Source organism: Nocardia sp. 852002-51101_SCH5132738, assembly GCF_001665695.1.
Lineage (GTDB): Bacteria > Actinomycetota > Actinomycetes > Mycobacteriales > Mycobacteriaceae > Nocardia > Nocardia nova.
In genome coordinates this window covers 1-55346 of the sequence record NZ_LZML01000062.1, presented here as the reverse complement: position 1 = coordinate 55346, position 55346 = coordinate 1, and the positions used below count along the sequence as shown (strand labels likewise).

At 67.8% G+C, this 55346-nt stretch carries 60 protein-coding genes and 1 pseudogene (1 of these 61 running past the window's edge); 30 read left to right on the top strand and 31 right to left on the bottom strand.

The features are described from left to right. Positions 1-347 carry the start of a cytochrome c oxidase subunit II gene (locus A5789_RS09280; protein ID WP_082857405.1) on the bottom strand. The gene continues 652 nt to the left of window position 1, outside the view, so the window shows 347 of its 999 coding nt (coding positions 1-347); it begins with the start codon at positions 345-347; the stop codon falls past the left edge of the window. 455 nt (positions 348-802) lie between these two features. Between A5789_RS09280 and asnB the strand changes: the two genes are divergently transcribed. From asnB to A5789_RS09260, 4 genes are all read left to right on the top strand, one after another. Further along, positions 803-2728, top strand: a complete 1926-nt coding sequence (gene asnB / locus A5789_RS09275; protein WP_030514778.1) for an asparagine synthase (glutamine-hydrolyzing) — start codon at positions 803-805, stop codon at positions 2726-2728. 222 nt (positions 2729-2950) lie between these two features. Continuing rightward, a complete protein-coding gene (locus tag A5789_RS36430; protein ID WP_064901492.1) occupies positions 2951-3301 on the top strand; it encodes a hypothetical protein in 351 nt (116 codons plus the stop codon). 51 nt (positions 3302-3352) lie between these two features. Continuing rightward, on the top strand, positions 3353-3622 hold the full coding sequence (locus tag A5789_RS09265; protein WP_063018276.1) for a DUF2277 family protein: 270 nt from the start codon (positions 3353-3355) through the stop codon (positions 3620-3622). A gap of 275 nt (positions 3623-3897) precedes the next feature. Further along, positions 3898-5490 (top strand): metallophosphoesterase family protein, encoded by a 1593-nt coding sequence (locus tag A5789_RS09260; protein ID WP_064901490.1) that lies wholly within the window; start codon positions 3898-3900, stop codon positions 5488-5490. Positions 5491-5586: 96 nt separating this feature from the next. On the opposite strand, the gene A5789_RS09255 is transcribed toward A5789_RS09260, so the two are convergent. The 5 genes from A5789_RS09255 to A5789_RS09235 form a co-directional block, all read right to left on the bottom strand. After that, positions 5587-7590: a hypothetical protein gene (locus A5789_RS09255; RefSeq protein ID WP_063018280.1), complete on the bottom strand. Its 2004-nt coding sequence runs from the start codon at positions 7588-7590 to the stop codon at positions 5587-5589. Between the two features lie 38 nt (positions 7591-7628). Continuing rightward, positions 7629-8669, bottom strand: a complete 1041-nt coding sequence (locus A5789_RS09250; RefSeq protein ID WP_369817451.1) for an acetyl-CoA carboxylase biotin carboxylase subunit family protein — start codon at positions 8667-8669, stop codon at positions 7629-7631. A 518-nt stretch (positions 8670-9187) separates the two neighbouring features. Further along, entirely contained in the window at positions 9188-9928 is a 741-nt protein-coding gene (locus A5789_RS09245; protein ID WP_369817450.1) for an adenosylcobinamide-GDP ribazoletransferase, read from the bottom strand. Positions 9929-10109: 181 nt separating this feature from the next. Then, positions 10110-12014 (bottom strand): nicotinate-nucleotide--dimethylbenzimidazole phosphoribosyltransferase, encoded by a 1905-nt coding sequence (cobT, locus tag A5789_RS09240; RefSeq protein WP_082940575.1) that lies wholly within the window; start codon positions 12012-12014, stop codon positions 10110-10112. A 226-nt stretch (positions 12015-12240) separates the two neighbouring features. Then, positions 12241-12933 carry a DUF3043 domain-containing protein gene (locus tag A5789_RS09235; protein ID WP_228794333.1) on the bottom strand — a complete coding sequence of 231 codons (693 nt, stop codon included), beginning with the start codon at positions 12931-12933 and terminating at the stop codon, positions 12241-12243. 291 nt (positions 12934-13224) lie between these two features. Between A5789_RS09235 and A5789_RS09230 the strand changes: the two genes are divergently transcribed. The 6 genes from A5789_RS09230 (at position 13225) to A5789_RS09205 (ending at position 18236) form a co-directional block, all read left to right on the top strand. After that, positions 13225-13575 (top strand): iron-sulfur cluster assembly accessory protein, encoded by a 351-nt coding sequence (locus tag A5789_RS09230; protein ID WP_036500157.1) that lies wholly within the window; start codon positions 13225-13227, stop codon positions 13573-13575. 102 nt (positions 13576-13677) lie between these two features. Next, on the top strand, positions 13678-14649 hold the full coding sequence (locus A5789_RS09225; protein ID WP_064901486.1) for a carbohydrate kinase family protein: 972 nt from the start codon (positions 13678-13680) through the stop codon (positions 14647-14649). A gap of 104 nt (positions 14650-14753) precedes the next feature. Further along, a complete protein-coding gene (locus tag A5789_RS09220; protein ID WP_030514790.1) occupies positions 14754-15467 on the top strand; it encodes an MBL fold metallo-hydrolase in 714 nt (237 codons plus the stop codon). A gap of 184 nt (positions 15468-15651) precedes the next feature. Beyond that, complete coding sequence (locus A5789_RS09215; RefSeq protein WP_064901483.1) at positions 15652-16776, top strand: FtsX-like permease family protein; 1125 nt, start codon at positions 15652-15654, stop codon at positions 16774-16776. Continuing rightward, on the top strand, positions 16773-17507 hold the full coding sequence (locus A5789_RS09210) for an ABC transporter ATP-binding protein (RefSeq protein ID WP_082940574.1): 735 nt from the start codon (positions 16773-16775) through the stop codon (positions 17505-17507). The genes A5789_RS09215 and A5789_RS09210 overlap by 4 nt, the downstream gene beginning before the upstream one ends. 120 nt (positions 17508-17627) lie before the next feature. Continuing rightward, positions 17628-18236: a TetR/AcrR family transcriptional regulator gene (locus A5789_RS09205; protein WP_064901481.1), complete on the top strand. Its 609-nt coding sequence runs from the start codon at positions 17628-17630 to the stop codon at positions 18234-18236. Here A5789_RS09205 and A5789_RS09200 read toward each other — a convergent pair. Further along, on the bottom strand, positions 18197-18469 hold the full coding sequence (locus A5789_RS09200; RefSeq protein WP_064901479.1) for a SulP family inorganic anion transporter: 273 nt from the start codon (positions 18467-18469) through the stop codon (positions 18197-18199). The two genes, A5789_RS09205 and A5789_RS09200, sit on opposite strands and share 40 nt — an antisense overlap. A gap of 41 nt (positions 18470-18510) precedes the next feature. Further along, complete coding sequence (locus A5789_RS09195) at positions 18511-19488, bottom strand: formylglycine-generating enzyme family protein (RefSeq protein ID WP_082940573.1); 978 nt, start codon at positions 19486-19488, stop codon at positions 18511-18513. Positions 19489-19727: 239 nt separating this feature from the next. Between A5789_RS09195 and A5789_RS35405 the strand changes: the two are divergent. Then, positions 19728-20390, top strand: a pseudogene (locus tag A5789_RS35405) (sulfatase-like hydrolase/transferase); the annotation flags it as partial. Positions 20391-20439: 49 nt separating this feature from the next. Here A5789_RS35405 and A5789_RS09185 read toward each other — a convergent pair. From A5789_RS09185 to A5789_RS09175, 3 genes are all read right to left on the bottom strand, one after another. Beyond that, positions 20440-21540 (bottom strand): branched-chain amino acid aminotransferase, encoded by a 1101-nt coding sequence (locus tag A5789_RS09185; RefSeq protein WP_063015981.1) that lies wholly within the window; start codon positions 21538-21540, stop codon positions 20440-20442. Positions 21541-21795: 255 nt separating this feature from the next. Next, on the bottom strand, positions 21796-22896 hold the full coding sequence (gene gcvT, locus A5789_RS09180) for a glycine cleavage system aminomethyltransferase GcvT (protein WP_064901475.1): 1101 nt from the start codon (positions 22894-22896) through the stop codon (positions 21796-21798). A gap of 90 nt (positions 22897-22986) precedes the next feature. Beyond that, the gene (locus tag A5789_RS09175; protein ID WP_063015983.1) at positions 22987-23373 is read right to left on the bottom strand and encodes a helix-turn-helix domain-containing protein; all 387 of its coding nucleotides are present in this window, start codon (positions 23371-23373) and stop codon (positions 22987-22989) included. Positions 23374-23463: 90 nt separating this feature from the next. Between A5789_RS09175 and A5789_RS09170 the strand changes: the two genes are divergently transcribed. Continuing rightward, the gene (locus A5789_RS09170) at positions 23464-24216 is read left to right on the top strand and encodes an NADPH-dependent F420 reductase (protein WP_064901471.1); all 753 of its coding nucleotides are present in this window, start codon (positions 23464-23466) and stop codon (positions 24214-24216) included. A gap of 160 nt (positions 24217-24376) precedes the next feature. Further along, on the top strand, positions 24377-24796 hold the full coding sequence (locus A5789_RS09165) for a group 1 truncated hemoglobin (RefSeq protein WP_064901469.1): 420 nt from the start codon (positions 24377-24379) through the stop codon (positions 24794-24796). A 144-nt stretch (positions 24797-24940) separates the two neighbouring features. Here A5789_RS09165 and A5789_RS09160 read toward each other — a convergent pair whose 3' ends face one another. Next, positions 24941-25669: a MerR family transcriptional regulator gene (locus tag A5789_RS09160; protein ID WP_064901467.1), complete on the bottom strand. Its 729-nt coding sequence runs from the start codon at positions 25667-25669 to the stop codon at positions 24941-24943. A gap of 62 nt (positions 25670-25731) precedes the next feature. On the opposite strand from A5789_RS09160, the gene A5789_RS09155 reads away from it, so the two are divergent. Further along, a complete protein-coding gene (locus tag A5789_RS09155; protein WP_064901465.1) occupies positions 25732-26205 on the top strand; it encodes a DUF6194 family protein in 474 nt (157 codons plus the stop codon). A 10-nt stretch (positions 26206-26215) separates the two neighbouring features. Here the strand turns inward: A5789_RS09155 and A5789_RS09150 are convergent, their stop codons facing one another. Then, a complete protein-coding gene (locus tag A5789_RS09150) occupies positions 26216-27478 on the bottom strand; it encodes a M20 family metallopeptidase (RefSeq protein ID WP_064901463.1) in 1263 nt (420 codons plus the stop codon). Beyond that, positions 27478-28146 carry a trimeric intracellular cation channel family protein gene (locus A5789_RS09145; RefSeq protein WP_063016025.1) on the bottom strand — a complete coding sequence of 223 codons (669 nt, stop codon included), beginning with the start codon at positions 28144-28146 and terminating at the stop codon, positions 27478-27480. Before A5789_RS09145 ends, A5789_RS09150 begins: the two co-directional genes overlap by 1 nt. A gap of 283 nt (positions 28147-28429) precedes the next feature. Between A5789_RS09145 and A5789_RS09140 the strand changes: the two genes are divergently transcribed. The 4 genes from A5789_RS09140 to A5789_RS09125 all read left to right on the top strand — a co-directional run bounded on the left by A5789_RS09140 (position 28430) and on the right by A5789_RS09125 (position 31819). Beyond that, positions 28430-28984: an RNA polymerase sigma factor gene (locus A5789_RS09140; RefSeq protein WP_064901461.1), complete on the top strand. Its 555-nt coding sequence runs from the start codon at positions 28430-28432 to the stop codon at positions 28982-28984. After that, positions 28981-29247, top strand: a complete 267-nt coding sequence (locus A5789_RS09135; RefSeq protein ID WP_064901460.1) for a hypothetical protein — start codon at positions 28981-28983, stop codon at positions 29245-29247. The genes A5789_RS09140 and A5789_RS09135 overlap by 4 nt, the downstream gene beginning before the upstream one ends. Before the next feature lie 155 nt (positions 29248-29402). Beyond that, entirely contained in the window at positions 29403-31142 is a 1740-nt protein-coding gene (locus A5789_RS09130; protein WP_227463110.1) for a hypothetical protein, read from the top strand. A gap of 50 nt (positions 31143-31192) precedes the next feature. Beyond that, positions 31193-31819 (top strand): DedA family protein, encoded by a 627-nt coding sequence (locus tag A5789_RS09125; RefSeq protein WP_064901458.1) that lies wholly within the window; start codon positions 31193-31195, stop codon positions 31817-31819. A 6-nt stretch (positions 31820-31825) separates the two neighbouring features. Here A5789_RS09125 and A5789_RS09120 read toward each other — a convergent pair whose 3' ends face one another. Both A5789_RS09120 and A5789_RS09115 read right to left on the bottom strand, forming a co-directional pair. Then, complete coding sequence (locus A5789_RS09120) at positions 31826-32932, bottom strand: 4Fe-4S binding protein (RefSeq protein ID WP_064901456.1); 1107 nt, start codon at positions 32930-32932, stop codon at positions 31826-31828. A gap of 158 nt (positions 32933-33090) precedes the next feature. Further along, positions 33091-33729, bottom strand: coding sequence for a TetR/AcrR family transcriptional regulator (locus tag A5789_RS09115; RefSeq protein WP_064901454.1), 639 nt, complete (start codon positions 33727-33729; stop codon positions 33091-33093). A 91-nt stretch (positions 33730-33820) separates the two neighbouring features. Here A5789_RS09115 and A5789_RS09110 point away from each other — a divergent pair, with 91 nt between their 5' ends. The 3 genes from A5789_RS09110 (at position 33821) to A5789_RS09105 (ending at position 37116) form a co-directional block, all read left to right on the top strand. After that, positions 33821-35119 carry a glycosyltransferase gene (locus tag A5789_RS09110; RefSeq protein WP_064901452.1) on the top strand — a complete coding sequence of 433 codons (1299 nt, stop codon included), beginning with the start codon at positions 33821-33823 and terminating at the stop codon, positions 35117-35119. Positions 35120-35370: 251 nt separating this feature from the next. Then, positions 35371-35523 carry a hypothetical protein gene (locus A5789_RS36425; RefSeq protein ID WP_156747545.1) on the top strand — a complete coding sequence of 51 codons (153 nt, stop codon included), beginning with the start codon at positions 35371-35373 and terminating at the stop codon, positions 35521-35523. Positions 35524-35685: 162 nt separating this feature from the next. Next, positions 35686-37116, top strand: a complete 1431-nt coding sequence (locus tag A5789_RS09105; protein WP_082940572.1) for an FAD-binding oxidoreductase — start codon at positions 35686-35688, stop codon at positions 37114-37116. Between the two features lie 14 nt (positions 37117-37130). On the opposite strand, the gene A5789_RS09100 is transcribed toward A5789_RS09105, so the two are convergent. Then, positions 37131-37649 (bottom strand): isoprenylcysteine carboxylmethyltransferase family protein, encoded by a 519-nt coding sequence (locus tag A5789_RS09100; RefSeq protein ID WP_064909492.1) that lies wholly within the window; start codon positions 37647-37649, stop codon positions 37131-37133. An 87-nt stretch (positions 37650-37736) separates the two neighbouring features. On the opposite strand from A5789_RS09100, the gene A5789_RS09095 reads away from it, so the two are divergent. Beyond that, the gene (locus A5789_RS09095; RefSeq protein WP_064901448.1) at positions 37737-38213 is read left to right on the top strand and encodes a MarR family winged helix-turn-helix transcriptional regulator; all 477 of its coding nucleotides are present in this window, start codon (positions 37737-37739) and stop codon (positions 38211-38213) included. On the opposite strand, the gene A5789_RS09090 is transcribed toward A5789_RS09095, so the two are convergent. Then, entirely contained in the window at positions 38177-39271 is a 1095-nt protein-coding gene (locus A5789_RS09090) for a DUF2332 domain-containing protein (RefSeq protein ID WP_064901446.1), read from the bottom strand. The two genes, A5789_RS09095 and A5789_RS09090, sit on opposite strands and share 37 nt — an antisense overlap. 54 nt (positions 39272-39325) lie before the next feature. Between A5789_RS09090 and A5789_RS09085 the strand changes: the two genes are divergently transcribed. The 3 genes from A5789_RS09085 to pip all read left to right on the top strand — a co-directional run bounded on the left by A5789_RS09085 (position 39326) and on the right by pip (position 41936). Continuing rightward, a complete protein-coding gene (locus A5789_RS09085) occupies positions 39326-40510 on the top strand; it encodes a citrate synthase (RefSeq protein ID WP_064901444.1) in 1185 nt (394 codons plus the stop codon). A gap of 85 nt (positions 40511-40595) precedes the next feature. Beyond that, positions 40596-40934, top strand: coding sequence for a hypothetical protein (locus tag A5789_RS09080; RefSeq protein ID WP_064901442.1), 339 nt, complete (start codon positions 40596-40598; stop codon positions 40932-40934). A gap of 42 nt (positions 40935-40976) precedes the next feature. Continuing rightward, the gene (gene pip / locus A5789_RS09075; protein ID WP_064901440.1) at positions 40977-41936 is read left to right on the top strand and encodes a prolyl aminopeptidase; all 960 of its coding nucleotides are present in this window, start codon (positions 40977-40979) and stop codon (positions 41934-41936) included. A 6-nt stretch (positions 41937-41942) separates the two neighbouring features. Here pip and A5789_RS09070 read toward each other — a convergent pair whose 3' ends face one another. After that, positions 41943-43307, bottom strand: coding sequence for a CYTH and CHAD domain-containing protein (locus tag A5789_RS09070; RefSeq protein ID WP_064901438.1), 1365 nt, complete (start codon positions 43305-43307; stop codon positions 41943-41945). Positions 43308-43363: 56 nt separating this feature from the next. Next, positions 43364-43822 carry a MarR family winged helix-turn-helix transcriptional regulator gene (locus A5789_RS09065; protein WP_064901436.1) on the bottom strand — a complete coding sequence of 153 codons (459 nt, stop codon included), beginning with the start codon at positions 43820-43822 and terminating at the stop codon, positions 43364-43366. 62 nt (positions 43823-43884) lie between these two features. Between A5789_RS09065 and A5789_RS09060 the strand changes: the two genes are divergently transcribed. Beyond that, the gene (locus A5789_RS09060) at positions 43885-44253 is read left to right on the top strand and encodes a VOC family protein (protein ID WP_063016002.1); all 369 of its coding nucleotides are present in this window, start codon (positions 43885-43887) and stop codon (positions 44251-44253) included. Between the two features lie 91 nt (positions 44254-44344). On the opposite strand, the gene A5789_RS09055 is transcribed toward A5789_RS09060, so the two are convergent. Then, complete coding sequence (locus A5789_RS09055) at positions 44345-45217, bottom strand: hypothetical protein (protein WP_063016003.1); 873 nt, start codon at positions 45215-45217, stop codon at positions 44345-44347. Positions 45218-45519: 302 nt separating this feature from the next. Here A5789_RS09055 and A5789_RS09050 point away from each other — a divergent pair, with 302 nt between their 5' ends. Beyond that, the gene (locus tag A5789_RS09050; protein WP_064901432.1) at positions 45520-46323 is read left to right on the top strand and encodes a class I SAM-dependent methyltransferase; all 804 of its coding nucleotides are present in this window, start codon (positions 45520-45522) and stop codon (positions 46321-46323) included. A 211-nt stretch (positions 46324-46534) separates the two neighbouring features. Here A5789_RS09050 and A5789_RS09045 read toward each other — a convergent pair whose 3' ends face one another. The 3 genes from A5789_RS09045 to A5789_RS09040 form a co-directional block, all read right to left on the bottom strand. Continuing rightward, positions 46535-46861, bottom strand: a complete 327-nt coding sequence (locus A5789_RS09045) for a putative quinol monooxygenase (RefSeq protein WP_064901430.1) — start codon at positions 46859-46861, stop codon at positions 46535-46537. A 159-nt stretch (positions 46862-47020) separates the two neighbouring features. Beyond that, positions 47021-47179, bottom strand: a complete 159-nt coding sequence (locus A5789_RS36420; RefSeq protein WP_156511426.1) for a hypothetical protein — start codon at positions 47177-47179, stop codon at positions 47021-47023. Positions 47180-47188: 9 nt separating this feature from the next. Continuing rightward, entirely contained in the window at positions 47189-48190 is a 1002-nt protein-coding gene (locus A5789_RS09040; protein WP_064901428.1) for a zinc-dependent alcohol dehydrogenase family protein, read from the bottom strand. Positions 48191-48290: 100 nt separating this feature from the next. Between A5789_RS09040 and A5789_RS09035 the strand changes: the two genes are divergently transcribed. Next, the gene (locus tag A5789_RS09035; protein ID WP_227463111.1) at positions 48291-49232 is read left to right on the top strand and encodes an AraC family transcriptional regulator; all 942 of its coding nucleotides are present in this window, start codon (positions 48291-48293) and stop codon (positions 49230-49232) included. A 23-nt stretch (positions 49233-49255) separates the two neighbouring features. On the opposite strand, the gene A5789_RS09030 is transcribed toward A5789_RS09035, so the two are convergent. Next, entirely contained in the window at positions 49256-49753 is a 498-nt protein-coding gene (locus A5789_RS09030) for a hypothetical protein (RefSeq protein WP_064901426.1), read from the bottom strand. Continuing rightward, positions 49717-49998: a helix-turn-helix transcriptional regulator gene (locus tag A5789_RS09025; protein ID WP_063016007.1), complete on the bottom strand. Its 282-nt coding sequence runs from the start codon at positions 49996-49998 to the stop codon at positions 49717-49719. The genes A5789_RS09030 and A5789_RS09025 overlap by 37 nt, the downstream gene beginning before the upstream one ends. Positions 49999-50001: 3 nt before the next feature. Between A5789_RS09025 and A5789_RS36415 the strand changes: the two genes are divergently transcribed. Continuing rightward, on the top strand, positions 50002-50160 hold the full coding sequence (locus A5789_RS36415) for a hypothetical protein (protein ID WP_156769610.1): 159 nt from the start codon (positions 50002-50004) through the stop codon (positions 50158-50160). A 78-nt stretch (positions 50161-50238) separates the two neighbouring features. Here the strand turns inward: A5789_RS36415 and A5789_RS09020 are convergent, their stop codons facing one another. The 5 genes from A5789_RS09020 to A5789_RS09005 all read right to left on the bottom strand — a co-directional run bounded on the left by A5789_RS09020 (position 50239) and on the right by A5789_RS09005 (position 54774). After that, positions 50239-51165 (bottom strand): haloalkane dehalogenase, encoded by a 927-nt coding sequence (locus tag A5789_RS09020; protein WP_064923408.1) that lies wholly within the window; start codon positions 51163-51165, stop codon positions 50239-50241. 22 nt (positions 51166-51187) lie between these two features. Further along, entirely contained in the window at positions 51188-51631 is a 444-nt protein-coding gene (locus tag A5789_RS09015; RefSeq protein WP_064923410.1) for a TIGR03618 family F420-dependent PPOX class oxidoreductase, read from the bottom strand. Between the two features lie 549 nt (positions 51632-52180). Then, positions 52181-53104 carry an acyl-CoA desaturase gene (locus tag A5789_RS09010; RefSeq protein WP_227463112.1) on the bottom strand — a complete coding sequence of 308 codons (924 nt, stop codon included), beginning with the start codon at positions 53102-53104 and terminating at the stop codon, positions 52181-52183. 732 nt (positions 53105-53836) lie between these two features. After that, positions 53837-54013, bottom strand: coding sequence for a hypothetical protein (locus A5789_RS37275; protein WP_181065144.1), 177 nt, complete (start codon positions 54011-54013; stop codon positions 53837-53839). A 350-nt stretch (positions 54014-54363) separates the two neighbouring features. Then, positions 54364-54774, bottom strand: coding sequence for a RidA family protein (locus A5789_RS09005; protein WP_030514836.1), 411 nt, complete (start codon positions 54772-54774; stop codon positions 54364-54366). A gap of 45 nt (positions 54775-54819) precedes the next feature. Here A5789_RS09005 and A5789_RS09000 point away from each other — a divergent pair, with 45 nt between their 5' ends. After that, positions 54820-55233, top strand: a complete 414-nt coding sequence (locus A5789_RS09000; protein ID WP_197516580.1) for a helix-turn-helix domain-containing protein — start codon at positions 54820-54822, stop codon at positions 55231-55233. Positions 55234-55346: the final 113 nt, after the last annotated feature.

Genomic DNA, 55346 nt, shown 5'->3' with positions numbered 1-55346 from the left:
ACATCCGGGTTCGAGGTCTTCTCGTGCACGTAGTTCTGCACGACCACGGTGAAGTAGAACAGCACCGCGATGATCACGAACGGAATCGCCGTGTAGGTCAGCTCCAGCGGCACGTTGTACCCGGTCTGCCGCGGGAACTCCGGGGAGGTCTTCTTCTTGCGGTGGAAGGTCACGGTCCAGAAGGTCAGACCCCAGACCAGCACACCCATCGCCAGGGCGGCGACGACCGACCACGTCCACAGTTCCCGCATCCGGGTCGCCTGCGGGGTCACACCCGTGGGCCAGCCGAACCGAAGCACGGGATTGTCGATCGAGCAGCCCGAGACGAGCATCACGGTGATCCCCATGGACACCGCCAGCCCGGCCCGCCGAAGGATGCGGCCCCGCCGTACCCGGGCGGGTCGTGCCCCTATCGCTTCGCTCGCCTTGTGCGCCACGCTCAACGCCTTCCTGGTCGTCCATCCGACACGGCGCCACCCGGATGCCGGGCGGCGCGTTTTCAGCACGTTCGGGAGCCTTTCGCGAGCCGCGCCGAACGCACGGCCGACCACGAGAGTTCCCGAGTACTACGCAGCGTAGACCAAACCGCCTCCCGCGTTGTGCCCGGGTCGCTTTCGACACACCGGCCACCGGGTGCGATCCCGGCCGATCGGTTGCGCCGCCCGCGCGCCCGGGCGCGAAATCCCAGGCGAGGGCGACCGCCGCCCAGCGAGGCGACGAGCCGGGCCGCGGTGCGGCATACTCGGGGACTGGTTTCGAATGTTCTCCGCGTACCCGATCCGGAAACGAGGTTCTCGACGCAGTGTGTGGACTGCTGGGATTTCTGACCGCCGATGTGGCCACCGACTCCGTCGTACAGCAGGTGTACGACGCCTTGCAGTGCGGGCGCCATCGCGGCCCGGACGAGCGCGGCACCTGGCACGACGAACACATCATCCTGGGCTTCAACCGCCTCTCGATCATCGACATCGAGCATTCGCATCAGCCGCTGCGCTGGGGTCCGCCGGAGAATCCGCAGCGTTATGCGCTGGCGTTCAACGGTGAGATCTACAACTACCTGGAGTTGCGCGCGCAGCTGAGCGACGAATTCGGGGCGCGGTTCGCCACCGAGGGCGACGGTGAGGCGATCGTCGCGGCCTATCACCACTGGGGCACCGCGGCATTCTCCAAGCTGCGCGGCATGTTCGCCTTCGCCATCTGGGACACCGAAACCCAGGAGCTGGTGCTGGCCCGCGACCCGTTCGGCATCAAGCCGCTGTTCCTGGCCACCGGCCCGGGCGGCACCGCCTACGCCAGCGAGAAGAAGAGCCTGCTGGAACTGTTGCCCGCGCTGAATCTGTCGGATGCGCTGGATCCGCGCGCGCTCGAGCACTACACGGTGCTGCAGTACGTGCCGGAGCCGGAGTCGCTGCACGCGAACATCCGCCGGCTGGAATCGGGCTGCTACGCCACGCTGCGTCCCGGGGCCGCGCCGGAAGTGACCCGCTACTTCGAGCCGAACTTCCGGGTGCGCCCGTTCGCGGCCGGCTCGGAGGAGGCCCGCTACCGCGAGATCGCGGCGGTGCTCGAGGATTCGGTCGCCAAGCACATGCGCGCGGACGTCACCGTCGGCGCCTTCCTGTCCGGTGGCATCGACTCCACCGCGATCGCGGCGCTGGCGATCCGGCACAACCCGAATCTGCTCACCTTCACCTCGGCGTTCGAGCGGGAGGGGTATTCGGAGGCCGACGTGGCGGCCGAGACCGCGGAGGCGATCGGCGCGAAGCATTTCATCCGCACCGTGAGCCCTGAAGAGTTCGCCGGCGCGATCCCCGAGATCGTCTGGTACCTCGACGATCCGGTGGCCGATCCGGCGCTGGTGCCGCTGTATTTCGTGGCGCAGGAGGCCCGCAAGCACGTCAAGGTGGTGCTCTCCGGTGAGGGTTCCGACGAGCTGTTCGGCGGCTACACGATCTATCGGGAACCGTTGTCGCTCAAGCCCTTCGAATACCTGCCGAAGGGTGTGCGGCGACTGGCCGGCAAGCTCTCGGACCGGATTCCGGACGGAACGCGCGGCAAGAGCCTGCTGCATCGCGGTTCGCTGCCGCTCGAGCAGCGCTATTACGGCAACGCCCGCAGCTTCAACGACGCCCAGTTGCGGTCGGTGCTGCGCGAATTCCGTCCGGAATGGACGCACCAGGATGTGACGGCCCCGATCTACGCGCGCTCACGCGGCTGGGATCCGGTAGCGCGTATGCAGCATCTGGACCTGTTCACCTGGTTGCGCGGCGACATCCTGGTCAAGGCCGACAAGATGACCATGGCCAATTCGCTGGAGCTGCGGGTGCCGTTCCTGGACCCCGAGGTGTTCGCGGTCGCCGAGCAGATCCCGTATCAGCAGAAGATCACCAAGGAGACCACCAAGTACGCGCTGCGTCGCGCACTCGAGACGATCGTCCCGCCGCATGTGCTGCACCGGCCGAAGCTGGGCTTCCCGGTGCCGCTGCGGCACTGGCTGCGCGGCCCGGAGCTCTACGACTGGGCTGCCACCCAGATCGCGGAATCGCAGACCGACCATCTGCTGGACAAGTCCGCGATCAAGGCGATGCTCGAGGCACACCGCGCCGGCAACGGCGACCACAGCCGTCGCCTGTGGACCCTGCTGGTGTTCATGATCTGGCACGGCATCTTCGTCGAGAACCGGATCAAGCCCGATATTCAGGAGCCCACCTACCCCGTGCGGCTCTAGCCGTTACCGCGAGGCAGCGTCGCACCGCGGCCGACCACGGCCCGGCGGTGCGGCGCTGGCCCCATCGATTCCTTTCGTACGCGTGCATAGACGTCACGTCATCTTTTCGACGCTCTTGAACGTGCCGTTAAATAGCGGTACATTAAATGGCGTCAAGCAAGTTGAGCGGCTCGGCTCGAGCCGTGGACGGATATGACCGAGACACGTACATAAGGAATTCCGATGGTTCGAAACGAACTGCCCTCGAAGATCCGCACCCGCATGTCCCGCGCGGTGATCGCGGTCGCCATCGCGGCGGCCCCGATCGTGGCGGCCGCCGGCCCCGCTCTCGCCGAACCGGCGGTGGCCCCGGCCCAGTCCCAGGAAGTCCAGGCACCCGGAACCGATATCCAGTTCGTCCACGGCTGGGGGCATCACGGCTGGGGCCATCACGGCGGCTGGGGAATGCCCGGCTGGGGCGGCCCGCGCGGAGGTTACGGCGGCTATCCCGGGTGGTACAGCCCGTGGACCGGTGGTTACGGGTATGGCTACGGCTACGGCTATTCGCCGTTCTCGAGCGGCAGCGCCGCCTGAGCCGCTATCAGACGGCTCGATCGCAACCGGCACGCGGCTACCCTCGTAAGCATGTGCCGAAACATCACCGCGCTGCGCGGCTTGGACCCCGCGGCGACACCTGAGGAAATCGACGCGGCCGCGCTACAGTACGTCCGCAAGGTGGGTGGTCTGAGCAGCATCTCCGAGACCACCCGCCCCGCGGTCGAGGAGGCCGTCGCCGAGATCGCGGCGGCGACCACCCGGCTGCTGGCGGCGCTGCCAGAGCGCAAAGCCCCGCCGAAGTCGGTTCCGCCGCTGCGGCGCCCGGAAGTGCAAGCCCGCATCGCCGCTCGCGCCTGAGCAGGGCGGCGGACCGGTTCTCGATGGCGTTCGGCTCGTGATTCACCCGGCGTTCGCCGTGGCGTGGGGTTTTCTGAACCCGCGCACGGTTGGGTGGAGGGATGGACGAGCGGGATGCGTCGGAGCCGGTATCGGAGCAGGCGGGTAGCGCGGGGGCGGGTCCTGGTTCGACGCCGGGCGGCGGTACGCACGGAGATGACACCGCCGGGCCGGACGCCGCTGCTCGAGTAGGAGGGCCCGAGGATGGCGGCGTTCGCCCCGACCGATCGCGCGGGGTGAGCCGGCGGTGGCTGTTCGGCGCGTCGGGGGCGGCGGCGATCGCCGGGCTGGCCGTGGGCGCGGGGACGACGGCGGCATTGCACGGCGACGGATCGTCGACCGGCAGCGGCGGGCGATTCTGGCCGCCGTCGCCGGAACTGGCGATCGGGCCGGCCCGGGTGGCGGCACCACCGGTCACGGGGTTGCACCTGCAGTTCGGCGCCGACGCCGCGCGCGAGGCCGTGGTGAGCTGGCAGAGTCCGGGTTCGGTGCGCAATCCGGTGGTGCGATTCGGCACGGCGACAACGGGTTTCGGCGCGACCGCCCAGGCGCAGACCCGGGTCTACCGGGACGCCGCCTCGGGCACGGAGGTGTATGCCCATCACGCGGTGCTGACCGGGCTCACGCCGGACACCGACTACATCTACGCGGCCGGACACGACGGCGCCACACCGGAATTGGGCACTCATCGCACCGCACCCGCGGGCCGGGCCGCGTTCCGCTTCACCAGTTTCGGCGATCAGGGCACCCCGACGCTCGGCAAACTGGACAACGGCCGCTACGTCAACGACAACCTCGGCTCCCCCGTCGCCGGAGATGTCACCGCGGGGATCGAACATCTCGCCCCGCTGTTCAATCTCGTCAACGGCGACCTGTGCTACGCCAATCTCGCCACCGACCGGATCCGCACCTGGAACGACTGGTGGGCCAACAATTCTCGCTCCGCTCGCCACCGACCGTGGATGCCGGCGCCCGGCAATCACGAGAACGAACGCGGCAACGGCCCGATCGGTTACGAGGCGTTCCAAACGTATTTCACCGTGCCCGACAGCGGGGCCGAGGATCTCGCGCGCGGGCTCTGGTACGCCTTCACGGTCGGCGCGGTCCGGGTGATCGCGGTGGCCAACGACGACATCTGCCTGCAGGACGGCGGCAACTCCTACGTGCACGGCTACTCGGGCGGCGCCCAGAAGCGCTGGCTCGACGAGGAACTGGCCGCCGCTCGAGCCGACCGCGCCATCGACTGGATCGTCGTGTTCATGCACCAGACCGCGATCTCCTCGGCCGATAAGGCCAACGGCGCCGATCTGGGGATCCGCCAGGAGTGGCTGCCGCTGTTCGACCGCTACCAGGTCGATCTGGTGCTGTGCGGCCACGAACACCATTACGAGCGTTCACATCCCGTCCGCGGCGTCCTCGGCAGCGACTCCCTCACCCCGAAACCGGTCCCGGAGGCTGTCACGCCCGCTACCGCGACCGCACCCGAGATCATCGACACCTCCAAGGGCACAGTGCATCTCGTGATCGGCGGCGGTGGCACCTCCGTCCCCTCGAACGGGCTGTTCTTCCCCGGACAGCAGTGCCGGGTGATCACCGGTGTCGGCGCTGTCGACCCCGGCACGGGTAAGAAGGCGCCGATCTACGTGATGGAGCAAGCACCCTGGTCCGCCTTCAAAGACCCCGAACACCCTTACGGTTTCTGCGCTTTCGACGTGAACCCCGGCTCCCCCGGCGGCCACACCACCATGACGGCCACCTACTACGCGGTCACCGACACGCTGAAACCGGTGGACACCTTCATCCTCACCCGCCCCCGCTCCGACAGCTGACCCACAGCACGATGATCGCGCGGCGATCGCGTCGCCCTCGGCCACGAGAGCCGCTCGCCACCGTGAATCGTCCATGCACGCAACCTATCCCGCGGGTCACGACGGCGCATCGCTCACGATCTCCGGCAACCGGTCCGCACCCCAGCTGCGGTGGATGTAGCCGACGACCCGATCCAGCTCCGGACGCGCCACCGCGGCCGGTTCGCCGCGTTCGAGCGGGTCGAAGTGGAAGATGTAGAGCCGCGAGGCGAATTGCTCGAACGGCAGCGATCCCTCACCGAACCGTTCCCCGTGCCCGGCCGTGCCGACGACCACGCCGTCGCCCCAGTCCTGGCCGCTGTCGTTGTTCGGGTTGTAGAAGTAGACCCGCATGGTGTCCTGCGGATCGAGGCTGACCCGCAGGATGGTGATCGCGTGCCAGCCGACGAACCGGGCGGCGCTGTCGGTCACCGCGATGCCGGCCGGCTGCGGGTGGATCAGCGGCTGATTGCCGTTGTAGAAGGGGTGGTAGCTGGCGTAGAAGTGCCGCAGGAATTCGTCGACGTCGATCAGCCGCCCGGTCTCGACGTCGACATTGATGCGGAATCCGCGGCCGGACCACCAGCCGTGGAATTCGGGGTTGATCCACCGATGCGGATCGCCCTCGCGCCCGGCGCAGCGCCGCCCCATTTCGGCGTAGATCCGATCGAGATGCGGGACGACCAGCAGCGATACCGGGTCCAGGTCCATCGGCAGCGAGGTCGCGACCCCGGCACCGGCCTCTTTCGAGGAGATCGGCTGTCCCTCGAAATGCATGACGATCTCGTCGTCACGGGCCGCCCACGCCACGGTCTGCAACAGATAGTCGGGATCGTTGTAGGCCCACATCGACAGGGCGCGCGCCGACTGGCAGGTCGGGTTGTCGCCCTGGCCCACGCCGAGCGGCAGGCCCAGAATCGACAGCATCCCGGACAGCAACCGCGCCCGTGCGTCCGGCACCGGCCCGAAGATCTCGTGCAGCCGCTCCCGCGAGCGCGGCGATACCTGCAGCGCGAGTTGCCGCCACAGCGCGGGCGCGACCGGCGGTTGATACAGAATCCCCCGCTCCAGCAGCAGCGCGAGCCCGTAGATGCCCTGCGCGGTCTCGACGTGCACGGCCTCCTCGATCAGGTTGCGCACGAGTTCGTGGTAGCACAGCAGGCTGTCGCGCCCGGTGCTGGACAAGCCCAGCGCCTCACCGAGCAGATATTCCCCCTTGGTCAGCAGGAACCGCAGCAGGACCGCGTGATACGGCGACACCAGCCCGGTGTCGTGCATCGAGCGCGCGAAACCCGTTGCCTCGTACTGCAATGCGCTGTCGTCCATACCGTCCAGGCGCGTGCGGTAGACCTCGACACCCGGATCCTCCCGGCAGGCGTCGGTGGTGCCGTAGAGGCTGCTGATCAGCCGGTCCGCACCCAGCCCGGTGGCGCCGAGATCGATATCGGGATTGCTGCGGGCGACGGCGATCTGCGTGATCATCCGCTTCACCTGCTCGACCTGGATGGGTCGCTGGCGCAGAATCCGCCAGATCTCGTCGACGAGATGCTCGAGCACCTTCTCGTAGCCGATCTCCTCCACCAGGTGATGCAGCAGCTCCCGCGAGACCCGTGCCATCCGCCCCTGCTGTTCGCGTTCGGCCTCGCTGGGCGGGGTGAACAGCAGGCTCAGGTTCACCGCCAGCACCTGCGACAGATGCCCCAGCGCCTGCTCCGCGCTCACCGACGGATGCGTGAACTCGCCCTTGGCCACGGCCAACAGGCGCAGATCGCTCACCGTCTCCAGCACTACCGTGTCGGCGTTGGCGCTGCGCAACGAGCCCACACTCAGCGCCGGGATGAGGATCTCCGGTTTCGCCCAGTCGGTGCCCAGGAACAGCCCGGCCGCCTCGAGACCGCTCGCCCGCGCCCGCACCGCCGCGCAGCCGCCGGGCAGCAGCAGCACCCGCCGCAGCGCACCCAGCACCCTGGACAGCTTCACCTGCTTACCGAAATCGCTGGTGGCGCCCAGAATTCGCGTGGCTTCGTCCAGCGTGGCGAGACGTCTGTCCAGAGTGTCGTCGTCGCTGCCGAGTGGAGTCAATCAGGATCCTCCCGTGATCCATTCCTGCCGAGAAGGATTCATACGTAGAAGTCGAGTTCTTCCTGTCGCTTCAGCAGGTCCCGCAGAGCGTACGGGTCTTCGCCGAAGAAGTACAGCAGACCCCAGTGATTGCCGAATGCGGTTCGCTTGGTGACCTTTTCCGACAGCGGGGCGGTGAGTTCGTGGGTTTCGAAATACTCGTGATCCTCCGTCTCCTCCGGGATCGACAACCGGCTGACCACCCGCCGCCGCGGGTAGACGCCGAACGAGCCGGCATGTCCTTTCGCATCCACCACTTCGCGAGGGAAGAACTCCACGATCTCCTCCTCGGTGGTCTTCGGATCGAATGCGAGTACCAGCGCGTGATAGGCGTTGAATCCGTATGCGCGCTCGAGCAATTCGAACACCTTGAACCCGGGCGGGCGATAGGCGACCTCGCCGAAGTACATCTCACCGTCGCTGGTGACGAAATACTCCGGATGGACGAACCCGAATTCGATATCGAAGGTCTTGATCAGTTTTTCGACCTGCCGGGTGATCTCCGGCCGGTACTTTTCCAGTTCCGGGGTCGCGGGGACGAAGACGGAGTAGCCGAGCCGCACGTATTCGGAGATGTTGAGGAATCGGATCTTGCCGTCATGGATCCACGCCTCGACCGCGAATTCCCAACCGTCCAAATGGGATTCCATCAGGACCGGGAACTCGTCGTCGGGGATGGCGTCGATCTCGTCGGGGGTGCGGATCACCCGGTGACCGAGGCAGCCGGCCTTGTCGAAGGCCTTGACATGGATCGGATCGTTCGGGTCGCCGTCGAGTTTGAGCAGGGTCTGGTTGACGCGTTTGAGGAACCGGATGACGTCGTCACGCTCGTGTGCCTCCTCGAAGATGCCCACCCGGATACCGCCCAGTTGCGCGCGCCGCTTCATCAGCGATTTGTCGCGCAGCAGCATGGCCTGGCCGAGCAGCCGCGGATTGTCCAGCAGCACCGAGTTGATCGCACCCGCCCATTCCACGGTCTCCTCGAAGATCGGGATGGCGACGTCGACGCCCATCTCCTTCAGGGTCTCCGCGATTTCCATCGACCGGTCGTTGAGTCGCTCGAAATTCCAGCGGAGGTAGGGTATTTCGTTCTCGGTGCAATATTCCTCTGCCCACTCCGGGGCTACGACCACATAACGCCGATCGAATCGGTCCACCGCTTCGACCGCGTTCAGACTCCAACCCAGCAGGGCGACATAGCCTTTGTCCGGGTTCCTGCGCTTCGATTCACGGGATGAAATCGACAAACCTGCTCCCCTCTTCGACCTCGGTGCACCGTTCGTCGATCGCGAGGTCGTCCTGTCGCGCGGTGGTCCTGCGCTCGATACCGGGGGCTGCGAATTCGGCGGGCTCCGGTATCGCCGCGCGTGCGCTCGGCATCGTCGACGGGCGGCAACAACGGCGATCCGCTCTATCACCGTCATTGCTCACGGATACCCCGATGTTTCATTCCCAAACAGGGGCAACGCCGTTGCGTTATTGACGCACAATCATTTTCGCTGGTCGGAGTCCTTCAGGGTGGATGAAACGGTACGGCCGATCGGGCGGTGCGACGAACTCAGGACAGTGACAGCACCGCGGCGGTGACCGCGACGGTCACCTCGACGGCGGCGCCGAGCACATCACCGTTGAGCCCGCCGAAACGCCGCACACAATGCCACACCAGCACAGCCGCACCCGCCAGAGCCACGGCGACCGCGACCGGCCCGAGCCAGGACGCGGGCGCGGCGAAGACGCCGGCGACGAGCGCGGCGAGAGTCCAGACCGCCGGTGTCACCGCCGACTGCGTGCGCGCCACCAGCGCACCGAATCCGGCGCCGGGAGCGGAAGCGTACCCGCGGCAGGCGAGGACGACCGCAACCCGTCCGACGGCTACCGCGAGCCCGACCGCGAACCAGCGGCCGTGCTCGGCGAGGGCGGCGAACGACAGCGCCTGAATCCCGATGGCGAAGATCAACGCGGCCACCCCGAAGGGCCCCGCACCGCCGCTCTTCATGATTTCCCGGGCACGCTCCGGCGGGCCGTAACTGCCCAGCCCGTCCGCGGTATCGGCCAGCCCGTCCAGATGCATTCCGCGGGTCGCCAGTCCCAGCGCACCGACGGTGATCAGCCCGGCCAGCGCGAAACCCGATCCGGCCCGGATCAGCACCCACAGCAACCCGGCGGCACCGGCCCCCAGCACCGCCCCGACCACCGGTGCGGCCGCGATCGCTCCCGCCGCCGCCCTGCGGTCGACCGTCTCGGGTCCGCGCACCGGCAGCACCGTCAACCACGAGAGCGCGAGACGAGCCGCCGCGATCACGGCCGGAACCCCGATCCGGCGATGCCACAGCACGCACATCTCGATGCTGTGTGCGGCGCCGCCGACCGACGACACCCGGCGCACGGGTGATCGACGAGATACCCGATCCGGCCGGCCTTCCGCCGCGTGCTCGGGGGGCCGGCCGTGCGGGCCGGGCGATCCGGTCCTTGCCCCTCGTTCAGGACACGACTTCCGGTGCGGCCGAATCGGATTCGGCGGTGCTCACCCCCGCCTCACCGAAGGTCGACATCTCCGAGAGCGCGGCGACGGCCGCACGCAGCAGCGGCAGCGCGCTCACCGCACCGGAGCCTTCACCGAGCCGCATGTTCAGCTCGACCAGCGGCTCCAGATCGAGCTTGGCGAGGGCCAGCGGGTGCGCCGGCTCGGTGGACCGATGCCCCGCCACCCACCAGCGCTTCGCGCCGGGAGCGAGCATTTCGGCGATGAGCGCGGCTGCGGTGACCACCACACCGTCGAGAATCACCGGCGTGCGCCGTGCGGCGGCCTGAGCGAGATAGCCGGCGGTGGCGGCGAAATCGGCGCCGCCGGCGATCCGCAGCAGCGCGAACGGGTCGTGGCGGTGCGGGCGCGCACGCCACATGGCGTCGCGGATCGCGGAGGCCTTGCGCATCCATCCGGCATCGTCGACGCCGGTGCCGCGGCCGATCGCCACCACCGGCTCGGTGTCGGTGAGCGTGGCGATGAGAACCGTTGCCGGCGTGGTGTTTCCGATCCCCATATCGCCGGCGATCAGCAAGTCGGCCCCGCTGTCGATCTCCTCGTCGGCGATCGCGCGGCCCGCCGCCAGCGCGGCGTACAGCTCGGCTTCGGTGAGGGCGTCCTCACGGTCGATGGCGCCGCTGGAGCGGCGAATCTTGTGTGCCGAGACCGACGGATCGGTGTCGGCGTCCACCGCGATGTCCACCACCCGCACGGTCGCGTCGGCGAGGCGCGCCAGCGCGTTCACCGCCGCCCCACCGTCCAGGAAGTTGGCGACCATCTGCGCGGTCACCTCGCTCGGATACGCCGACACGCCGTGTCGCGCCACACCGTGGTCGCCCGCGAACACCACGACCCGGGCACGCCGGAACTGATGCGGCGGGCACTCCCCCTGGCACGCCGCCACCCAGTTGCCCAGCGTCTCCAACCGCCCGAGCGCCCCCGCCGGTTTGGTCAACTGCAACTGCCGCTGCTCGGCCTCGGCCCGCACCCGTGCGTCGGGCGCGGCGACCGGACCGAATGCCGGTGTGGTGCCGTCGAATTCGGCGAGGCCACGCGGGGTCGAACCCACCATCGAGCCGGCAGCGGTAGCTCCGGCGTCCGAGGCCGGCGTAGCGCCGCCGTCCGCATCGTGACCGGAGGACAACGCTTTTTCCGCCGCAGCGGAGTCTGCGAAACCGGACCCGTGGACCGGACGCTCCCGGCCCGCGGAATCAGCGCTGTCGGAAGCCGGGACTCGCTGCGCCGCAACATCTCCCAGCCCGGCGGCCGCGACCGCGGCGGAGGCCGCCGCGATCCCGCTTCCGGTCGAAGTACCGGCCCCCTTCAGGACTACCGGCACTCCGGCGACAACCAGCACGACCTCGTCGCACACCGCCGCGAGCCGCTGATTCAGCGTCCCGATCTCGTCCTGGAACAGTCGTCCCGACGCGGTCGCCGGAACCACACCCAGTCCCACCTCCGGGCTCACGATCAGCAGGCGGTCCGCATAGCCGGTCACCGCCGCGACCAGCGCGTCGATATCGGGGCCGACGGTTCCGCGCGGCGATTCCCAGGCCGCGCGCGCGTCGATGCGGGCGGTCAACCAGGTGCCGAGGTCGTCGATCAACGTCACCGGCGCCGAGTCACCGAGCACGGTGATCGGATCGCCCTCCACCACATGCCAGGTGCCGGGGCGCCGAACGCGATGGGCGGCAATACGATCGGCGAAGTCGGCGTCGGCGGGATCGGGAACCGCGGTCGCGACGTAGCGCACCGGTCCGCTGCGGCCGGCCACCTCCTCGGCATAGGCGGATTTTCCCGAGCGCGCCCCACCGAGCACCAGCGTCCGCAGCCCTCGGCCGCCCGCAGCATCGTTCACCACGTCAGCACGGTACCAATCGGCCCGTACCCCGACCGCCGCACACCCGAGGCGCTGCTTCTCCGAGCCCGAGGCCCCCGCAACGGCCGAGTTCGATCCGTCCGCCGCCGCGGTTCAGCACACTCGCGGCGGCCCTCGACCAGACGTACACAGCAACCGCCCCGCCGACCGGACATACGGCCGCCCGCGCGGAGAACGATCGTGCGGTCCGGCGCCGGATCCCCGAAACTCAGACCGCGTCGCCGGGCGACACCCGCGGCTTCGGGGCGCGCATGCGGCGGATCTGGGAGGCGCGCACGAAGGCGTACCAGCCCAGCGACCAACTCGAGGTGGTGTCGTCGGGATAGCGCTCCTGCACCCGCTTGTTGATCAGGCGGCCGATCACGAAGCCCTCGGCGACCATGAACAGCATCATCACGATCATCGCGAGGGTGACGTAGGCCTGCACCTGCGGGGTGAGGAACATGGTCAGGATCAGCACCAGCGCCAGCGGCATGAACAATCCGACCAGATTGCGGCGGGCGTCGACCAGGTCCCGGACGTAGGCACGAACCGGGCCGCGGTCGCGCGGCAGCAGATATTTGTCCTCACCGGCGAGCATCCGGGCGCGGCGATCGGCGGCGGCGGCCCGGCGTTCGGCCGAGGCGACCTTGCGTTCCTCGCGGTTGCCGCGGGTGGCCTTGCGCCTGGCCCGGGCCTCCTTGGCGGTCAGCGGCGCGGGCGCGATCGGCCCGCGGCGCCTGCCCTCGACGTCGCGGCGCCTGGGCGTCGGGCGCCCCTTGCCGGCGGTCGGTGTGGGCCGCTGCGCTGCCGTGGCCGTGTCGTCGTCGGTCGCGGCCGACGTGTCGTCGACGTGGTCGTCGGTGGTGCTGGCATCGCCACGGCGCAGGAACTTCACGCCGACCAGGCTATTGGATGGCATACCGGCCTGGAAATACGGTCTCCGCTGAGCCTGTGTGATCGGTCATACCGCCCATACCGGCAAACCGGCTCCGACCGGCCGGTCTGTACCCCCGCGACACGCCCCACAAGTGTGGTGATTCGCACGTCCGAGCGCCTTCCACCCGGCAATTCCGGGGCCGACGGGCCCACGCCGGCGCGCGCAGTGGCAAGATTGGAATAGCCACCCGCGACGTGGCGTTGACAGCTACCGAGCCGTGCGCTGTTCACGGAAACAACGTTCACGGGTAACGAGGGTCTGCGAGGAGACTTCATGACTGTGCAGAACGAGACCACCACCCACGGTGTGATCCTGACCGACGCCGCCGCGTCCAAGGCGAAGGCGCTGCTGGACCAGGAGGGCCGCGACGATCTGGCGCTGCGCATCGCGGTGCAGCCGGGCGGTTGCGCGGGTCTGCGGTACCAGCTGTTCTTCGACGATCGCACCCTCGACGGCGACCTGACCGCCGAGTTCGGCGGGGTCAAGCTGGCCGTCGACCGGATGAGCGCCCCCTATGTTCAGGGTGCGTCCATCGACTTCGTCGACACGATCGAGAAGCAGGGCTTCACGATCGACAACCCGAACGCCACCGGCTCCTGCGCCTGCGGCGACAGCTTCAACTGACGATCTGCTCCCGGCGCGGAATCTCTGCGGAGGTTCCGCGCCGTGTCGTGCACACGGTACGGTAAGGCTGATTCCGCCCTCGACAGACAAGGACCGGGCTTCGTGACCATCGCTGTGTCCGCTTCCATCGCGACCGACCATTTGATGCGTTTTCCGGGGAAATTCTCCGACGTCCTGCTTGCCGATCAGTTGCAGCACGTGTCGTTGAGTTTTCTGGTCGACGATCTGGTGATTCGCCGAGGCGGTGTCGGCGGCAACATCGCGTACGCGATGGGTCTGCTGAACGGGAACCCGCTGCTGGTCGGCGCGGTCGGCCCCGACTTCGGTGAGTACCGCGACTGGCTCGAGCGCCACGGCGTGGACTGCTCGGCGGTGCGGATCTCCGACACCGCGCACACCGCGCGCTTCGTCTGCACGACCGACGAGAGCATGGCCCAGATCGCGTCGTTCTATCCCGGCGCGATGAGCGAGGCCCGCGACATCTCGATCGCCGAGGTGGCCGAAAACCGTTCGCTGGACCTGGTTTTGGTGGGCGCCAACGATCCCGACGCGATGCTGCGCCACACCGAGGAGTGCCGCAAGCTCGGTATCCCGTTCGCCGCCGACCCCTCACAGCAGCTGGCCCGCCTCGACGGCGACCAGGCGCTCGCCCTGATCGACGGCGCCACATACCTTTTCACCAACGAGTACGAGTGGGGCCTGCTGCTGCAGAAGACCGGCCTGTCCCCCGAGGAGATCGGCCGCCGGGTCGGCATTCGTGTCACCACCCTCGGCGCCAAGGGCGCGCTGATCGTCGACGGTGATGGTGTCGAGGTGAATGTCGAAGTGGTGCCGGAACTTTCGCAGGTCGACCCGACCGGCGTCGGCGACGCGTTCCGGGCCGGCTTCCTCACCGGGCACACCGCCGGACTCAGCCTGCAGCGCTCAGCGCAGCTGGGTTCGCTGACCGCGGTGCTGGTGCTGGAAACCGTGGGCACCCAGGAGTGGTCGCTCGACCGCGACGACGCGCTGCGACGGTTGCGCGGCGCGTACGGCCCGGCGGCCGCGGACGAACTCGGCGCGCTGCTGAGCTGAGCGCCGGCCCGAGAATCCGAGCCATCCGGCGGCCCGCGGCCGTGACGATTCACAACATTGCGTCCGGATGCGCGGAGTTCGCCGGCGAACAATAGGGTGTGCGTATGGGATCCGATCGTTTATATTTTCGTCAACTGCTGGCGGGCCGGGACTGGGCCGTCGGCGATCCGATTGCCACGCAGATGCGGAATTTCTCGTATTTGATCGGTGATCGCGAGTCCGGCGAATGTGTGGTGGTGGATCCCGCGTACGCGGCGGGTGATCTGGTCGATATCGCCGAGGCCGACGGCCTGCGGCTGACCGGTGTGCTGGCAACCCATCATCATCCCGACCACGTGGGCGGCACGATGATGGGTTTCACCCTGCGCGGGGTGAAGGAACTGCTCGAGCGGGTGCAGGTTCCGGTGCACGTGAACCACGAGGAACTGTCCTGGGTCGCCAATGTCACCGGTATCGCGCCGAGCGAGCTGACCGGACACGACCACGGCGACACCCTCGCCGTCGGTGGCGTCGAGATCGAATTCCTGCACACCCCGGGCCACACGCCGGGCAGCCAGTGCTTCCTGTTCGAGGACCGGCTCGTCGCCGGTGACACCCTGTTCGTGGACGGCTGCGGCCGCACCGACTTCCCCGGCGGCGATTCCGACGCCATGTTCCGCAGCCTGCGCCACCTGGCCGAGCTGTCCGGCGACCCGGTCGTCTACCCCGGCCACTGGTACTCGGAAGAACCCAGCGCGGCCCTGTCGTCGGTACGCGAGAACAATTACGTCATGCGCCCGACCACTCTCGAACAGTGGCATATGCTGATGCCCGGCTGAGCGACCACCTCCACCCTCCGAGCCCTTTCGCCTTGTGCGAGAGGGCTTTTCGTACTTTCTGGGCGGATTCACCACCCCGGCGAACTTTTGCCGACGCGGCGTTGATATCTTACCGACGCACCGTCAGGAAGATGGTGCTGTCGCGCCGCCGGTCCGACCGGCGGCAGCCGTGAGGAGTGTTGTCATGTTCCTGGCACTGCGCGAACTGTGGTACGCGCGAGTGAGATTCGGCCTGATGGGCGGCGTGGTCGCGCTCATCTCGATCCTGACCGTGATGCTGTCCGGGCTGTCGTCCGGACTCGTCGACGACGGTGTCTCCGGCCTGCGCTCCCTGCCGTTCGACGCCTTCGCCTTCGCGCACGGCACGAAGACCGATTCGGCATTCACCCGCAGCACGATCGACACCGCACAGGTAGCGGCGTGGCGATCCCAGCCGGGCGTGGCCGACGCGGCCCCCTTCGGCAATACGCTGGTCAACGCCAAGACCGGCGGTGGCGTCGCGGTCGACTTCGCGCTGTTCGGCGTCGAACCGCAGTCGTTCCTGGCACCGGCGGCGGCGCAGGGCACAGGACTGGATCGGCCGGACGGCATCGTCGTGAGCGCGACCGCCCTCGACAAGGGTGCGCGACTCGGCGACACCGTCGTCATCGATCGGCTCGGCACGACGCTGACGATCGTCGGTGTCACCGCGGGCAAACAGACCTTCGGCCACGTGGATGTCGCCTACGTGCCGCTGCACACCTGGCAGCAGATCCATGCCGGGGCAAAACCGGGTGAGCAGGTACGGGAGCAGTCCTACCGGGAGGCCAGTGCCGTGGCGCTGCGCGCGCAGCCGGGTGCGAAACTCGACCTGACCGCCGGCGACGCGGCCGCGGACACGACCGCCATGACCCGCACCGCCTCCTACGACGCTTCCCCCGGATATACGGCGGAGATGGCGACCATGACGATGATCAAGGCGTTCCTCTACGCGATCTCGGCACTGGTGGTCGGCGCGTTCTTCCTGGTGTGGACCATCCAGCGCACGGGCGAACTGGCGGTGTTGCGGGCGATCGGCGCGCCGACGCGGTTCCTGCTCGTCGACGGACTCACCCAGGCCGTGGTGGTGCTGGTCGGCGCGACCGCCATCGGAGTGCTGATCGCCGTCGGCGGCAGCAGTTTCATCCACGGCATGCCGTTCACGCTCGAACCCGCAGCCGTCGCCACCGGAGCCGGCCTGCTGGTGTTGCTCGGCGTGCTGGGCGCGGCCGCCGCCATCGTGCGCGTCACCAGAATCGATCCCCTCACGGCCTTGGGAGCCAACCGATGAGCATCTTCACCACACGCAAAGGCGCTGCGACACAAGAGGATGTGCGCGCGAGCGACCTTTCCGACTCGAAGACGGGACTCGAACTCGACGGCGTAACCCTCACCCTCGGCGACGGCGCTGATACGGTGACCGCGCTGGACGACGTGCATCTGTCGGTCAACCCCGGGGAATTCGTCGCGATCATGGGACCCTCCGGCTCCGGTAAATCGAGTCTGCTCGCCGTGGCGGGCGGTCTCACCACTCCGGATACCGGACGGGTTCGCATCGGCGGCACCGATCTCACCGCCCTGGGCCCGCGCGAGCGCACCCGATTCCGGCTGCACCACATCGGTTTCGTCTTCCAATCGGGCAACCTGCTGCCCGCGCTCACGGCCGCCGATCAACTGCGGCTGGTCGCCCGCCTCACCGGCACCCGCCGCGATCCGCGAGAGTTGCTCGGCGCGGTCGGCATGGGCGAGAAGGCGAATCGGCGACCGGAGCAGCTGTCCGGCGGTGAACGCCAGCGCGTCGGCATCGCCCGGGCGCTGATCGGCTCGCCGCGAGTCCTGCTGGTCGACGAGCCGACCGCCGCCCTGGATCGCGCCCGCAGCGCGGAGGTGGTGGAACTGCTGGCTCGCGAAACCCGCGCGGCGGCGGTCGCCACCGTCATGGTCACCCACGACCACGACATCCTCGACCGCTGTGACCGCGTGTTGACCATGGTCGACGGCCGCCTCACCCCCGAGCGCTGAGGGTCGGGGCACACCGCGACCGAGTGTGACCGCGACAGGATGTGATAGCACTGTCGCATAGGGTCGGATGCGGCCCGGCCGGGTGAAACACCGTCCCGGCCGCGGCGAGAAGGAGGTTTCGTGCCGAGGATTCAGGCGGCGACTGTCGCGGAACACCGGCAGGCGCAGCGGCGTGCCCTCCTCGACGCCGCGCGCGCGATCCTCTCCGAACAGACCGGTGCGGCGCCCACCCTCGCCGAGGTGGCCGCCCGCGCCGGTCTGGCCCGGCCCAGCGTCTATCAGTATTTCGGCTCACGAGACGAGCTGTTCGAGGCGGTACTGGCCGATGCGCTACCCCGCTGGAGCGCACGGATCACCGAGCGCATGGCCGCGGCCGACGACCCCGGCGCCAAGGTCCTGACCTATGCGCTGGTCAATCTCGAACTGGTCGACGAGGGCGAACACGCGGTGGTACAAGGGCTTTCGACCCATATCGCGCCCGACGCCCTCGCCGCCCAGGGCCGCGCCATTCACGACGAACTCCGCACGCCGCTGATCGCCGCGCTGACCGAACTCGGCGCACCCGATCCGGTGACGACCGCCGAACTGATCAACGCCGTCGTTCTCACCGCCTCGCGCATGGTCGAAAACCACGCCCCCGTCGACACTGTGGCGACACGCGTCCGAGAGCTACTGACTCCGTATCTCCGTCACGCGGCGACCGGCCCGCACACACCCGACGGCACGTAGGTCGGTCGCGCTCCAGTACTCACGCTCGCGGTACGCGACCCGCCCAGCATCGCGTAGACGACCATCGGCACCATGCAGGTGTAGAGGCCGATCTGCACCGGCGGATCCGCGATGGTCGCGTAGGCCATGGCCTGCGGAATCACGACCGCACCCGCACTGAGCCCGGCCAGGATATCGGGCCGCAACCAGGTGCGGCGGTAACCGGTGAGCGTCGGCGCCACCGCGCTGCTCATCTGCCCTCCACTCCCCCCGGTCGGTTCGGCCGGGCGGGACCTCACTGCACCGGTCTGTCAGCGACCACTCGGAAGCCCAGGTTCCCCGTCGAGGAGACCGGCTCGCTGCCCTGCCGCGCCGAGACCCGGTAGCGACGGCAATAGGACAGGTGGCACAGATACGATCCACCCCGCATCACCCGGTCGCGGCCGAGATCGGGTCCGGTGGGATTCGCTTCGGGACTGTGCCGGTAGTACTCCGGCGAGAAGTAGTCCGAACACCACTCCCACACATTCCCGGTGGTGTTGTAGAGCCCGAACCCGTTGGGCGCGTAAGCATTCACGGGCATCGTGCCGAGATGCGCGCCGGGGGCCGTACGGGGGAATTCGCCGGTGAAGACATTCATGTGCCGCTGCCCGTCCGGCTCGAAATCCTCGCCCCAGGGAAACGGGCCGGTGGATCCGGCGCGGGCGGCGTACTCCCATTCGGCCTCGGTGGGCAGCCGCGTGCCCGACCACGTGCAGAAGGCCCGGGCGTCCTCCCAGGAGACGTGGACGACAGGATGGTCGGCCAAGGTGCCGACATCCGAGTCGGGCCCGAACGGATGAGCCCAGTCCGCGCCCTCCACCTGCCGCCACCACGGAGCGTTGACCACCGCGCGGGTGGGCGGCATATCCGGCGGCAGCAAGCCGGCGAAGACGAACGACCAGCCGTATTTCTCGGCATCGGTGCGGTAGCCGGTGTCGGCGACGAATGCGGCGAAGTCGGCATTGGTCACCGCGTACCGGCCGATGGCGAAGGCGTCGACGGTGACCCGGTGACACGGCCCCTCGCCGTCGCCGGGATAGGCCCAGCGGCTCTCGTCTCCCATGGTGAAGGTGCCGCCGGGAAGGGCGACCAGCGCGGCATCGAACTCCGCGCGGCGATCCGCCTCGCCCGGCCGACCGGCATCGGCATCGTGACCGGTCGAATCGGCGCTCTTTCCCGCTGCCGGTGCGCAGCAGGCGTGGTGGGTGCCGGAGTCGGTGCGGTGTGGCATGACTTCCTCTCCCTCACTGTCCGAAACGTCAACGCCGGCAGCGGTAGCCGACCGTACGCTGACCCGACCGTACCGCCCGATTCGCCCGGTCGTGGGCGGTATCGGCAACTGCGTGCGCGGCCACGTCGGCGAAACCCGGATTCACCCGGGCGGATGAGGCTTGCCGCCGCGGCCGGTGGCGCACTCGCAGGCGGCACCTACTCCGTGGCGCAGACCAGCCTCCGACAGGGGTTCCAGTGATGAGCGATAGGCAGTTCAAGGGCGTCGTCAATCTCGACACCCGGGACTCGGTTCCCGATTGGGACGCCTTCCTGGCGAAGAAGGCACCGGAGGGCGCACCGAATGTGCTGGTCGTGCTGTACGACGACACCGGATGCGCGGCCTGGTCGCCCTATGGCGGGCGGATCGAGATGCCGACCATGGACCGGCTGGCGCGCGAGGGACTGACCTACAGCCAATGGCACACCACGGCGCTGTGCTCGCCGACCCTCACCGGCCGCAACCATCACCTCAACGGATTCGCCTCGATCTCGGAGACCTCGTCGGGATTTCCCGGCTACAGCTCTCACATCCCGCCGGAGAACGCCTCGATTGCCACCGTATTGCGGAAGGCCGGCTGGGGCACCTACTGGGTCGGCAAGAACCACAACATCCCCGTCGACGAGTGAACCGCCGGCTCGTCGCGGGAGCGGTGGCCGCTGGGACAGGGCTTCGACCGCTTCTACGGATTCGTCGGCGGTGAGACCAACCAGTGGTATCCGGATCTGGCCGAGGACAACCACTTCATCGACCAGCCGTATCAGCCCGAAGAGGGCTACCACCTGTCGAAAGACCTTGCGGACAAGGCCATCTCGTTCCTGCAGGATCAGCGCCAGACCCACCCCGGCAAACCGTTCTACCTGACGATTCCTGCCGCGGTGCCCCGGGCCGACCCCCCCGGGGCACCGGCTTTCACGCCAGGGTGCGCAACCAGCCGTGATTGTCGGCGAACGTGCCGCGCTGAATTCCGGTCAGCGTGTCGCGCAGCGCCATCGTGACCTCGCCGGGCTCACCGCCGCCGATCTCGAATTCGCCCTCGGCGGACTGCACCCAGCCGACCGGGGTGATGACCGCGGCGGTTCCGCACGCGAAAACCTCGGTGATCTCGCCGGATTCGGCGCCGTTGCGCCATTCCTCGACCGACACTTTGCGTTCCTCGACCGGATAACCGGAGTCCGCGGCGAGGGTCAGCAGACTGTCGCGGGTGATGCCCGGCAGCAGCGACCCCGACAGCTCCGGGGTGACCAACCGGGCCTCGGAACCGGAACCGTAGACGAAGAACAGGTTGTTGGTGCCCATCTCCTCGACGTACTTGCGCTCGCAGGCGTCGAGCCACACGACCTGGTCGCAGCCTTTGTCGGTGGCCTGCTGCTGCGCCAGCAGCGAGGACGCGTAGTTGCCGGCGACCTTGGCCTCACCGGTGCCGCCCGGAGCGGCGCGCACGTATTCGGTGGACAGCCACACCCGCACCGGCTTCACGCCACGCGGAAAATACGCTCCCGCAGGCGAACCCAGCAGCAGGTACTTGTACCCGGCCGCGGGCTTCACGCCGAGTCCCGCCTCGGTGGCGAACATGAACGGCCGCAGATACAGCGACTCCTCACCGCCGGCCGCGGGCACCCAGTCCGCGTCGACCTCGAGCAGCTGACGCACCGATTCGATGAACAACTCCTCCGGCAGCTCCGCCATCGCCAGTCGTCGCGCCGACCGCTGGAACCGCGCCGCGTTGGCATCGATGCGGAAGGTGGCGATACTGCCGTCGGCCTGCCGATACGCCTTGAGACCTTCGAAGATGGCCTGACCGTAGTGGAACACCATCGTCGCCGGATCCATCGACAGCGGCCCGTACGGTTCGACCCGCGCGTTGGTCCACTGCCCGTCGAGATAGTCGATCGACACCATGTGGTCGGTGAAGTAGCGACCGAACCCGGGCGCCGCCAGAATCTCCGTGCGCCGATCCGCCGGAACCGGGGCGGGATGCGGGGTACGAGTGAACTGTGCAGCGACTGTCATGACCTCGATACTAGAACTGCGGTCGTCGACGCCGATGCTCGGACCTGCGTGGAGACGGGCCGAGCAGCGATCGAGAATCGCGACAATCGGGTCATAATTCCCCGTCGACGGCGTCCGATGCGAGGTATTCGTCCCGCAACGGCCCCTCCGGAGCGAGCGGCGTACCCCCTTCGCGCAGCACACTCACGGCCACCGGACCCTCCACTCCGAAACTGTCATGATTTACGCCACACGCAGAGGGTCCGCGACCGCCGTTCAGGAAGTATGCGGCGTCACGAACGGCGGGCGCACCACCTCGGCGCGCAACCGGCGGCCGCGCACATCGACCTCGACCTCGTCGCCCGGCTCCAGTCCGGCCTCGGTGTCCAACAGTGCCAAGGCGATGCCGACCTTGAGGCTCGGCGAGAAGGTGCCCGAGGTGGTCTCACCGACGGCCTCCTCACCACGAAGCACCGTCTGACCCTGACGCAGCACACCGCGATCGAGCGCCCTGAGCCCCAGCAGGATTCGCCGTGGGCCCGCCGACTTCTCCTGTGTCAGAGCCGCTTTGCCCCAGAACTCCGGCTTCTTCCAGCCGACCGCCCAGCCCGCGCGGGCCTGCACCGGCGAAATCTCCGGCGACAGCTCGTGGCCGTGCAGCGGATAGCCCATCTCGGTGCGCAGCGTGTCGCGCGCACCCAGGCCGGCCGGCTGCCCGCCCGCCGCGTCGACCCGGGCCACCAGCGCCCGGAAAACCGCCTCCGCGTCGGCCCAGCGCGGCAGCAGTTCATAGCCGTGTTCACCGGTGTATCCGGTGCGGCAGACGCGTAGCGGACGGCCGTCCCACTCGGCATCGGCGAATGCCATGTACTCCATATCGGTCGGAAGTCCCAGCGCGGCAAGCACTTCCGCCGATTTCGGGCCCTGCACCGCGAAGACCGCGTACTCGCGGTGCTCGTCGGTGATCGTGATGCCCTCCGGCGCGGCCTTACGCAACTCCGCCACCACCGCGGCGGTATTGGCCGCATTCGGCACCAGGAAGATCTCGTCGTCGGAGACGTAGTAGGCGATCAGATCGTCGATCACCCCGCCCTGCTCGGTGCAGCACAGCGTGTACTGCGCCTTCCCGGGCCCGACGCGGCCGAGATCGTTGGTCAGCGCCGCGTTCACGAACGCCGCCGCGCCCGCGCCGCGCACAGTCGCCTTGCCGAGGTGGCTGACATCGAAAACCCCGACGGTGGTCCGCACGGAGGTGTGCTCGGCGACGGTGCCCGCGTACTGCACCGGCATCTCCCACCCCCCGAACGGGGCGAAGGTCGCGCCCAGCTCCGTGTGGACGGCGTGGATGGGGCCCTGCTGCAGCGTCTCGTCGGTCACCCGGCGAGCTTATCGAGCGCCGGCGGCTCGCGGTCCGCGCCCGGGCGGCTGTGTCGGGTCGGTCACTGTGCGGTCCGAGGTGGCGGCGGGTCAGCCGCGCTCGTGCGTGTCGAACTCGGCGAGCGGGTCCGCCTCCAGCAGTGCGTCCCCGTGCTCCTCCACCCACTCGCCGAGCGCGCGCATCGGGCCCTCGACGAGGCTCAGCCCGAGCGGGGTCAACGCGTATTCGACGCGTGGTGGCGCTTGTGCGTAGCGGTGACGCTCGATCAGGCCGTGGCCGAGCAGCCGGCGCAGGGCCTCGGTGAGCGCCTTGTCGCTGATGCCGCCGATCTCGGCCCGCAATTCGCTGCGCCGGCGCGCTCCGCCGAGCAGTCCGACCAGCACCACCGGATCCCAGGTGTGCGCGAAAAGGTCTGTGGCCGCGCGCAATCGGCAATCGGCGACCAGTTCGCCCGCATGCTCGTCGTAACCGCTCATCCCGTGATGATCACCCATCCGTCGCGCACCGATCGGTGCGTATCGGCCGTCCTACCGTAGCGCCGGATCGACAACTCGAAGGAGCACACGATGCGAATCACGATTCTCGGCACCGGCGCCTTGGCCGAGGCACTGGGCCGCCGATGGGCCCGCGCCGGACACGAGATCACGGTGGCCGGGCGTTCGATGGACAAGGCCGAGGCGCTCGCGCGGCGGCTCGGTGCCGGCGTGCGGGCTGTGCCGCTGACGGAGATCGGGGCCGGCGGAAAGGTGGTCCCGCACGCTCCGACGGCGGCCCACCCAGCGACAGTCGCGGGCGGCTCAGACGCCGTAGGGCCGGGGGCGAGAAGAACTGCGGACGCGGTATTGCTGGCGGTGGCCTACACCGGAGTCGAGGAGGTTCTGCGCGCGGTGGGCGCGCCCGGTGGCGCACTGTCGGGTCTCACCGTCATCGATGCGACCAACGCGATCGACCACGGGCTCGGCGTGCTGCGCCTGCCGCCCGGCACCTCGCATGCGCAGCGCGTGGCCGAACTCGCGCCGGGAGCGCACGTGGTCAAGGCGTTCCACCTGTTCCCCAGCGAACAGTGGGCCGCACGCGAAGCCGACGCGACCCCCGATACCGGATCGACTCACCGACCGCCCTCGGTCACGATCTGCGGCGACGCCCCGGCCGCCCTGCGCACCACCGAACACCTGGTGCGCGACGTCGGCGCCGTACCGGTGGTGCTGGGCGGTCTGGACCGCGCACGTCAGCTGGAGGAGGCCGCCGGTTTCGTCATCTCGCTGGCCTTCTCCGGCGTGGACCCCAGCCGGGCGGTGCCGGCGATGCCCACCCCGTAGTTCGATGGGCGCGGCTCGCGTGCTCGTCATCGGAGCGAGAGAAACCTCGCAGCCCGGCCGCGGCGGAGGTGAGATCGGAGCAACCGCCTTTCTACACAGGGCAACCCGTCGGCGACACACAACTAACGGAGGTGAAACACGCCGCTGATTTCCTGTTTTCATGCGAATCTCGTCACTTTTCTCGAAATCGTCCGCAGCCCCGTCCGCGCCCGCCCCGTCGATCTACGAACAGATCGGCGGGCACGAAGCATTGGAAACCGTCGTCGAGGACTTCTACGTTCGTGTCCTCGCCGACGAGGATCTCGCCGGCTTCTTCACCGGCACCAACATGTCGAGGCTGAAGGGGCGCCAGGTGGAATTCTTCGCCGCAGCCCTCGGCGGCCCCGAACCGTACACCGGCGCCCCGATGAAGCAGGTCCACCAGGGCCGCGGCATCACCATGCACCACTTCACCCTCGTCGCCGCCCACCTCAGCGACGCCCTGGTGGCCGCCGGCGTTCAGGAGCCGACCCTCGGCGAAATCATCGGCGCCATCGCACCTTTGGCGCCGGAAATCGCCTCCGACGCCCCCGTGTCGTGAGCTGCGCTCGCGGGTGACCGCATCGGGTCGGCCGCCGCCCGCTCCTGCCCCGCGCACAGGATCGACGGCGGCCGAGCGACATCCCGGTCGGGCCGACTCCAGACGACCCGACCGGGCAAAACGAAACACATTGCCGGCGACCGTTCATCCGGCCTCGACGGAGTCGTCGCCGGACGGGGAGACGATCCGGAACAACAGGGCGGCCGCCTCGAACAACGCCCACGAGCGCGTGTCGATTTCGGCCTCCCGCGCGGCGAGTGCGGCCGACACGTCACCACCTCGAAAAGCCCGTAGGGCGGACAAGAGGTCGCGCAGCGCCGGTATGCGATATCCGGCGAGCCGGAGCTGATGCGCGATCCGCGCGTCGCGCACATCCTCCGGCGCGTACAGCCGCGCGCCGCGCGCCCCGGCCCGGCCGGGCACGACCAGCCCTTCCGCATCCCAGTGCCGCAATGTCGACGGCCGCACACCGAGCGCGCCCGCCAGTTCGGACACCGTCATCGAGTCGGCGGATGTCGCATCCCCGATCGGTTCGTCCGCGATCGCCGCGGCCGCTCGCTTCGCCAGCCGCAGTTCCCGGCGCTGTGCGTCGAGGCGCGCGTGCGCGGCATCCAGCAGCGCGGGCAATGGTTGCCCGGAATGTGTCGCGCGCAGAACATCTCTCGCCTCGGCGGGCCCGACGGCCGCCGCCAGCAGCCGATACGCGTGGGCCGACAGCACATGCACCCGACCGTAGGTGCGATACCCGGACGGACCGCGCTCGACCGGGGGCAGCACACCGTCGCGTTCGAGGTTGCGAATCTGCTGGACGGAACAGCCGGCCCGCCGCGCCACATCCACGGTTCGCAGACCAGTGGATTTGCGACTTGTCATCACACGACCTGCCATTCCGATGGACGGAGTCTCCACAAGCACTTCAATGAAACGCTAGAGCAATGGAGATCAACGAGATCATCGAATTCGTCGAAAACCTCGGCGGCGTCCTGACGCTGAGTCCCCGGCCCGGCGACGGCACCCCCGAAATCAGCTGGGGCGATACCTTCTTCTATTACGCCCCCGACGGCGTGGTTCCCCACACCCAGCCCTTCGCCACCATCGTCACCAAGGATTATCCGGACGACGGATCATCGCGCCTGGACCGTCCGAACACGTTCCGCCTCAACATCTTCGCGGGCAAAGAGGCCTTCATCGAACGAACCGGTCACACCCCGCGCGACCACGCCACGATCCCGGCCGACCCGAGCCTCGCCGACACGCTGTTCCCCCACCCCGTCTACGGGGCACAGGCCTGGCTCGCCGTCGTGAACCCCGGCCCGCGAACCGCCACCGCCGTCGCCGACCTCCTGCGCTGCGCCCACCGCATCGCCCGCAGCCGATACGAGCGCCGGGAATCACACGCGGACAACTAAGGTCGTCGTCCTACCGTCCCAACCACGCCAACGCGGCCACGACCAGCGCTTCCGTCCCGGTTCGCAGCGTCGGCTCGATCACCGGCGCGAAATTCGGCGAGTGGTTGACCGGGATGTCCTGCATGACGCGGCCGGCCTGCAGTGCGGCTTGGAACTTCTCCGGGTCGGTTCCGCCCACGCCCCAATAGGTGTACGGCACGTCGAGGGCGTTCGGGATATCGCTGAAATCCTCACTGGCGCTGGCCATCGGCATTTCCGTGGCGTGGTCGCCGAAATAGGCCGCGAAGGCCTCGGCCACGCGGGCGGTGGCGCCGGGGTCGTTGTCGGTCAACGGAAATCGGTCGAACAGTTCGAATTCCGGGTCGCGTGGCGAGCCCGAGGCCTGGCACTCCGCGGTGACTATCCGGCGGATCGCGTCGAGGATCGTGGTGCGGGTGGACTCGTTGTAAGTGCGCACATTCAGTTGCAGCACAGCGTGATCGGAGATCACATTGCTCTTGGTACCCGCGTTGATGCTGCCGACGGTCAGCACCGCCGTCTCGGTCGGCGCCACCTCGCGCGAGACGACCATCTGCAGCCGGAGCACGATCATCGATGCCAGCACGACCGGGTCGATGGTGGCCTGCGGCATCGACCCGTGCCCGCCTCGCCCGTACACCGTGATGCGCATACTGTCGGCCGCGGCCATCGTCGGCCCGCTGCGAGTGGCGACGGAACCGGCCGGCGTGGGCAGCACATGCTGGCCGAGCGCGACATCCAGCCGCGGCAGTACCTTCGCCAGTCCGTCGTCGACCATCCCGCGCGCCCCGTCGCCGACCTCTTCGGCCGGCTGGAACAGCGCCACCAGCGTCCCGCGCCAGTGGCCGGTCTGCTCGGCCATCAGCTGCGCGGCGCCCAGCAGGCAGGTGACGTGCACGTCGTGGCCGCACGCATGCATCACCGGCACCTCCTTGCCGTCCTTGTCGACAGCGGAAACCGCGCTGGCATACGGCAATCCGGTCGCCTCACGCACCGGCAGCGCGTCGATGTCGGCGCGCAGCAGCACCCCCGGCCCGTCACCGTTGCGCAGAATTCCGACTACTCCCGTTCCGCCGATCCCTTCGTGCACGTCGTACCCCAGCGACCGCAACTTCTCCGCGATCCGTCCGGCCGTGCGATGTTCTCGATGCGACAGCTCCGGATGGGCGTGCAAGTCGCGGTAGAACTCCTCCTGCCACCCACGGATGCCGTCCAGACCCGCCAGTACCGAGGTATCCCGCGTGGTCGAGGTCATCACCTCTCCTTTCGCCGACCGTAACGCAATCGTTCGGGCCAACTCACCTGCTCGGGAAGCATCCATCCGCGCCACCGCGCCAGCAGGCACAATCCCGCGCCGACCACCGTCGCCGCGATCGAACCCGCCGTCGCATGGCCGGAATACCAGATGATCACCAGTGTCGCACTGGCCAGCAGCGCACCGGTGGCATACAGCGTGTTACCCCCGAAGATCGTCGGCACCCGACCCACCGCGATATCGCGTACCACCCCGCCCCCGACCGCTGTCGTCGTTCCCAGCAACACCGCCGGCAGCCACCCGAGCCCGACTTCGAGCGTCTTCTGCGCACCGACCGCCGCCCAGCAGCCCAGCGCCAGGGCATCCACCCAGGGAAACAGCCGGTCCCACAATCGGCCCTCGAACCGGAACATGAAGGCGATCGACGCCCCGAACAGGGCGGTCAGCAGGTAGGCGTAGTCGACCAGCGCCACCGGCGTCCCCCGCTGCAGCAGCGTGTCCCGGATGATGCCGCCACCCAGCCCCGAAGCGGTAGCGAGCACGGCGAATCCGATCGGGTCGAACCGGAACGTGCGCGCCACCGCCCCGCCGAGCATCGCGTTGGCGAACACACCGGTCAGATCGAGGGCGCGCAGCAATTCGGGGACGGTATCCGACACTGCCGCCATCGACCCCGTTCCTTCCGCGATATCCGCCGCATCCGCTATCGGCACGGTACCCGCCGGTCAGCGAATCGACCGGGAACCGGCGGCCTCGTGGTGCCCGGCCGACCGCGCGCACCCACTCGACACCGCCCTGAATCCTTTTCCGCCCTCGATCGCTCTCATAACCGTGCGGGCAACCGGGCCCGCCTAACCGAAGGAGTCGACATGGTTGTCGCCGTCATCGCCGTGGTGGTCGCGGCCGTATTACTGTGCAGCTGCATGCTGGTTCTGCGGCGGAGGCGTACCCGTGGCTGAGCGCACGAGATCGGCCTGGCCGGAGGAACATCTGGTCGCGGCGGCCCGCGACGGCGACGAGTCCGCCGTCGCCGCCCTGGTTTCCGGCTCCTATCCGCACGTCCAGCGCTTCGCCCATTCCCTGTGCGCGAGCAGTCAGGACGCCGAGGATGCCGCGCAGGAGGCGATGCTGGTCCTGTTCCGCAAAATCGGCACGCTGCGGGCGGCGGGCGCACTGGCCTCGTGGATGTTTCGCATCGTGCGCAACGAATGCTTGCGGCGGCTAGGCACAGCCGTGCACCGGGAACCGGACGCAGAGATCGCGGCGGCCTCGGCGGAGGACGATGTGCTGGCCCGGCTCGAAATCGAGCGAATCGCCGCGGCGATCGCCGCGCTGCCCGCCGATCAGCGCCGAGTCCTGATCATGCGCGATGTCCAAGGCCTGCCGGGCGGCATGGTGGCCCGCACGCTCGGATTGAGCACGGCGGCAATGAAATCCAGACTGCACCGAGCCCGGGTTACCGTTCGCGCGCAACTCGGGATGCCGGATCCGGGGCTGCGGCCGTGAAGGACGTTGCCGGACAGCAGAAGACGTTCGCCAGCCGCTCGGTCCCGGTCCACCTGGCACGCGGGCTGCTCGGTTTCGGCCTGATCGCCGCATCGATCGCGCTGATCCCCGCCGCGGGGCCGGCCGCCCTGCTCCTGCTGCCCGCCGGTGCGGTCGCGCTGCGCGGCTGCCCCACCTGCTGGCTGATCGGCCTGGCGCAGACAGTGTCGCGGGGCAGGATCGAGCGACAGTGTGCGCAAGGACGGTGCCGGGCCCGCTGGTAATCGGCACCACCCTTCCCCACCCCTGGCCGGTCCCGCCGGATTGACAGCTGTCCACACCCGGATTCAAGATCGACCGACGTCTGTAGATGTACTCGCGAGGGGGCGCAAAAGCTGTTGTGTCCCTTGGCGACTCTTTCGAGTATGGGTTCTGGTGAATGGTTGAGGTAGTAACAGCGCGGCCGGAAACCTCCGGCGAGCAGCGGGAGAACCTGCGGCAGCGACGCGGGCGATCATGGTGGGGCGCGGCGGCCGCGGTGACGAGCGGCGTGCTGTTACTGGTGTGGCAGGCGGCGCAGTACGGCATCTGGCTGGTCGACGACGCCGGAATCACGTTCGCGTATGCGCGCAGTGTCGCCGAGGGTGCCGGGCCGGTACTGCAACCCGGCGCGCAACCGGTCGAGGGATTCTCCGATCCCACCTGGCTCGCGGTGCTGGTGCTGGGCAAATGGTGCGGCTTGTTCGACTCCGGCGCCCTGTTCGGCATCCCGGACTTCGTCTTCTACCCCAAGGCGATCGCGGCACTGTGCTGCGCCGGAATCCTCCTCTGCTGCTACCTCGCCGCGCGGCGGGTGTCGCGTTGGCCCGCGGTGGTGACGTTCGTGACCGGCGCCGTGCTCGCCGCGATTCCGTCCTTCGTGATCTGGTGTTTCTCCGGCCTGGAGAACTCGCTGTTCGCGCTGGCGGTATGCGCTCTCGCCGTCCGCCTGTTCCTGGCGGTGCTGGACGAGCGGCTGTGGACACCCGCGGTGGCCGTGACGGCCGGTGCGATAGCGGCGTTCGCGGCGCTGACCCGGCCCGACGGCCTGATCTACCTCGCGGCGTACCCCCTGGTCTCGGTGATCCTGGTTCGCCGTGCCACCTGGCCCGTCGCACTTCGTCATGTGCTGTATTCCGGTGCGGCGTTCGCGATTCCGTTCGGGGCGTATCTGGTGTGGCGGGTCAGCGAGTTCGGCCGGCTCGTCGCGAATACGGCGGTCGCCAAGAATCAGGCGATGCCGACCGTGCACGACCTCACCAGAGCAGGCGATCTGGTGCAGTACGCGGGCGCGCCCGCCGTGGTCGCGGCGGTCGGTGTGGTCGGGCTCGCCCTGTCCGGCCCGAGCAGAATCCGTAACGGCCTTGTCGCCCTGCTGGTTCCGCTGACGCTGGCGATCACCGGCTACTGCGTGCTGCAACCGGATTGGATGGGGCAGTTCCGGTTCGCCACTCCGGTCTGGGCGCTCGCCGCGCTCGTCGTCGTGCTCTCGGCGACCGAGGTTCTGGCCCGGCTGCGCACCCGGGGCCGGGCCCTCGTCGCGCTGACGCTGGTCGCCGCCATGATCCCCTCCGGTGTCGCCCTGGCGGACGCCGCCGACTCCTACCGTGCCGATTCCGATATCCCGTTGTGCTGGATAGCCTTTCGCTTCGGCCGCTACTTCAACGGCTACGCCGACATCCTCGACCTGCAGCAGGGCACGTTGCTCGCCCCCGACATGGGCGGAAGCGCGCTGACCTCTCGACTGCGGCTGATCGATATGGCAGGACTCGCCGATGCCCGGATCGCGGACATCTACGCGGGCAAGGCCGATATCGGATTGGCCGACTACGTATTCGAGGATCTGAAGCCGACGTTCGTCCACACTCACGGCGTCTGGATGCAGAACGGATTGACCGTCGATCCGCGCATGGACCGCGACTACTACCGGATTCAGCAGTCTCAGAACCTCGCCAGTCCGGACGAGGACTGGGTTCGCAAGGATGTGGTGCGCGGCGACAAGCAACTCGGGCAACTGCGCCGGTACTCGGCCGAGGTCCTCCCGCACCTGTTGTCGGATTACCAGAAGACCGGTGACTGCGGAACGGTGCTACGACCGGGTCAGACGGTCGAGCGCAGGCGGGAGGGGAACGCTCCCTAGAGCGGACGCCGTTTCCGGCCCCGAATCCGGCAAACCGTTACGGTTGTCCCGTGACCGGCACGTGGACCGCACTCAACCCGACGAGTGGGTCTGCGCTGCTGGCCAACTTCGGGGCGCTGGCCGTACTGGCCGGAACCTTCGCCGAGTCGGGGCTGCTGGTGGTCGGGTTCTTCCTTCCGGGCGACACCTTGATCTTCCCCGCCGGCATCCTGTGCGCGGGCGGGAACCATTCCGGCCCCCGCCTCATCCTGTGGCAGGTATTGCTCTGCGCCGCAGTGGGTTCGATCGCCGGCGCGCAGGCCGGATACGTCTTCGGCAAACACGGCGGCCGCGCCGTCCTGCACCGCACATCGAACTCCCGAGTGCACACCGTGGTGGCCCGCGGCGAACGCTGGCTCGACCGGTACGGCGCGCGCCGGGCGATCGTGATCGGCCGATTCGTGCCGATGGTCCGGACGGTCATCAGCCCGGTGGCCGGGGTGCTCGACGTGCCGACGCGCACGTTCACGCTGTGGCAGATCGTCGGCGCGATCGTATGGTCGCAGAGTTTGGTCCTGCTGGGTTACTGGCTCGGTGCGTCGGTGCCGAACGTCGACAAGTATCTGCTGCCCGCGGTCGCGGTCATCGTCGTGGTGTCGCTGTTGCCGCTGCTGGGGCAGCTGCGCAAACGCTCGTAGCCGAGGTCACTCCGGCGTAGCGCCCCGGCGCGGGCGCGGCCCGATCTGATCGAGCAGATCGTTGACCTCGTCGCCGAACCCGTTACCGACCGGCTTCGGCGTCTTGTTGGGAAACCGGCGCGTGACGTGTTCCTCGGCCGCGGATCCCGGCAATACGTAGACGGTTTCCGCTTTGTTCTGCAACGGGCGCACCACCTCGTCGAGATGCGATTTCCGGTCGTCGAGGAAGGCGCCGATCACATCTTCGCCGGCCGGGCATACGGCCATGCAGTAGCCGGCCTTGTAGTTGGGTTTGAACGACAGGCTCTGCCACATCGAGAACGATTCCCCCCTGGTCACCCGCTCGCGGTAGTCGTCGCGGTCGGCGCTGTCGGCGACGGTTTCGGCCCAGTCGGTGAAGCCGCCCATGAACTCGCGATAGTTGTGGGTGTAGCAGGCCTGGAAATCGAAACCACCGTCGTTGGTGATCGCGCCGACCGGGCACGCGGAGACGCACAACTTGCATTCGAGGCACGGATTGAAGTCCAGCGCCGCACTCGGCTCGTCGACCACCGCGTCGGTCACGACGGTGCCGAGCAGGATGAAATTGCCGAACTTCGGATGAATGACGTTGCGGTGAATTCCCATGACTCCCAGGCCCGCCGCCTCGGCCACCACCTTGTGCGCGAGCACCCATACCCGCCCCGGAAACTGTTCGACCTCCATCGGATATCCGGGCGCCGGATAGACCGCGCGGTAGCCGGCCTCCTCGAGGGCCCGGGTGATGCGCCGCGATACCACGTTCGTCTCGTCGTCGGCATGGTTGAACTCGGCGTTGGCGAGGCTGCGCATCGGACTGCGCAGATTGTCGCGGTTCATCAGGAGACAGAAGGCCACGAAGGTGCGGGCCGAGGGCAGGATGCCGCGCGCGTGCTCGCGCTCCTCCGCCACCCTCGGATCATCGACGGACACGAAGCCCACATCGTCGGCTCCGGCAGCGAGGCAGATCTCCCGCAGCCGCTCAGCGCTCAGCACCGGATCCGGCGCCTTTCTCGCCTGTGCGGCAAGGTGTTTCACGGTCGGATGCTCCGCGTAGCGCCCTGCATCGGTCGGCTCCCGGTCAGTTGACGACATCGCGCCCCTCCTATCTCCACGAGACGTATGGCCTCGAAGAGATAGACGAATCCGGTGACCGGAATTCATCGCCGGTATCCGCTGCGGCCGCAGACGTTACCGAACCGCAACCGGGGATGCGATGCCGAAGAGCACTGCGAAGCAACAGCTTTCGGATCTCAGCCGAATTGACGCCGGACCGCGGCGACGAGCCACTCCTCGTAGCGTTCCATGCTCCATCCGCTCTGCAGGACGAGCTGCTGATGACTTTCGGGCGACCAGAGGAACGACAGCTCGTCGGCCGCGGTCTCGGAATCGATGTCGGCCCGGGCGATTCCGCGTTCGAGCAACATGCCGACCACGGTGCGGTAGTCCTGCTTGCGGCGCGTCAGCAGTCCGGCCAGCGCCTCGGCGACGGCGGCATCGGCGTTGGCGGCGCTCAGGAACTCCGTCCACAGCACACTGGTGCGAGCGTTCGCCGCGGCAACGAAGCTCGCGGCCGCCCGCAGGAAGGCGTCGTGGTCGGCGATGGCGTTGACCTCGACCGCGGCATCGCTGTCGGAGACGGGCGCCTCCCCCTCCTCGCCCGCGAACGCCTGCTCGAAGGCGCCCAGCAGCAGATTGCGCTTGGGGCCGTTGGCCTTCACGGTTTCGGTCGAGACTCCGGCGCGCGAGCCGATATCGGCCAGCGACGTGCCGCTGTAGCCGCGCTCCACGAAGCAGGCCGCCGCGGCGTCGAGCACACGGCGGCGGGTCGCCGCGGCCTGTTCACTGCGCAGGGCGGATCGGTAGGTCCGGGTGGCGGTCTTGTCACTCATCTCAATTCCTAATTGACTACCCCGGCGAGGTAGTGAATACTTCATCGGTGTCACCAATCTTACTTCGCTTCACACGTCGGAAGACCCGCCCATGATCTCCGTTCTCCTGACTGCCACACCCGTGCGCAGCCACGTCACGCCCCTGCTGTCCATCGCGGAGGCGCTCGTCGGCGCGGGCGACCGCGTGCGGTTCCTCACCGGTAGCCGCTTCCGCGACGACGTCCTCGCGACCGGCGCCGATTTCCTGCCGCTCCCGCCGGAGGCCGACTACGACGATCGCGACATCGATGCCGCCTTCCCTGGCCGTCGCGGACTGTCGGGCCCCGCGGGCATTCGATACGACATGATCGAGATCTTCCTGCGACCGGTCCCCGCCCAGTTGCGGGCGGTCCGGGAGGCCATCGCCGCCGAGTCCACGGATGCCGTTCTGGCCGAGTCGATGTTCGCCGCCGCCGCGGTCCTGAGCGGTATTCCGCGCGCGGAACGACCGCTGCTGGTCAACCTCGGGATCCTGCCGCTCGCGCTGAAGGATCCGGATGTCGCGCCCTTCGGTCTCGGGATCACGCCGATGCGCGGGCCGCTGGGACGTCTGCGCAACGCGGTCCTCACCCTCGGCGCCGAAAAGGTCGTGTTCGCTCCCGTGCAGCGCTTCGCGAACGAGATCGCGCGCGCCGAGACCGGTCGTGCCCTACCGCGGTTCTTCCTCGACTGGCCGGCCGGAGCCGACCACATCGTGCAGTTCACCGTCCCCGAATTCGAATATCCGCGCCGCGGCCTGCCCGACACCGTGCATTTCGTCGGTCCGGTGGCGCGGTCGCGGCCGTCGGCGATGCCGGTGCCGGAGTGGTGGGACGATCTCGCGGGCCGCCGCGTCGTGCATGTGACACAGGGCACGGTCGCCACCGGTGAATGGACTCTGATCGAGCCCACGGTGCGCGCACTCGCCGGCGACGACGTCATCGTCGTCGTCAGCACCGGCGGACGGCCGGTCGACACGCTGCCGGACAACCTGCCCGCCAATGTGCGTGTCGCGGAATTCCTTCCCTACGACCGATTGCTGCCGCAGACCGACGTCTTCGTCACCAACGGCGGCTACGGCGGCGTGCACTATGCGCTCGAACACGGAGTGCCGATCGTGGTCGCCGGCCGCACCGAGGACAAGACCGAGGTCAGCGCGCGGGTGGCGTGGTCCGGAGTGGGCATCGACCTGCGCACCGACAACCCTGCGCCGGACAAGGTCGCCGCCGCGGTCCGCACCGTGCTGACCGACGAGCGTTACCGCCTGCGTGCCGAGGCGATCGGCGACGCGATCCGCCGATCCCCCGGTCCCGAGGCCGTGCACGAGATCATCGCCGAGACAGTGCGATCCGCCACCCAGCAGCGGGCATAAAGCTCGTCCGGTGATCAGGTCGGGGGCGGCGTTCGAGTTCGCAGGCCCTAACGACGACCGCTGTGGCGCGGACCTGGTTACCAGGAGTCGTTGAGAGGCCGGTGTAGTCAGCCTCCGAAGTGGGATCCGGTCGCTCGCCACCCAGGCGGCCGATGCATCGCAAACAGTCCGCGCGGCCGCCACGGCGCGGCCCCCACGCTTGCTTTCCAATCCTGTTCTCTCGCTTCAGGAGTGCCGATCAGCGTCCGGACGTGCGCACACTGCGCGGCGCCGGCGTCATCTACAGAGCGGCCTCGAGCACCGCCGTCGATAAACGATCCGCTCACGACAACCACACCGGCAGCTCGAAACCGTCCTGGATCACCACGGCCGATGATCTGCGCGTCCGGCCGTTCACCCTGTGACACACGGATCATCGCAAGACATCGCATATCTCGCGTTGCCTCGCAAGGCTAATTCTCTTCGACCACATCATCTCTCACGTCATCCGACCTGCATTTCCTACCGGCCGGACGATCCATCGCGCCCGCATCGGGCCGCACCAGCCACCCCGACAAGGAGAAGTCATGCCCCTTCCGCACGAAGCCCTCCGCCGCGCCGACAGCAGACCCCGCGTCGTCATAGATCGAAACACTCGGGCACCGAATAACTTTCGCACCCTCGACGACCTCGCGGCGGCCCTGACTGGCGCCCTCATTCGCCCGACCGATGCCGGCTGGGATCAGGCCCGCGCCGCCTGGCAACTGCTGGCCGATCAACGACCGATCGCCGTGGTGACCGCGGCGACCACCGACGACGTGGCACTCACCGTCCGCGCCGCCGCCGCACTCGGACTGCGCGTCGCACCGCAATCCACCGGTCACAACGCCACTCCGCTGGATGACCTCGCACGCACGATCCTGCTGCGCACGGGAGCACTCGACCGGGTCGAGATCGACGCCGATGCACGTATCGCGCATGTCGAGGCCGGGGTTCGCTGCGCCGACCTCACGGCTGCCGCGGCAGCGGCCGGACTCGTACCCATCGGCGGTTTCTCGGCCGACGTCGGCGTGGTCGGCCTCGTGCTGGGCGGTGGCCTGGGCTGGTTCGCCCGCTCGCACGGACCCTCCCGCGCCTCGGTTCTCGAGCTCGAACTCGTCACCGCAGACGGCGTGATCCGCCGCGTCCGAGCAGGCGACGACCTGTTCGATTCGATCCTCGCCGGCGCCGATATCGCCGTGATCACCGCCCTCACGCTGCGCCTGCACGCCATCGGTGATGTGGTGGCCGGCGCCCTGTTCTGGCCGGTCGAATCGACCCGCGACATCTTCCACGCCTGGACGGCATGGACCGCGACCGCACCGGAGACGGTGACCTCCGTGGCACGCGTCCTCCGCTTCCCCGATACACCCGAGGTGCCACCGATGTTCGCCGGACGGACTTTCGCGATCATCGAGGCCGTGATGCAAGCCGAAGCGGCGACGGCACACGACCTGCTCGCTCCGCTGCGTGAATTATCGCCTCTCATAGACACTTTCGACGTGGTCGCGCCGTCGGCGCTCGCCGGACTGCATATGGATCCGCCGACGCCCGTCCCGGCCCTCGGCTGCAGCGCGCTCCTCCGCACACTTCCCGCAGACGTGGTGGACGCCGTCGCCACCGCGGTCACCGACGGCCCCGCCGACACCCTCACCTCGGTCGAACTGCGCCACCTCGGCGGCGCCCTCGACCGCACCGAGGCGAGCCCCACCCGCGGATCCGCAGCACTGTTGTTCGCTGTCGCCGTGGTCCCCACCCCGGCTGCGGCCGACGCGGCCACGACCGGCTTCCAGGCGCTGACCGATGCGGTCGCCGCCGTGCGTTCCGATCGCGACATCAGCAGTTTCACCGAGAGCGCCACACCCCCGGAACGTCTGTTCGGCCGCGACCTGCCACTGCTGGTCGCCGCGAAGGCCCGCTGGGACGCCGCGGACGTGATCCACGCCAACCATCCGGTGCGAGCTCCATTCGCGGACTGAGGATTTCGAGCGAATCACACCGACGGTCCGTCACACCCATCGACCCGGCTGCCGGAGGGGTGCAGCCGGGGCACCCACGCCGGAACAGCGGCCCGGTAGTTCTCGTATTGCTCGCCATACCGCGCCGTCAGAGTCGGCTGCTCGTAGGTAACGACGAACAGAGCCGTCACCGCCCAGATCAGAGCAGCGTAGAGCAGCAGCGCAATCTGGCCGAAGAACAGCGATTGGCCGGCAATGATCATGACGACACCGAGGTACATCGGATTTCGAACATAGCGATTGAATCCACTCACAACCAGCGTCTCGGTGGGCGCGATCGGCGCGGGTGTCCCTGCGGAACGGGCGAACTCGATGAACGCACCGATCAGCGGTATCAGTCCCGCTCCGATCACCACGGCACCCACGATTTGCGCGGGGAGCCAGGTTTGGTGGAACTCCCAGCGCGAGATCCACCACGGAACGAGACCCGCGACCGTGCCCGGGGCAACGGCGAAGAAGACCAGAGTGCCGACAGCGGCATGGCGTTCAGGCATGACAACCACCTCATTATGCAGGCTACCTGCCTAAATTGTAGGCAGGTAGCCTGCGAAATGTCGAGGACATATCCGGAAGGTGGGCCAGTGACTCAGCCGCTCGTCGCACTACTGCGCGGCATCAGCGCCTCCATCGTCAGCGAACTCGTGACGACACTGCACGCCGCCGGCTATCCCGACATCACCGCCGCCCACCACCCGGTCTTCTACAACATGGACGCGGGCGGCACCCGCCTCACCACTCTGGCCGCCCGCGCCGGCATCACCCATCAATCGATGGGCGAACTCGTCGCCGACCTCATCGACTTGGGTTATCTTGCACGACAACCGGACCCGTCGGATCGTCGCGCCCGGCTGATCGTTCTCACCGAGAAGGGCAAGCGCGCCGTCCGCGTCGCTCGCGCCGCCGTTTCCGACATCGACCGAGCGTGGTACGCCCGGCTGGAGGCCGCAGGGATTCAGGGTGATCTCCGGACCGCGCTCAGTGCCGCCCTTCGTGAAGCGCAACAGAACTCCCAGGCTCACGGTCAGCTCCGCTCGGCACCGGGCTCGTCGAGCGGATAGGTGAACGCCGGAACGCCGTGCGGCATCGCACGGGCGAGTATCACCGGCTCGTTCGCGCCGATCCGGACGGTGAGCCGGAACCCGTTGCGGTCGTCGGAGTTGTTCTGGGGTTCGAAAGCGACCCAGGCGAATCCGGCGTCGGCCCGCGAGTCCGCGGCCAGCCGGTCCAGCTCGGCGGTCACCGCCTGCCATTCGTCCTTGCGCACGTATTGGCGCATCACCGAATGCCAGACGACGGTCAGCGTGCCGGGCTCCACTTCGATGCCGGCGAGAAAGTCACGGGCGCCGGTTACGGCGATATCGACGGGGATCTTCTCCGCCAGTCGCAACGCTCCGTCGAGGCGGGCGGCACGGGCCTGCTGATCCGGCCAGACATACGCGCGCAACGCCAGTGCGTCGCGCGGCGACAAGGGATCCAGCGGCGTCGGATCGCAGCCGCGCCGCTCGACGACCGTGAGCCGCGGATGGCGTCGCACGGCGCCGGCCAGCCACTGCGGGACCGGTCCTCGCCACGCGTCCGCGATCGTGACCGGTGAGTCCTCCGGCCCCCAGCCGATATCGCCGCTGTCCCACCGGAAGTGGTCGGCGCGCAGGTTGAGGCCGCCGCTGGCGCCCAATTCGAACAACCGGATCGGCAGCGGAGTCGCATCGACCGCCGCGAGCAACCCGGCCAGCAAAGGAACGGCCCGGCCGACCTCGTTGGTCTGCGGCGGACGAGTCAGCCAGTCCCGGATCCACTCGGCCCGCTCCGCCACGACCTGCCGGAACGGCGCCCACGCGCCGGCGGGATCGTGGGCCCGCACCGACGCGCCCGAACTGGCATAGAAGGGCGCGAGATCGGCTGCGGCGCCGGACAATACCAATGCGTGCACGCCGGCCAGCAAGCGCAGCGGCACCGCGGAATCGAAGTCGATGGTCTCGTAGCCCTCCAGAACCGCGGCGCAGGGTCCACGATCATCGATATCGCGCGCGATATCGCGCAGCAGCGAGCCGTACAGCGGTGAACCGAGCTTGTCGCAAGCCTTGGCCTGCAGCTCGAATTGCGATACCAGGTGCATGAGTGAACTGTGCGCCCCTGCACCACCGTAATCAATATTGATTATGGTCAACCCATGGAGTGGATAGACACCGCCGACGCCACCGAACGGCTCGGGGTGAAGCCCGCGACCCTCTACGCCTACGTCAGCCGTGGCGTGCTGAAACGCCGCTACGATCCGGTCCAGCGGCGCAGCCTGTTCGATCCGGCCGAGATCGAGGAGCTGGCCCGGCGCGGCAAACCGCGCCGCAAGCCTGCGCCGACCGAGATCGACATCGCCTCCCGCATCACCACGCTGGGCGTCGACCGGCCGTATTTCCGCGGTCGCGACGCCGTCGACCTGGCCGCCTCGCACACCTTCGAGGCCGTCGCCGAATGGTTGTGGGACGGCGACCTCACCGACAGCGGCCCCTGGGAATTCTCCGACAAGGCGGTAGCGGCAGCCCGCGCCACCCAGGCCGGCCTGCCCGAGGGCCTGCTGCCGATCGACCGGCTGCAACTCATCGTCACCACCTTGGCCGTCGGCGACCCCCTGCGCTTCCACCGCGACCGCGCGACGGTCGTCACCATCGCGCGCGCCATGATCGCCGGCATGATCGAGGCCCTTCCCCAGCTGTCCATCCCGGTCGGACGATCCGCCGCCGCGATGCTGTGGTCACGACTGTCCGCCACCGCGCCTGCCGACGACGGCCGACTGCACATACTCTGCGCCGCAATGGTTCTGCTGGCCGATCACGAGCTTGCGTCCTCCACGTTCGCGGCCCGTATCGCGGCCTCGGCGCATGCCGACCCTTACGCCGTGGTCGGCTGCGGCCTCGGAGTTCTCGGCGGTCCGATGCACGGCGGCGCCTCGCTGGCGGTGGAGCGGATGCTCGCCGAGATCACCGATCCCGGCGCCGTACCGAAGGCGCTGGACGAGCGTCTGCGCCGCGGTGAACGCATTCCCGGCGCCGGCCACGCGGTCTACCGATCGGGCGACGCGCGCGGCACCTACCTGGTGGATGCGATCCGAACGATCGCACCGGATCACCCGGCTCTCCTTGTGGCCGAGGCGATTTCGGCGGAGCTGCGGCACCGGCGCTTGCCCGCGATGAACAGCGATTTCGGACTCGGCGTTCTCGCCACGGTGTTCGACATGATTCCCGGCGCGGGCGAAATCATCTTCGCCGTCGCGCGAACGGCCGGCTGGCTGGCCCACGCGATGGAAGAGTACGAATCCGGAACGCTCATCCGTCCCCGCGCCGTCCCGCGACACCGATGACATCACGAACCGGGGATCGGACAGCCCTAACCGCTAAGATTCGATGACACCCCGAAGCGGCGCAAGACATACAGGGAGGGCAGCGATGCGAGAGGTCTTGGTCGCCGAGGTCCGGTCGGATTCACAGCCTCGGCGCAATCAGAAAGCGCGATCGAGTGACAACTTCTCGTTCGCGACCGTGCCGCCGGAAGCGGAAGAACTGCTCTGGCGGACGGGCCCCGGCACCGAAGTGATCAAGTTCAGTGTGATGGTCGACGTCCGAGCCAACTACGACCAGCGCGTACTCTCCAACATCGTCTCCGGCGGCAGAACCCGCATGCCGCTGGAGCGGAAGTCGTTGTCCCGCCGCGGTTTCTACATCGCCGATCCTTACGGGGCGACGCAGGAATTCGTCGTACAGGTGTATGCCCTGATCCCCGACTGAGTCGTCGACGCCGTCACCCCTGTTCCGCTAACCTCGGCAACCGTGCCGACCTCCTTTCCCCCGATCGACCCGTACGCCGACGGCCTGCTCGAGGTCGGCCAGGGAAATCAGATGTACTGGTGCACCAGCGGCAACCCCACGGGGCGGCCGGTGCTCGTGGTGCACGGCGGGCCGGGCAGCGGCAGCACTCCGGGACCGCGAAAGTCGTTCGACCCGAACATCTTCCGGATCGTCCAGTTCGATCAGCGCGGGTGCGGCCGAAGCCTTCCGAGCGCCGCCGCCCCGGACACCGACATGGCCGTGAACACCACCGAGCACCTGATCGCGGATATGGAGCGGCTGCGCACCCATCTCGGCATCGACCGCTGGCTGATGTACGGCGGCTCCTGGGGTTCGACGCTCATCCTCGCCTACGCCGAGCGGTATCCGGAGCGTGTCACCGGGATCGTGCTGGTCGGCGTCACCACGACCCGCCGCCGCGAAATCGATTGGCTGTACCGGGGTGTCGCACCGCTGCTGCCCGCCGAATGGGAGCGATTCCGGGCCGGCCTGCCCGGCGATGGGGACCTGGTCGAGGGCTACCGGCAACTCCTGGAACACCCGGACCCGGCGGTGCGCCGCGAGGCCGCGATCGAGTGGTGCCGCTGGGAGGACGCGGTGATCGCACACGAATCACTCGGCCGCCCAGGGCAATACAGCGCGAAGCCGGACACCGCGATGCTCACCTTCGTCCGCATCTGCACGCACTACTTCGCGCACGCGGCGTGGCTCGACGAAGGTGTGCTGCTCCGCGAGGCCGGGCGGTTGGCGGGGATCCCGGGCGACCTGATCCACGGCCGCCTCGACCTCAGCGCGCCGCTGGAAACCGCCTGGGAACTCGCGAAGGTGTGGCCGGACGCTCGCCTGCACGTCATCGACGACTCCGGCCACACCGGTAGTCCTGCCATGAGCGACGCGATCGCCCGCGCCATCGCCCGCTTCGCGCAACCCGACGGCGGGTAGGTTCGCCTATCGCTCTCCGAGCCGCAGCGATTGCCGCACCTTCTCGGCGCGCTGTACCTCCCTGCCGTACAGCAAGCCGTAGGTGAAAGCGTTCTCCCCCGCCAGGTGCGCCTGGACACCGAGGGTGCGTACCTCGGCGCGGGCGACGACCGCGTCCTGGTGGACGCCGAGGGATTTCTGCAACGTCTTCATGCGGCGGGCCAGCTTCTTCTTGCCGGTCGCCTCGGCCGCGTAGCGGGTACGTTTCGCCGCCTTCCGCACCTCGTGCAGGCCGCGATCGGTACCGAGCCGGCCGATGTTGTCGAAGGCGCGGTCGACACGGCGGCGCGTCTTGCGCAGCGCCGTGGCCTTCGCGCGCTTCAGCGGCAGTCGGTGGCTGGTTTCGACGCAGTCCAGCAGCGCGAAATACCGTTCGCTGTTCAGTGCCTCGAGCACGTCGGCGCGGGCCGCCGACCGGCGCGGGACGAATGACTCGGTCAGCCGCCGGCGGACCTCGCCGATCACCAGTTCGTCCGGTAAGGCCCTGACTTCCGCGACGAGGTGGTCGTGCAGAACCTCGAGGTCCCGCATGTCTCCGAGCACCCCGGAGAGCCACTTCAGCTCGTTGCGCAGCTCTCGCGATCCCTTGAAGGCCTGCAGGATGCTGCGCAACCGGCGGCCCGCCACCCGCATCTGATGTATCGAGTCGGGGGCGCGGCGCCGGATCAGGACGTCCTGCTCGATCATCTTGTCCGCCTGCTCGCGCATATAACCCTGCACGCCCGGCTCGGGCGGGCGCCGCTCGGTACGGACACCGAGGACGCGCAGCGCCTTCGGCGGCGCATCCGACGGCTTGCCCAATCTCTTCTCGACGCTGTCGAACACATCCGGACCACCGCCGGCCAACTCGACCTCGATCTCCTCCCACGACATCACCGAGGACGACTCACCGAGCGTCTGACCGGACACGCTGTCCGCGACGACCTCGGCCGCGACTCGGCCCGCCTCCTCCAGCAGCCGCCATTTCCGCCGCTTCGTCCGGATATGCGCGACCGGCGCGAGCGGTTGGCCCCTGGTGATGCCCGTCAGCATGTCGGTCAGTTCCTCCGGCGCCGATTTGCCCCCGCGCCCCAGCGGGACCTGGATTTCCTCGCGGGTGTCCTCCCCCAGCGGCAATTTCAGATGCCACCCCGCGTCGTCCCCACCGGTCCGGCGCCGAAGCGTAATTCCCTTGTGCGCCAACCGCAGATCCGCGGTGTCATGGTAAACAGCGTCGAGCACCTGTTCGTCGGTCAGCGGGTCGAGAGTCATACCGGGCACATCATCGAGCGGCACCCCACCCGTGATCGGCAACTGGTACTTCCGTTCCCTTTCGTTCACGTGCGTGGCCATATGTTCCGGCTACCACGAATGAGCGACTTCAGTCACGTTACAGCGAAGGTAACGAGTTATGCGTCGTCGTTGCCCTCGCGCAGGGAGCGGATCATGCTCCGAAGGATCCGCAACGCGGTCGCCCGCTCGCTCTCGGTCAGGCCGGCCAGCATTCTGTCTTCGACGGACCGGACCGCCGCGCTCGCCTTCTCGAGGCTCCGTCGTCCGCGAGCCGTGAGCCGCGTGGGGAGCACCTTTCCGACCGGCGCCTCCGCGGGCCTGGTCACGTAGCCGTCTCGTTCCAGGGCTTGGAGCAGCACGTTCATCGACTGCCGTGTCACGAACGCACCCCGCGCCAGTTCCGAGTTCGACAAGCCGGGTCGTTGAGCCAGCAGCTCGAGGCAGGAGTAGTGGGTCACGCTCATCCCGAGCGGCCGCAATACCTCCTCCATGGCGACGCGAAGGACGCTCGAAGCCTCTTTCAGCAGGTAGCCCAGTGACGTCTCGAGGTCGACGCCGGCGCCGTCTTGACTCATGTCAGTATTCTGACATAGCGTTGTCTGTGTCAGAAACCTGACACAACCTAAGGAGCATCCTCGTGCCCGTCACCGGCCCCGACTTCATCTCACTTCAAACCCGCGACCTCGCCGCTGCACAGGCGTTCTACGAGCAGTACCTCGGCCTCGTCCGTTCACCGGCCGGCCCACCGCACGCCGTCGTCTTCGAGACGAAGCCGATCGCGTTCGCACTCCGCGACATCGTCCCCGGCACCGATCTCGCGTCCGCGGCCCAACCCGGAATCGGCACCGCGATCTGGCTCCACGCCACAGACGTCCAAACCATCCACGACGCTCTGGCCGCCGACGGTCACCCCATCGTCTCCGCACCGATCGACGGCCCCTTCGGCCGAACCTTCACCTTCGCCGACCCCGACGGCTACCACATCACCCTCCACGACCGCGCTTGACAGGGTTCGTCGGCGAACGATCGCGGTTGCGCCGGGTTCCCGTGGCCCTCACAGAACTCGTCACGATGGGCCGGGCCGAGAGCATCCGGCGTTATGCGGGAGATTTGTTCATGACCGTGAAGGCGAGATTGAGCAGACCCACCGGCACGAAAATGCCCGCCCACCATTTCAGTGATTTCAGGCATGCACCCTTGAGCCACGTCTCGCTGCGCCCGTAGACTCCCGCACTCGTTGCCGCCCAAGCCAATACGAATCCCAGTGTCGCCACATACTGGAGGACGGTCTGAGCGGTGTCGCGGAGCAATATCGCGATGATCGTGAAAACGATGGCGACGCAGAAGGCGATCGTCGCGAACTGGGTCGCTCGGACAACCTGGTTCAGCCCTTTCGCGATATCGGTCCGCCGTTCCGTCGCGATCGGTTCGTAGGGTGTGCGGTCGGAGTCCGCATCGTCCGCGGGCGGCGCCGGATTCCTCAAGCGTGCCTCCTTCACCCGCCGCAGCACCGCCTCGACCTTGTCCGGCAGCAACCGCACCACAGCCAAAGGCGGTCTGGCGTAACCCCTCTCGTACAGCAAGGTAGCGTCGGCCGGGCGCAGCCTCAGCGCTCCCACGCCGATCTCCGGCCTGTCCACGATCTTGTTGCCCCTGGTGAGCGTCTGCCAGCGTTGCAGTTTCACCACCTGGTGCCCGTACCGATATGTGACACGGCGATTGTGGTGGCGACAGCGCATCCACTCGCCGGGCACCCAATTGCGGCACGGTCGCCCCTTGCTCGTGCGCGGATAAGCGCATTGAACCGGCCACACCGACCCCCGCAGAAACCAGAGCAGGACAGACACGACAGCCACGTAGACCGGAAACAACCCGCCGATCCACAGCGGCCACGGTATCGGCGACACCGAATCGAGTTGCCTGGAAATCCACTGCAAGGTCGATGGAAGCAGAGACAGATAGTCGTTCACCAGCCACCCCCGTCATTCACATGTTTTGTCACGCAACGACTTCGACGATTATTCCTCAGTCGGTTCGGCGTCGTGGGGCATTCGGGATCGGATCGGCGACAGAGGATGAGCGTCGACGTCCCGGCAGAACTCAGCCCACTCGTCACCACGGCCTGTCCCCCGGGCCGCGGTCACCCTGCGAGGGCGCGGCATCGGCAACCGGTGCGGCGCTGTCGGATTCCTGTTCACCGAACGTCGAGCGCCCCGCGTGCCTCTGCGGCAGAGTGGTTTCCAGGGCGAAGCACCGATCCGGAAGGGCACCGATGACAACTCCGTCGCTCACCTCCGAGTATGCGAACCTGGATGCTCTTCGGATCCGCATCCGGACGCACCAGCTCTATTCCGAGGTCGACGACGACGTGAACGCCTCGGTGTTCGATGCATTGCGACTCTCGGGATCCGAGCATCTGATCGATATCGGTTGCGGTACCGGAGAATTCATTACCCTCCTCGCCGAGCGCGGCCATGCCGGGCGATTGTGCGGTCTCGATGCCTCACCGTCGGCCGCGGCTGCGGCGGCCCGGGTGCCGGGTGGGGCCGGTGTCCGCGCGACGGCACAGCAGATACCGGCTCCCGACGGAGCGTGGGATTGCCTGACGGCCAGGCACATGCTCTACCACCTCGACGACCCGTTCGCCGCTCTCCGGGAGTTCCGACGGGTGGTCCGTCCCGGCGGCACGGTATGTGTCGTCGTCAACAATGCCAGAGCGTGCGCACGGACCCGCGACCTCGTCACGGCCGTCGCCGGCCGCTACGGGTTCCGAGAGCCGCCGGACATGATGAACCACACCGTCAACTCCGACACCGTGCCCGCCATGATGCGAGATGTCTTCGGCAACGCCGAAGTCCGATCGTCCGACAACGCACTGGTCATCCCGGAACCCGAACCCGCGATCCGGTTCGCGGAATCGCTGTTCGCGTTCTCGGGCGTCACGCCGGCCGCGCCCGAATATCCCGAGATCCGTGCCGAGGTGGAATCCGAGTTGCGCGGCTGGTTCGCAGCCAACCCGGGCCGGTCGTGGCGAGATCCGAAGGGGTACACGGTGACTACGGCGACCCGTGCGTAAGCGGGTTCAGGCTATGGGCGCCCCGGCTCCGTCAGCTCCATCGGCCCCGCCCCCGTATGGCAGTCGTGAGGTAGCCGCCGTGGGTGCCCGTTCCGTCTTGTCATCGCCCGCTTCTCGATCGGCGGGGCGATGACTATGGTGCTGTTCCGGCCTTCGTCGTCTGGGCTATTCCGCCGCTCGCCCGTCCGGGACGGCCAGTCGCGCGACCCGCTTAGCCTTCGGTGATTCGACCGCCGACATGGACGGTGTGGCCGTAACCGCCTTCGGGCTGCTGGGCCAGGAGCGGCGGAACCTGGCGAGAGACCGCCGCCACCGGCTCGGAACGGGTGGTGACGTCGTGTGCGTCCTTATCGCGCCACAGCTGCGTCAGCCAGATCGTGTCCGGGTCGTCGAATGCGATGTTGATGCTGTAGTGGAGCAGGCCGCTCTCGTCTCCGCCGGCGCGAAATCCGGCGAGGAGCACAGCGATCAGTTCGTCACGCCGCCCGGGCAGAGCCTTCATCCGCCCGTAGACGCTGAACATGTTCCCACTGGACATACATATCGCCTTTCACCTGCCCACCCCGCGTCGAGGCTACTCCGCAGCGGCAATCGGCACCCTTCACCAATCCACCGCTACAGCGGTCGGTTTCGCGACGCAGCATGGGCAGACCTACGTCCGGAGCTCTTCGAGCCACGCCGTCGATCCTCCCGCGATTCATCGCTCGACGACGCCTTGCTTTCGCAGGAAAACCCCGAGCGCGGCACCCCGGATGCCGGAACCAGCACCAGGAACTGCTCGACCATCCACGACGATGGCGGCGAGCCGGACGTCACCCACATCGGTGACCAGCGACGGCTCCATCATGCGCGTCATAGCCCACATTCAGAGTTTGACGACGATCTTGCCGGTGTGGGTGCTGGATTCCATCAGACGGTGGGCGTCGCGGATGCTGTCGAGACCGTCGAAGACCGCCCCCACGTGCGGCCGGAAAACACCATCGCGGATGCCGGAGGCAATCCAGTGGTTGATCCGGCGGCGACCGTCGGCGGTGACCGACAGCTCCATGTTCGCGTACCCGAGAATTCGCAGCGGCCAGTTCATGGGCATCGCCATCGGGCGCTGGTCGAGCCAACCGTAGACGACGACGGTGCCGTTATGCGCTGCGGCCGTGCTCAATTCGGCCAGGCCCGGTCCGCCGACGGCGTCGAAGATCACCTGCGCGCCGACGCCGTCGGTGATGCGGCGGGTCTCGGCCACGACGTCGGTATCGCCCGAGGCGATGACGTGCGCCGCCCCGTTGTCGAGGAGGTATCGACTCTTCTCGCCGGTGCGGGTGACCGCGATGGGGATAGCGCCGATGCGGGCAGCGGTTTGCAGCGCGGCGATACCGACACCGCTGGACGCCGCGGTGATCAGTACATGGTCACCGGGACGCAGCCCACCGGTTTCGATCAGTCCACCGTATGCGGTGGAGTAGGTCAGCCAGGTGGCCGCGCCGGTCACCGCGTCGAGGCCTTCCGGGCGCGGCACCACGGACTCCACCGGCAGCACGACCCGCTCGGCGTAGACCCCCGCCGAGCTCATCTCGATATTCGGGCCCGTCGAAACCTTGTCCCCCACAGCGAATTCGGTGACATTGGCGCCCACCGCCTCGATCACCCCGGAGGATTCGTAGCCGAGCCGGGATCCCGGAAGCGTCGGCAGATAGTAGTAGGTGCCGGCCCTGAACAAGGCCTCCGCTCGGTTGAGTCCGAGTGCTTCGATGCGGATGAGTACCTCCCTCGGTCCGGGAGCGGGCAGGTCGAGATTCTCGATGGTCAATACCTCGGGGTCACCGAGTTCGTGGAAGACGACGGTGCGTGCGGAAATCGCGTCGGTTGTCATGCCATCGACGATATGTACCGCCGTGAAGATGATCTATGCGTGAAAGTCTCGCGCAAATGTCCGTTCGTCTCGCTGCGCCGTTCGCGGCTACCATGCGGATATGGGTTTGGACGTACTCAGCGATGCCGTCGCGACGATGCGAACCGGCCGCCCGCACTCCTCGCGCCAGCACAAGTCGGCTCCGTGGGGAATGCGCTTCCCCGCGTCCGACGGCACGGGATTCCATGTCGTGTTGCAAGGTTCGGCATGGTTGATCGTCGAGAATCGCGAACCCACTCCGCTCGGCCCCGGCGATATCGTCTTCCTGCCGCACGGCCGCGGCCACGCCTTGGCCAGCGATCCGTCCGTACCTTTGCGCGTGGTGAACCCACTGCCCGACGGATCGTGGCCACCACCCGCGACGGAACCCCACCAACCCGAGGCGCCCAGTACGTTACTGCTCTGCGGCGCATACCAACTCGACCGTCGACGCGCTCACCCCCTGCTCACCGACCTCCCCGATGTCGTCCATCTGCGCCCACGAGTCGGAGCGCACCGCTCCCTGCGAGCGGCGGTCGAACTACTCGGCACCGAACTCGAGGAGTCCCAGCCCGGTTCGGACGCGATCATCACGTCCCTGCTCGACACCCTGCTGCTCTACATCCTGCGCGCCTGGTGGTTGGACACCGAGGACGACGGGACCCCGCGTAACGGCTGGGCCGCCGCATTGGCCGATCGCCCCGTCGCCACCGCCCTCCGCGCCATCCATACCAGCCCCGAAAAGCCGTGGACCGTAGAGGAACTAGGCACCCTCGGCGGCCTGTCACGCGCCGCCTTCTCCCGCCGCTTCACCGCCACGGTCGGCCGATCCCCACTGGCCTATCTGACCTGGTGGCGCATGACTCTCGCCGGCCGCTTGCTCCGCTCCGACGACACCCCGTTGCACACTGTGGCCCAGCGAGTCGGCTACACCTCCGAATTCGCCTTCGCCAAGGCCTTCAAGCGCGAGTACAGCACTCCCCCGGGACGTTATCGCGCTGCGGCACATCATCTTCCACGGTGAGAGCGGCAGCTTCACACGTATCGCTAGTCGAAGCTGTCGTCCTCGGGAAGTTGCTGCGCTGCGGAGCGGCGCCGAACGAGCTTTGCGATCGTTCCGGCGACAGCCGCTCCGACCGCACCGCCGGCCACCGCGCCTAACAGACTCTGCGGCAACGAATCCGATGGCAGGGTGCGCCACAGGAAGACGATCACCCACGCGGCGATCAGCGGATACGTCGTGGCATACGCGATCCGTTTACGCCGCGGCGGGAAGCCTTTCAGCACGGTCTGCATATCGATGCCGCGCCGCGCGCAATAGCGCAGGAGCAGAAGTGATGTGAGACTGGGCAGCACGAAGATCAGCAGCGATACCCACTTGGCATCCAACGCTGCGGCGACGATGGCGATGGCGTAACAGCCGTAGATCGTGGCGCACAGCGCGATGGTCGAGCCTCGGTAGAACTCCTCGCGGGCGCGCTCGTCGCCCCAGGCCGGTTCGTCGGGCGCTAGGAAGATGTCTTCGAATGCAGTGGTTTTGGCCATGTCCCCTCCAGATCCTCGGTCCAGAAAATGTCTTCCACCGTCGTTCCCAGCGCACGGGCGATCCGCAGCGCGAGATAGACACTCGGCGCGTAGTCGCCTTGTTCGATCGAGATCACGGTCTGCCGGCTGACGCCGACGGTCGTCGCCAATTGCGCCTGGGTCATCCGGCACTCGCGCCGTCGCTTGCGTACCGGATGCTCCTGCTGATCGCCGACCACGAAACCAATGTTAAGGATGTTTGACATCTAATGTCAAGGAAACTTGTCTTTTCCCGGAGCGTTCGCGGCCCGCACGACCGCGATACCGGCTCGGACACCGTCCGGATTTGGTGGGACGTGGCCCGGTTGATCGATCCGCTCTACGACCCGGATCCGGAATTGGCCCAGCCCGCGCTGCGGATCGCTTAGGCAGTGCCCGACCGCGACCATCGATGGCAAGGGGACAGCCGCAGCGGTCGAGTCGGGCACGCCGCCAATCCAGTCGCCTCAGGCGAGCGACTGGTCCAACGGCGTCGCGTGGACGAAGTCGACGACCACTGCAGCGAGTTCTTCGCCCTTGTCCTCCTGGAGGAAATGCCCGGCCGAGGTGATGGTCACCGGTGAATGCGCTGCGGCGCCAGGGATTTTCGACGACAGCACCTTGTCCCCGCCGCGCGTGATCGGATCCGAGTCCGAGAAGGCACACAGGAACGGCCGCTCGAACGTCTCCAGGACTGCCCACGCGGCCCGGTTCGCGGGGGCGGCAGGATCCTCGGGACTGGTCGGAACCAGGAGCGGGAACTGGCGAGCGCCCTGCTTGTAGGTGTCGTCGGGGAAGGGAGCGTCGTAGGCAGCGATCACCTCGGGAGAGAGATCGGTCAGGCACGCGCCGTTGACGATCTTCCCCGCTCGGAAGTCGGGTGTGTCCTGGCTGAAGCGCTGCCATGCGAGGAACGCGTCGCCGGGATGGCTATCACCGGTCGGCAGGAATGTATTCGCGGCGACAACGCGCGCGAAGCGATCGGGATGTTCTCCGACCAGACGTAGCCCGATCAATCCACCCCAGTCCTGGCATACGAGGGTGATCCGGTCGAGGCCGATGGCTTCGATCGCCGCCCAGGTCCAGTCGACGTGTGCTTGATAGGTGTAGTCCCCACGGTCCGCCGGCTTGTCGCTACGGCCGAAGCCGACGAGGTCGATCGCGATCGCACGCAGCCCGGCCGCCACCAGCACGGGGATCATCCGCCGATACAGGTACGACCACGACGGTTCGCCGTGCAGCAGCAGCACGACCTCACCGTCGGGCGAGCCCTCGTCCAGGTAGTGCATCCGCAGCGTGGTCCCGTCACCCGCGGGCACCTCGACGTAATGCGGTTCGAACGGAAAGTCGGGCAGCCCCGTGAAGCGTTCGTCGGGCGTTCTCAATATCCGCATGGCCCAATCCCTTTCGTCGAAACTAGCCGCCGTTGCTGTACACCCGAGTCGGTTCGACCAGGACCGCCGCACGGCGCTCCGCCGCAATCACGCGGTCGTACTCGTCCCAGTCGTCGTGCTCACCGCCGGCGGCCGTGAACACATCACGCAGAAGCCGACGCAATCCCTCGGCGTCGATCCACGGCTGCGGATCGTCGGGACCCACGATCTGAGCGCGCCCCTCCACTGTCGCCCATGCCCAGCCCTGCCGGAACGTGGCGCTGACCTGCGGGCGAGCGCGAAGGTTCGCGAGCTTGACTTTGCCGTAGGTAACGAAACCAAGAACCGGCTCCCCCGTCGAAGGATGAGCCAACAGCCCGACGTTGACCAGCGTGGACTGAATAGTCTCGTCGGATCTGAGAGTGGAGACGACGGCGAGCCCCTTCTCGGCGCGACCGAGCTCCACCGCCTGTTCCAGTGTGGTCATCACATCTCCCGTGGTTGAGTGCTCCGATCCTCGCACGGCCCATTGTGCGCCCGCCGAATAGCGCGAATGGTGGCGACTTCACGAAGTTGGGCTGCGACTCGCTTCGCGCGATGTCGAATGGGCGTCGGGGTCGAATTTTTCGTGCAAACCTCGATGAGAATGCGAGAAAACTGCAAAATTCGGCGAGGTTTGCACGACCAGTACACATCCCCGCACGCCGGCCGATGCTGGATGCTGTGGATTAAGGGCACGAGCACTTCTTCGTGCGCGTCACGGCCTCACGGACGTAGCGCGGTGGCGCGGGGTGTGACGGGGTGTAGCGCGGTGCCGCGGGTGTAGCGCGGTGACGCGCGGTCTGGCGCGGTGCCGCACGGTCTGGCGCGGTGCCGCACGGTCTGGCGGTGACGGGCGCGTGGCGCGGTGCCACCAGCTGCACGGGCGATGCTGCGGGCGCCTGATGCAGTGCCGCCAGGCGCGATGCTGTGGGTGCGTAACGCGGTCACGCGAGGGTCGGGCGCGAAGAGCGATGGGCGTTCGAATCGAGCCGGCCTAGCGTCCCGCTGCCGGCCCCTCGATTGGCACATCCTGCGCCTGGTGCGAACCTCCGCTGCGCAATGGCACACCGACGTCATGCAGGTGCCTCAGCGCCTCGCAGTACGAGGTGACCAGCCCGGTCTCGTGATACGGCACGCCGATCTCGGCACAGTAATTGCGGACGATCACCTGGGCGTACCGCAGATTCGGAGTCGGCATGCTGGGGAACAAGTGGTGCTCGATCTGATAGTTCAGCCCACCGAGAGCGATATCGGTCAGCACGCCGCCGCGCACATTGCGCGAGGTCAACACCTGCCGGCGCAAGTAGTCGGGCCGGTCGTCTCCCGTGAAGGTCGGCATACCCTTGTGATTCGGCGCGAAGATGCACCCCATGTAGAGCCCGAACAGCGCTTGGTGCACAACGAAAAACGCAAAAGCCTTGTCGGCAGGCAGAATTGCGAACAGTGCTCCCAGATAGCCGGCGAAATGCCCGAACAGCAGCACGCCCTCCACTACACGGTGCTTGACCGCCCGGTTCCGGAGCGCCCGCACCCCGGCCACATGCAAATTCAGCCCCTCCAACATCAGCAGCGGGAAGAACAGGAACGCCTGCGCCCGCCCGATCAGCCGAGGCAACCCACGACTGGCCCGCGCCTGCCGTTGCGACCACACCAGAATGTCCGGCGCGACATCAGGATCCAGCTCCTCGTGATTCGGATTTGCGTGATGCCGCGTGTGCTTGTCCTGCCACCACCCGTACGCCAGTCCGATCCCGGCATTGCCGACGACCCGACCCATGATCTCGGTCGGGCGACGGAGCCGGAACACCTGGCGGTGGGCGACGTCATGCATGACGAGCGCGACCTGAGCGAAGGTCACGGCCATGAACGCCGCGACCAGAAGCGTCCACCACGAGTCGCCGACGAGCACGAGCGCCACCCAGCCGGCTACGAACGCAATCCCGACGAGGCCGAGCCGGATGGCGTAGTAGACGGGACGTCGAGTCATCAAGCCCGCGTCGGAGATTCGACGTAACAGGCGGGCGTAATCACCGTCGGTACGCCGCGATGATCTCGGGGAGGGCAGTGGGACCAAAGCCGGTGTCGTCATGGTTCTTCCTGGGAGCTGAGGCGCGGACGACACCTCGCCCGCTCGGGATCCCGACCGATGTCGATCGGGATCCGGTGCATCGCGCGGTGGGGCGGGGTGACGTGTCGATACACCGAAGCTATTGGCCGGCTTCTCGTTTCAACTCACCCCCAGGTATGGCATGGCATCGGACTGTGGGGTGATATCGAGCGTCACCGCAGGCAGGTAATCCAGCTGAAGCCTCGAACCGAGCGACCGGTCGACTTACCGCGCAACGACCCAACACGAAGGCGGCACAGTATTGGGTAAACGAGTTCGACCACCACCGCTCGAATCCACGGCGAGTGCGCGAGCGCCACCTCCGCAGTCATCGACTACGTTGTGCGGCTATTTGCGGACACCGCCGCCGACCTTGCCCACAACGAGCCATAGCCCGATCGGCGCTGGGACCCCCGCAACGCGGCGAGTGGCGGCGGAAGTGGGGCACGACCGCGTATGTCTCGCCGATTGCACAGCGTCCGGCACGTCGCTGCTCGTCGGAGAGCGCGTCACCCGGGCCACGCGGGCCTCAGGAAACCGTTATCACCGCTGGTAGCTGGCGATGACGCCCCAGAACAAAGGGCGGTCGATGATGCTGAAGTCCCAGTCGTCGACCAAGGCATGCAGATTGTCGACGATGCCCTCGATGTCGAAGTCGGCTGCCCGAGCGGTCCCCGTCGATTCGACGAGGCCGATCACATACTTGACGGCGGTTCCCATTGCGCCCGTATTCCCGGGATTCGGACTGCCAAACAGGGTTCGCGCCGCAATCACACCGGCGCGGAGAGCTTGCGTCTCTAGTCTTTTCGGCCGCCTCGCTGACGGGGCGGCTAGCGTGAGACGAGGCTGCCCGTGCGGTTGCCGCCGTGGGGCATGCCGGCAGCCGAATCATTCACGACAGCTTCGACAGGCAGGTGCTCCCGGCCCAGGGCAGTTGGGCCGGGAGCACATACCCAGTCCCGCGTGCACCGTGGCGAGGGCAGTGAAACCGGGTCGTGCGGGCGGGTAACCGCCCATCCCAGCGATATGCATTGAGAAATCATGAAATTGCTAGCCGATATTCCTGCCGGTCAGTCGAGCACCGCGGTCGCCTCGACCTCCACCCGCACATCCGGCTCGAAAAGGTAGTCGACACCGATCAGTGACGCCGGAGGCATCGGGATCGGCAGTCCGATCTCCGCGGCGACCGCCTCCACGCCGGCCATGAAGTCGTCGATCTGCTCCGGGCTCCACCTGGTGACGTAGAACGTCAGGCGCAGCACATCCGCGAAAGACGCACCCGCACCGGCCAATCCGCGAGCAGTGTTGCGCAGCGCCTGGGCGACCTGCCCGGCGAGATCGCCCGGCACAACCGGAGTGCCGTCCGCGAAATGTGCGACCTGCCCGCTGACGTGCACCTGGCGCGATCCGGTGCCTACAGCCACGTGATGGTAGGGGGTCGGCTGCAACATACCCTCGGGCGTGAAGTGCTTGACAGTCATGCTCTGGACCTTTCGTTTTCGTAGTATCGCTAAGATACTTAGTTGATGAAGGACACTTCAACGAAACCAGGTTTCAGCATGGATACCAACGGTGAAATCCGCATCGAGACAGCGCACCGTGACCTACTCGATCAAGTGCTCGACAAGTGGTCGCTCAGCGTCCTCAACGAACTCTGCGAACGCCCGTGCCGCTTCAACGAACTACGCCGCGCCATTCCCGCGGTCACCCAGAAGTCGCTCACCGCGACCTTGCGCAGACTCGAGCGCAACGGCGTGATCGAACGCGTAGTCGTCACCACCCGCCCGGTCGCGATCGAATACCGAATCACCCCCCTCGGCAAAACCCTGCGCCACCCTGTCGACGTACTGCTGGCATGGGCAGCCGACCATATGCCGGCCATCGAATCTGCGCGCGAGACTTACGATGCGCGCGAGGAGGACACGGTCCTGGGTTCATGACACCCACCGCCGTCGGCCATCGCGGCAAGATCTGGGGGTCAAGTCCAAGCGGGTGGTGTATCGGGGTGATTTCCGCGTGATCCTGTTCGATCAGGCGGTCAGTGCGGGGGTGG

Coding starts and splice junctions, on each gene's coding strand:
- A5789_RS36430 (WP_064901492.1), top strand. CDS start 2,951: ATGGTTCGAAACGAACTGCCCTCGAAGATCCGCACCCGCATGTCCCGC.
- A5789_RS09265 (WP_063018276.1), top strand. CDS start 3,353: ATGTGCCGAAACATCACCGCGCTGCGCGGCTTGGACCCCGCGGCGACA.
- A5789_RS09250 (WP_369817451.1), bottom strand. CDS start 8,669: ATGGAAATCGCGGAGACCCTGAAGGAGATGGGCGTCGACGTCGCCATC.
- A5789_RS09235 (WP_228794333.1), bottom strand. CDS start 12,933: ATGCCATCCAATAGCCTGGTCGGCGTGAAGTTCCTGCGCCGTGGCGAT.
- A5789_RS09230 (WP_036500157.1), top strand. CDS start 13,225: ATGACTGTGCAGAACGAGACCACCACCCACGGTGTGATCCTGACCGAC.
- A5789_RS09220 (WP_030514790.1), top strand. CDS start 14,754: ATGGGATCCGATCGTTTATATTTTCGTCAACTGCTGGCGGGCCGGGAC.
- A5789_RS09215 (WP_064901483.1), top strand. CDS start 15,652: ATGTTCCTGGCACTGCGCGAACTGTGGTACGCGCGAGTGAGATTCGGC.
- A5789_RS09210 (WP_082940574.1), top strand. CDS start 16,773: ATGAGCATCTTCACCACACGCAAAGGCGCTGCGACACAAGAGGATGTG.
- A5789_RS09200 (WP_064901479.1), bottom strand. CDS start 18,469: ATGAGCAGCGCGGTGGCGCCGACGCTCACCGGTTACCGCCGCACCTGG.
- A5789_RS09195 (WP_082940573.1), bottom strand. CDS start 19,488: ATGCCACACCGCACCGACTCCGGCACCCACCACGCCTGCTGCGCACCG.
- A5789_RS09185 (WP_063015981.1), bottom strand. CDS start 21,540: ATGACAGTCGCTGCACAGTTCACTCGTACCCCGCATCCCGCCCCGGTT.
- A5789_RS09175 (WP_063015983.1), bottom strand. CDS start 23,373: ATGAGCGGTTACGACGAGCATGCGGGCGAACTGGTCGCCGATTGCCGA.
- A5789_RS09170 (WP_064901471.1), top strand. CDS start 23,464: ATGCGAATCACGATTCTCGGCACCGGCGCCTTGGCCGAGGCACTGGGC.
- A5789_RS09165 (WP_064901469.1), top strand. CDS start 24,377: ATGCGAATCTCGTCACTTTTCTCGAAATCGTCCGCAGCCCCGTCCGCG.
- A5789_RS09160 (WP_064901467.1), bottom strand. CDS start 25,669: ATGACAAGTCGCAAATCCACTGGTCTGCGAACCGTGGATGTGGCGCGG.
- A5789_RS09155 (WP_064901465.1), top strand. CDS start 25,732: ATGGAGATCAACGAGATCATCGAATTCGTCGAAAACCTCGGCGGCGTC.
- A5789_RS09150 (WP_064901463.1), bottom strand. CDS start 27,478: ATGACCTCGACCACGCGGGATACCTCGGTACTGGCGGGTCTGGACGGC.
- A5789_RS09145 (WP_063016025.1), bottom strand. CDS start 28,146: ATGGCGGCAGTGTCGGATACCGTCCCCGAATTGCTGCGCGCCCTCGAT.
- A5789_RS09130 (WP_227463110.1), top strand. CDS start 29,403: ATGGTTGAGGTAGTAACAGCGCGGCCGGAAACCTCCGGCGAGCAGCGG.
- A5789_RS09120 (WP_064901456.1), bottom strand. CDS start 32,932: ATGTCGTCAACTGACCGGGAGCCGACCGATGCAGGGCGCTACGCGGAG.
- A5789_RS09115 (WP_064901454.1), bottom strand. CDS start 33,729: ATGAGTGACAAGACCGCCACCCGGACCTACCGATCCGCCCTGCGCAGT.
- A5789_RS09110 (WP_064901452.1), top strand. CDS start 33,821: ATGATCTCCGTTCTCCTGACTGCCACACCCGTGCGCAGCCACGTCACG.
- A5789_RS09105 (WP_082940572.1), top strand. CDS start 35,686: ATGCCCCTTCCGCACGAAGCCCTCCGCCGCGCCGACAGCAGACCCCGC.
- A5789_RS09100 (WP_064909492.1), bottom strand. CDS start 37,649: ATGCCTGAACGCCATGCCGCTGTCGGCACTCTGGTCTTCTTCGCCGTT.
- A5789_RS09090 (WP_064901446.1), bottom strand. CDS start 39,271: ATGCACCTGGTATCGCAATTCGAGCTGCAGGCCAAGGCTTGCGACAAG.
- A5789_RS09085 (WP_064901444.1), top strand. CDS start 39,326: ATGGAGTGGATAGACACCGCCGACGCCACCGAACGGCTCGGGGTGAAG.
- A5789_RS09080 (WP_064901442.1), top strand. CDS start 40,596: ATGCGAGAGGTCTTGGTCGCCGAGGTCCGGTCGGATTCACAGCCTCGG.
- A5789_RS09070 (WP_064901438.1), bottom strand. CDS start 43,307: ATGGCCACGCACGTGAACGAAAGGGAACGGAAGTACCAGTTGCCGATC.
- A5789_RS09065 (WP_064901436.1), bottom strand. CDS start 43,822: ATGAGTCAAGACGGCGCCGGCGTCGACCTCGAGACGTCACTGGGCTAC.
- A5789_RS09050 (WP_064901432.1), top strand. CDS start 45,520: ATGACAACTCCGTCGCTCACCTCCGAGTATGCGAACCTGGATGCTCTT.
- A5789_RS09045 (WP_064901430.1), bottom strand. CDS start 46,861: ATGTCCAGTGGGAACATGTTCAGCGTCTACGGGCGGATGAAGGCTCTG.
- A5789_RS36420 (WP_156511426.1), bottom strand. CDS start 47,179: ATGACGCGCATGATGGAGCCGTCGCTGGTCACCGATGTGGGTGACGTC.
- A5789_RS09040 (WP_064901428.1), bottom strand. CDS start 48,190: ATGACAACCGACGCGATTTCCGCACGCACCGTCGTCTTCCACGAACTC.
- A5789_RS09035 (WP_227463111.1), top strand. CDS start 48,291: ATGGGTTTGGACGTACTCAGCGATGCCGTCGCGACGATGCGAACCGGC.
- A5789_RS09030 (WP_064901426.1), bottom strand. CDS start 49,753: ATGGCCAAAACCACTGCATTCGAAGACATCTTCCTAGCGCCCGACGAA.
- A5789_RS09025 (WP_063016007.1), bottom strand. CDS start 49,998: ATGTCAAACATCCTTAACATTGGTTTCGTGGTCGGCGATCAGCAGGAG.
- A5789_RS36415 (WP_156769610.1), top strand. CDS start 50,002: ATGTCAAGGAAACTTGTCTTTTCCCGGAGCGTTCGCGGCCCGCACGAC.
- A5789_RS09020 (WP_064923408.1), bottom strand. CDS start 51,165: ATGCGGATATTGAGAACGCCCGACGAACGCTTCACGGGGCTGCCCGAC.
- A5789_RS09015 (WP_064923410.1), bottom strand. CDS start 51,631: ATGACCACACTGGAACAGGCGGTGGAGCTCGGTCGCGCCGAGAAGGGG.
- A5789_RS37275 (WP_181065144.1), bottom strand. CDS start 54,013: ATGGGAACCGCCGTCAAGTATGTGATCGGCCTCGTCGAATCGACGGGG.
- A5789_RS09005 (WP_030514836.1), bottom strand. CDS start 54,774: ATGACTGTCAAGCACTTCACGCCCGAGGGTATGTTGCAGCCGACCCCC.
- A5789_RS09000 (WP_197516580.1), top strand. CDS start 54,820: ATGAAGGACACTTCAACGAAACCAGGTTTCAGCATGGATACCAACGGT.